This window comes from Tissierella carlieri, assembly GCF_018917285.1.
Taxonomy (GTDB): Bacteria; Bacillota; Clostridia; order Tissierellales; family Tissierellaceae; genus Tissierella; species Tissierella carlieri.
In genome coordinates, this window is sequence record NZ_JAHLOH010000034.1 from 1 (window position 1) to 51,603 (window position 51,603).

Genomic DNA, 51,603 nt, shown 5'->3' on the forward strand with positions numbered 1-51,603 from the left:
GATAGTTTGTTTCCTCCATTTACTTGAAGTCTTCTAATGGATGTAAAGTATTTTCCTGTAGTTGGATCTTTTACTACCATTACTCCTGCTGTTATGAAGCTTGATGAGTCTTTTTCTTGAAATTTGTTTATTGGCAGAAGTTTTTCTAAATCTATATTTCTTTTTATTATGTTTTCTTTTATTGGTCCATTGTTAAGTATTTTATATGGCTCAGGATTAACTATTGCATCCATAAATCTTTCTATTCTGTTTTCATGATCTATGTTTAATAAGTCATATATTATTTCTCTATCTCCATAAAGACCTCCTATGGATGATATTTGACTGTTTCTTATTTTATTGAATAACATTGGTCTTTTATTGTTAAAGTGTTTAAGTACTGCGCCCATTTCATATATGGTATCTACTTCTTTATTACATTCTAAAAGCAGATTCTTTTCTCTTAGTCTTTCTAATACTGATCTAAGCATTTGCCTTTCCATAAGTAGCCCCCTTTCTACTCACCAGTCCATCTTTTTACTAAGTTATTATCTATTTCTAACATATCAAGTATTCTTCCTGTCATATTAAATACAATATCCTCTATGGTTTCTGGATGGTTGTAAAAACCTGGACTTAAGGGAAATATTGTAACATTCATTCTAGCTAGTTTTAACATGTTTTCTAGATGTATTGGACTTAGTGGTGTTTCTCTAGGTACTAATATTAATTTACGTCCTTCTTTTATGGTTACATCACAAGCTCTTGAAATCAAGGAATCGGAAAACCCATGGGCAACAGATGATAGTGTTTTCATGGAGCAAGGTAATACTATCATCTTGTCTACTTTAAAAGAGCCACTGGATATTGGGGCTGCAAAGTTCTTGTTGTCATGATAATGTGCTGCTAGAGATTTTAGTTCTTCTAAGCTAATTCCACATTCATGTTCTGTTACATATTCTCCCATAGTGGATACTACAAGATGAGTTTCTATGTTTAATTCTTTTAGTGCTTTTAGAAGTGATACTGCATATATTGATCCGCTTCCTCCTGATATTCCTACCACTATCTTCAATATTATCTCTCCTTATACTTTTCCTTTCATAAAACTATAAATTACTCCTCCACAAGAGCAACGGCTCTAATAGGTGATCCTGTACCTTCTCGAATTTTTAATGGCAACCCAATATATAAGAATCTTTTGTTTGCCACCAGATCTAAGTTACATAAGTTTTCTGTATTTGTAATATTGTACTCGCCGCATACTAAATGGGCAGAGAAGTGAGTATCATCTGGGGTTAAATCTATGGCTGGTGCATCTACACCAATGTTTACTACACCATTTTCGGCTAACCACTTAGCTGCATCATAGCTTAACCCAGAATAATCTGTCTGAAATTTTTCTGTGCCAAAATTCCTATTATGATGCCCTGTATATAATAGTACTATATCTCCTTTTCGAATTGATTGACCTGATATTTCCAAAGCATCTTCTAAATCTCTAGTTTCAATGTAATTAGGATATCTAATATGACTTAAATCTAAGCATATGGCACTTCCCCAAAAATATTCTAACGGCATTCTATCTATAGTAGGTCCATTAGGGTTATATTCCCACACCCCATCACTATGGGTACCTCCATGCTCACTAATCAGAAGGTTTCTTGCTGAAAATCCTAAAGTTTTACTTCCAGTAGCCTCCATATTCTCTTCATGTGTCATATTGGTCATTATAAATGTCTTTTGATGCATAGGAAATACTGACATACCTTGATATATTTCTTGTGACAAATCAATAAGTCTATATCCCAAGGCTATTCCTCCTCGTATAATATATTTATAACTTCTTTTACAACTATACCCTTAATATATTTAATATCCTCATCTTTTAATATTCTCCATAATCTTTACAATACTAGGGCACAGAAAAGCGCCCTAGTATTGTAAAATCTATTATAAAGTGTCCATTAATTCTTGTGATGTAACTACATCTCCAATGACATAATCAATGTTTTTTAAGAATGCTTCATGTAGCTCTATGCTTGTACCTGCTACGCAATCAGAAAGAACTATTGCATTCATATCTCTTTGCTGCGTATCTAATGCAGTAGCATATACACAAACATTCGTTGCTGCTCCTGTAATTATTAGGCAATTCTTTTTAAGGCCTTTCATCAATATTTCTAGATCAGTAAGATAAAATCCACTATATCTCCTTTTAATAATTACATAATCATCATCATCTGGTTCAAGTTCATCTAATATCTCAATTCCTGGTGTTCCTTCCAGACAATGTTCTGGTTCGCTTCTTTCCAATTCTAACCCAAAATCTACTTTTTGTGTTCTATGACTTTCCTTAGTGTAAAATACAGGAATATTATTATTTTTTGCCCACTCTTTTATTCTTCTGATATTTGGAATTATTTCTCTTCCACCAGGACATTCTATTGGTGCTCCTTCAGAAATAAAATCATGCTGCATATCAACAATAATTAATGCACAGTTCTCTTTTTTTATCTTCCATAAGTTGTTAATAGACATAAATATCCTCCTCAAATTAATATTTTAAAATATATTCATTAAAAACCTAGTAGCTATACCAGCGATCATCCCTATAAATGGATCAGTGACAGCTGTTACTATAGCTGTTACACCTCCTACAATTGGTGTACCTTCTAACCCTAGACCCATATGGGAGGGAAATACGACTATAGCTCCTAGTACAAATAAAAAGCCTGCTATTGATTCACTAGGCACATATTTAGCGATTTTTGGCAATAGCTTAGTAAACAAAATTGCTGCTATGATAAGCATCATTATAACTCCACTTATGACTGGGTTAGGCGCTACTGCTGTACCACTTATTATAGCCTCAACAGGCCCACCCCCAAAGAATGCACTTACAGCATCAGCAATACCTGAATATAATGTTACAGCGTCTACATTAACTGGTTTGTTTGCTATACTGCCTGTTATACTTGAGTAAGCAATATTTCCACCAATTTGAAGTGTTACTACAGCCAAAGTACTACGAATAATATTTTTACTAAAATTAAATTTTAGCGGTATGAATCTTTCATATTCTAGATTCACTTCTTCATTATTAGATACTTTATTTTTTTTATTTAAATATAGCCATAATAGCGAACTAGCAAAAACACTTATTACTATGGTATATACTAAATTGCTAGTTAGAAAGTAAGTAAAAATAGCTGTTAACATAGAAACTCCACCTGCTGTCTTATCTGCCTTAACCATATCTATTCCTACTTTAGCTAGTAAAAAACCTACTCCTGCCATCATTCCATTGAGAATAGACGGTCCTATAAAATCAATTGTTGGCTGTAATAGTCCTATCCCACCAATTATAGCCATCAAAATACCAGTAAAAAATACAATATTTAATCTTTCATTTCTATCTTTACCCAAGGTTCCAGCTAATACGATTGCTTCAGCTTGAAATGATATTGGTGCAACTTGACCAAATAATAACATTCCTACAGTACCTGCAAGAAAACCTAATGCTGTGGGAAATGCTCCAAATCCAAAATTTAGTGCAAGTAACCCTTGTGGTAACCCATTAATTACTACAGCTATGGCTGCTAGGAAATCTTGAAAAGTCATTTACGACCACTCCTTTAATAGTAATAAATATCATATTACAATATCACCAATAATTCTTAATACATAATACTTCCATAGTAAGTATAATAATTTTGGTTAATATAGGTATTATCCTACTTACTTATCCAACAAATTTAATATATAGTATCCTAGTTATCTCATCTAACCCCTCCTTCTATTAATTTGGAAGCATATCATCTTATTTACTCAGTCACTAAGTATTGGTCACTCCTCCTTAACTTGTAATATTTATTCTTTATAATCTACTTAATATATATTGCAAATACTATACCAAAACTTTACTAATTCTAACCCTGCAAATTTAGCCATTCATAAAATAGATTGAGAAAATGAAAACGATATCTGCGGAACTTTTTTCCTTAGATATCGCTTATTCGACTTTTTTCTACAAATTGTTTGAATTTTCAACATTTATATGAGTTTTAAATTACAGAAAAATTTTCCTCTTTATTGGCGAGGGGAAATATTTTCTTAATTTCTATTATGAATTTAATTATTCTTTGTATCTTTTTCTTCCATATATTTTTTAAACTTATTTCTTATAGTTCTATCTGTTATGCCCAGCACTTCAGCTGTTTGTTTCTGATTATGGTTACATAATTCAAAGGTTGATAAAATAACCTTTTTTTCAATATTTTCCAAAGTATCTCCTATGAATACTGGTATCAATTTCTTACCTACTATTTTATTGGATTTTCCATCTGGATTTAAATGCGCTAAAATATCTTTTTTAGTTAATACTCCCCCTTCTGAAAGCGCTATTGCTCTCTCGATTAAATTTTCTAACTCTCTAATGTTTCCGTTAAACTCATAATTCTCCAGTGCTTCAATAAAATCATATTCCACCTTATCAATGTTCTTGTTTAAAATTCTACTATATTTATAAATAAAGTGATTGACTAAAAATGGAATATCTTCTTTACGTTCACGTAAGGGTGGTAAATTAATATTTATAACGTTTAATCTATAATATAAATCTTCTCTGAACCTTCCTTCATTAACTAAGCTAAATAGGTCTTTGTTTGTAGCTGCTATAATTCTAACGTCCACGTCAATTTCTTCCTCTGCTCCAAGGGGTGTTATCTTCTTCTCTTGAATTGCATGTAGAAGCTTGCCTTGTAGTGAAATATCTAAGTCACCTATTTCATCTAGAAAAAGTGTTCCTTTATTTGATAATTCAAAATATCCTTTTTTATCTTTCATTGCACCAGTAAAAGCACCTTTTTTATAACCGAATAATTCACTTTCCAATAACTCACTTGGGATGGCCGCACAATTAACTGTATTCATTCGTTCTGCCCTTCTATTTCCCATTTCATGAATTGTCCTTGCTAATAAACCTTTGCCAGTCCCACTCTCACCAGTTAATAATATATTAGAATCAACATTTTTTATTTTCTCCACAGTATTTAATACATTTTTCATACTTTCAGATTTAGATATTATGCCATATTCATAATATTTTCCCCTTGTTTCTTCCTCTAAAGTATCTAACTGTTTATATAGATTATTTACCTCTACTCCCTTTGCAATTATGAATTCTAATTCCTTTAAGTTAATTGGTTTTGTTAGATAATTGAATATTCCACTTTTAATAGCTTCTATAGAAGATTTGATTGTACCAAATGCTGTTATTATTATTACCACAGCATTTGGATTAATTTCTTTAATCTCATAATATAAATCCATACCATTTTCATTTCCAAGCTTCAAATCTAATATGGTCACAGATATATCATTGTTAATAAAATAATACAAAGCATCTTTGGAATTATACGCTAAAAACAAATTATATTTTTTCTTTAAAGCAAATTTAAAGGTTTCAACAATTGATACATCATCATCTACAATTAATATATTATCCATTATTACATTTCTCCTTTATTGTTAAATATCAAAGAAACTTTCGTACCATTTTGTATATTGGTTATTTCAATATTACCGTTATTTTCCTTTATTAATTGATAGCATATAAATAAACCTAGTCCCGTACCACTTGGCTTTGTAGTAAAAAATGGATCAAATACCTTTGATAAATCTGATTCAGCTATAGGCTCTCCATCATCTTCAATTACTATTACTTTAGTGTCTTTGTTCTCAAATGAATATATTTTAATTATCCCACTTTCTTTTATAGAGTCACTTGCATTCTGAATTAAATTTATTAAAACCTGCTTAAGTTGGTTAGGGTCCGCAATAATTGAAAATTCTTCTGCTATATCTATACAAAATGTAATATTCTTCTCAGCTTTTATCAATTTATAGAATAAGCTCAAAAGCTCATTATCAAAAAATTGCTTAACATTAATCGTTGTCAATTCTGCTTCTTTTGGCTTTGAATATTCCAGTAGATTAGAAACTAATTTATTTATATAATCTACTTGTTTTGGTACATGGTAAAGTAATGATTCCCTAAACTCTTCTTCATCAATATGTTCTGGCATCAATTCAGTAAAATTTTTAATGCTAGTTAAAGGATTTCTCAATTCGTGAGCTACATTTAATAAAAGAAATCCTAGTGATTCCATTTTATCTTTTCTTATAAGAAATTCTTCTAGTTTTGTCTTTTCTGTAATATCCTTAAAGTTAATCAATACACCCATTAACTCATTCTTTTTATCTAAGAGCTTAATATAATTTACTTCAAGATAATAGTATACATTGTCTATATTAATCTTGATCTTACCGTAATATGCATCTTGATAATAATCTAGTATCCCTTGAATAATATTTATATTAAATATATTAGCTATTTCAGTCTCATAAAAAGATTTAAAAATTAAATCTTTGGAATCAATATGCAGTAATTTTTCTGCAAAATTATTAACAGCACTAATTCTACCTAGTTTATCAATATAGATTACTCCCGTGTCCACATTTTCGATAATTTGCTTACCATAATAAACAATATTTTGACCAAACCATTTATCGTATATACTCTCATAAACTCCATTTGCTTTTATTCTATCCATACCAATTTTAAATTTAAAAGCAGTATTTGAGTTACCTTTATTAAATGCAATACCATATCTAGTTATATTTATTGGCTTTCCTAATAGCTTAAAGCCACCTTTAATTCCTAGCTTATCCATATAATAAAGTAATGTAAGCTTATTCCCAATAACTATATCTACTTCTTTTGACAGCAGCAGTCTTAAATTATTCTCATGGTTTGTTGATATTAACATTGATTTATTATTACCACGGGAGCGAATTTTTTTTATTAACTCATATCCGTCATTTTCTTGCACAGCAACTTTATAATCGTTTAAGTCTGTTAAATCATTTAAGTCATTTCTATCAATCAATGCAATCGCTGAATGAAATACAGTTATATATTCTGATGCAAAAACATATTTTTCTATTCGTTCTCTACTTATAGACATGCCCTGAATCGCATCGCATTCTCTACGTTCCATTTTTTTTATTGCATCATCCCACTCTAATAGCTCTATATTCACATCAAATCCCATCTCTTTAGCAATACTTTTAGTTATATCAATATTAAATCCTTCTATAGCACCTTTTTCATTAATAAATTCAAAAGGCGGATGTTTTATACTAGCACAAATCCTCAATTTATCCATTTGAATTCTCCTTTTGTAAGTTGCCGTTTTCCCTATATTATCTACATATAAAATAAAAATAATCTTATAGAATATTCTTAATATTATTTTTATAATATCATACTGAAGATATTTTGGGGACATAAAATTATTTAAAACAAAACTTCCCTCAATCCTAAAATGATTAAGGGAAGTTAATTAGTTTATATATTTTGTTTTTCTCTGATCTTCTTTTAATTTTTCTGGAGTAACGTCATTTCCTTCTTCGTCTAATACCTTTACATGCATGAGGGTATTTTTCATATTTCCCCTAAATATAGCGAGGTATTCTTGACGTAGCCTTTGTTGTTCTTCCTTTTCTGATTCTGTTAATCCAATAGTCTTGGCTTTATGCGCAAGTTCGTTTATTCTCTTTATTAAATCCTTCATCTAATCTCTCCAATTCTTTATGAATTACTTATTAGATTTTATCATGTGTTTAATCATTCTTCAACAAGTAAATCTTTCTTCTTCATCCACTTATATATAATAAATCCAATACTGTCAGCAAGTGCCCATCCTATTGGAACAGACCACCATATTCCTTTTTGTGCTATAGACGGAATACCTGAAAGCACATATGCCATAAGAACTCTAGTACCTAATGAAATTATTGTAAGAATTAGTGATACATTTAATGCACCAATGCCCCTAAAAAATCCATAAAACATAAACAAAAATCCTATTAATACATAAAATATCGAGATTATAGATAAATATTGCACACCTAATCTTATCACATTTGTTTCATTTGCATTTACAAATATCTTCATTAGATTCCCTGAATTTATATAGATCAATGTAGACATTATTAGACAGAATATTATTATAGTCTTTACAGCGGACTTCAATCCTTGAATTATCCTACCATTCTCTTTAGCCCCTTTATTCTGAGCTACATAGGTTCCAAAGGCATTCCCAAAGTCTTGAACAGGTAAATATGCTATAGAATCTACCTTACCAGCTGCAGTAAATGCTGCAATAGTATCTGATCCAAAAGTATTTACAATACCTTGAACACATACCATTCCGAAAGTCATAATGGATTGTTGAATTGATGTAAGAAAGCTAAATTTACCTACTTTCTTTGCTATCTCTCTATCGAATACTAAATCTTCCCGTTTTAGTCTAATAAATGGTACTTTGGCAAATGCATATATTAAACATAAAATTGAAGAAATAGCCTGAGCAATTATTGTAGCAAGAGCTACTCCAAATACCCCCATATTAAAAACTATAACAAAGACTAAATCTAATACTATATTTATTATAGCTGCTAATATTAGAAAGTATAAAGGTGTTCTTGAGTCTCCAATAGATCTAAGAAGAGCTGAACAAGCATTATAAAGATAAACAAATATTAATCCTCCAAAAATAACCTGCAAATATACTTGAGAATCTGGAAATATATCTTCAGGTGTATTTATGAGCTTTAACATTCCATTAGTGTTAAATACTAAAACAATTGATAATACTAATGTAAAAATTCCTATAGATAAAAATGATATATATATGGTTTTTCTAAGATTAGAATAATTTTTTTCTCCAAAATAATAGGAATATACTACTGAAGCACCCATACACAGTCCAATTATTACAAATGAAAAAAAGTTCATAAGCATAAAGGATGAACCCACTGCTGCTAATGCATTCTTTCCTACAAAATTTCCAACTACTACTGAATCTACTATATTATATAATTGCTGAAACAAGTTTCCAATTAACATGGGGAAGGTAAAAGCTATTAAAGTTTTCGTTGGATTCCCCTTTGTCATATCTGTTATCATTTATTTTCATTCCTTTCTCTACCTGTACTATTGTAGTGTAACATGAATAGAGATATAATTAAAATAGTAAAATATTATAGAATATATATAATTTTTTATATAGGGGAGTTAATTATGGATTTAAAACAACTTTTGTATTTTGTTACAGTTGTAAATGAAGGAAATATAACTGCTGCTGCAAGAAAGTTACATATCGCACAACCTGCACTTAGTAATCATATAAAAAATCTTGAAGATGATTTAGATATGAAACTATTTCACAGGGGTCCGAGAAAAATAACTCTTACAGATGCAGGGGAAATCCTTTACACTAAAGCAAATAATATTCTTGAGCTAAAACATTCTATTAGAAGAGAATTAGAAGATAATAGATCCGGATTTAAAGGGACGTTGAAAATTGGCACCATATCAGCCATAGATGCCGACTTACTAGAAAATAATTTTCTTAAATTTCACCAAAAATATAATAATATAAAATATGAATTATATGAAGGCATAACCCCTGAAATTATTGAAATGTTATTTTCAAGGGTTATTGAGATTGGAATTGTAAGGACACCCTTCGATAAAACAGGACTCAATATTACTTATTTGAAAGTTGAGCCTATGATAGCGGCATATAAAAATGACGATGATTTAGACAAACTAGGGTCTAATATTTCAATAGAACATCTTAACGAAAAACCTCTCATAATCTATCGTAGATTTGAAAGTATAATAATTTCTGCATTTCAAAAAGTTGAAATAAGTCCATATATTTTCTGTATAAATGATGATTCTAGAACTTCCTTGCTATGGGCAAATGCTGGTCTAGGAGTTGCTATTGTTCCAATATCATCTAAGAATCTTGTACTTGCAAATAATTTGAAGTTCAAAGTTATAGATAATGAATCTTTATTTACTCAAGTTGCAATAATAACACTTGAAAATAGTAGTTTATCTTCTGTTGCAACTAATTTTTTAAAAGAAATTACAATAGACCCTCTCTCTATTTAAGAAATAAGGGTCTATTAATTTTCTTTTAATTTTAATTCTACTTCAATCTCTTCAATAGTTCCTTTAAATATTCATAGGTTCTTTTTGTAGATAAAATACTGAGTCTCTCCTTAGGTGTGTGGACATCATACATGTTTGGCCCAAATGAAATGATGTCTAAGTTTGGATATTTCTTGGCAAATACACCGCATTCCAAGCCTGCATGAATTACTGTTGATTCCATTTCTTTTCCAAATACTTCCTTGTATAGTGCTAATGCTGTATCTCTTAATTTTGATTCAGGGTTATACTCCCATTCTGGATAATTACCACTAATGCTATAGGAGGCATTAGTTTTATCTATTTCTTCTAGGATATTTTGACGTAGTTCTAATAACACACTTTCTGCTGAACTCCTAGTTGATACTTGAATTATGATTTGCTCTTCTTCTGTTTTGATTATAGCTAAATTGCTAGAGCTTTCTACTATCTCTTCATTTTGGGGAAGTCTAGTAAATACTCCTGTTGAAATAGAATCAATAAGCAAAATTAAAGAACTAAGAACCTTTGAACTTAAAACCTTTGAAACCAAATTACCTTTTGTAATTCCTATGCTAATATCTGGCTCTTCTAGCTTATTTTCATCTATAATTTTCTTTCTGATTTCTTCAATCTTATCATTAAATCTAGATAAATCTTCAGAATTCACCCCAATCTTAGCCCTACTCTGTCTTGGAATAGCATTATCTTTAGTTCCACCTGTAATAGATATCAATTTTATGTCTATAGTTTCTTTTATTTCCCTTAATATAGAATTTAATATCTTATTAGAATTACCTCTAGGTTTATGGATTTCCATACCAGAATGTCCTCCCATCAAACCTCTAACCTCTATCTCAATTTCATAGGAATCAGAAACTTCTTCATATTCTATTGGAATTTTTACTTCAATTAATTCTCCTCCAGCAGACCCTGTTACAAGTACTCCTTCTTCTTCTGAGTCTACATTCAATAGCCTAGTTCCTTTTAAGACACCCTCAGATAATCCAAGAGCTCCATCCATCTCAGTCTCTTCAGACGTGGTTACTAACAACTCTATACTAGGATGTTCCAAAGTAGTATCTTCAAGAATTGCTAACCCCATTGCTACAGCTATTCCATTATCTGCTCCCAAAGTAGTTTTATCTGCATGAATATAGTCTCCATCAATTTCTAATTTAATAGGATCTTTATTAAAATCATGACTGCTAGTATCTTCTTTTTCACATACCATATCCATATGCCCTTGTATTATAACTCCTTCTGAATCCTCATATCCTAGTGTAGCAGGTTTTCTAATGATGACGTTAAGTACATTATCTTGAATCGTCTCAAGACCTAGCTTCTTCCCAATCTCTCTTATATAGTTGCTAACATTCTCTTCATTATAAGAGCATCTTGGAATTTGAGATAATTGCTCAAAATAATAAAACACTCTCTTTGGCTCTAAATTTTCTAATTTATTCATAGGTTTCTCCATATTCTCATCTCCTAATCCTTTTAAATATATTTCCAATGTTTAATGATTCTTATGCAATATAAAAAAGGATGGTTGATTCTACTTCCCATCCTTAAAAAAGTCCTCTTATTATCATTGTAAATCCTAAAATAGCTAATGGAATACCTAGAATAGCACCAATAAATGTTAAACTCAAAACAATACCTAATATCAGAAAAGCAAATCCTAACATAATAGCTACTAGTCTTCCAGTCATTTTCATTATGCCTTCAACCAATTTTCCTAATGCAATAAAAGGAAAAAATAAAAATTTCATCTTCTTATCCCCCTATTTTTATCTAATATATTCATTATATGAAATTTTACTATATCTAGTTCTTCTTTATAACAAATATATTAATTTAATACTCCATATCGATGATAATATCGCTATCTAAATTTGGATTTATCTCTTTTATTAGCTCTGCCAGTTCTATTTTAAATTCTTCTTCTGAAAACTGTTTATCACTCTTATTTCCATCTACCACTACGTGAAAAACCACAATCTTACTTCCATTATCTTCTATGATATTGAAGTCATGCATAGATTTAATAAATGAGTCTTTTTTTATTCTATTTTTTATTTTATTCATAATGTCAACAGACTCTTTTGATTGAAAGCCTATAGGGTCCATATGAATTACTAAGTGTAGATTAAACTTTTCACTTAATTCCCTTTCTGCCTGATCAATTATATTGTGAATTGTAACTACATCTATATCCGATGGTATCTCTGCATCTATTGTAGCCATTACTTTACCTGGCCCATAGTTATGAACTATTAAATCATGTACACCTAATATATAATCATAGGAAAGAACTCCTTCGGTTAATTCTATTATCAAATCCTCATGAGGAGCCTCACCAATTAATTGACTAAGAGTTTCTTTTACTAGTGAAAATCCTGAGTATAGAATAAATATAGATACTAAAATTCCTACATACCCATCAATAGGATATTCTGTAATTAGTGATAAAAGTAAAGAAAAGGCTACTACAGAAGTAATAATCACATCACCTAAAGCATCTGTAGCTGTTGCCTTTAAAGCTGCTGATGAAATCTTATTTCCAAGTTTTCTATTAAAAAAGCTTAGCCATATTTTGAGAGATATAGATATTACTAATAATATAAAAGGGATTATCTGAAATTCTATAGCCTTTGGGCTAATTATCCTATCAACTGATGATTTAACAAATTGAAATCCTACTACCATAACCATAAATGCTATTATCAATGCTGTTAGATACTCTATCCTTCCATGACCATAAGGATGTTCTTTATCTGGTGGCGCATTTGAAAGTTTAAATCCTATTACAGTCATAATAGAAGAGGCAGTATCAGATAAATTATTAAAAGCATCAGCAGTAACAGCAATTGAAGACATTATTAATCCCGTAATAAGCTTTAATATAGATAACAGTAAATTTACAAACAATCCTACGAAACCAGCAATATACCCTATTCTTTCTCTTACACTTTTGTCTAAATAATTATGATTTCCTTTCGTAGCAAGGTTTAAAAAATATTCTGTCAATATGCTTCCTCCTTTGAGATTTATAATAATATATTTGATAATTATACTATATCTTTTAATTATACCCAAATATATAATTAAACCTCTAAAAGTATTATATACTAAATAAAAGAAACTGACTCCAACTCTATCTTCAGAGTGAAAGTCAGTTTCTTTTATATCTCAGCTAATAAGAATTCCTGATCTCTTTATTGCCATTTTGACTAATCTATATATAAAAACTGTACCTATTGTATTTACTAAAGTTGTAGGGATAACTATCCCTATTACCAGTGCACTCATAGGCGCTGGCAAGCCAGAAATAAAAGCAGCTGAAGTTAGAAATACCATACCACTAATAAAGGTTCCAATTCCTCCTAATAATCCTACTACTAAAAAATTAATATTAATCTTACTAAGATATTTTATTAAAACAAATAATACTAGGCAGGTTATTAACTTATCTAATATATTAGGTATCTGTCCTCCTGGAAAAGATGTTGTCATAGCTGAAAGTAAACCACCTAATATTCCTGTTAACATGGCATTTTCAAATTTAGTGTTTAATAGAAGGGATACAAACATAAATATCAATAAGAAGTCAAATTTCATACCTCCTAGTATCCCTGGTGTAATTTGATGCATAATAAGACCTATGGCTAATAGCAATGTTGTAAAAATATTGTTTTTTAATTTCATAATATCTTTCTCCTTTTTTAGTTTTATTTTTATTCTTCCAATCACTTAATTCTGTTCACAACATTCTATTTCACCACCTTTATATTATAATACGCAATCTCGCAACTCAAATCTATTTACTCGTTATCAGTCGCATAAATTTGGTGCTCGTTGCCTTTTTGTCCAATAAGCGTAGCGAATTGTAGACAAAACGGACAGCGAAGCGAGTGGTGCGTTTGACCTACCTGCTATTCACTTCGTTCATTGGATTAGGCAATCTGACGCAGTCTCGAAACACAAATTCATTTACTCGCTACGCTCATATGAATTTGGTTCTCGTTGCGTTTGACCTACTAAAGCTTACTATCGTTCGCTAAGTTAGGTCATAAAAAAAAGTCCTTCATCCATGAAAGGACGAAAGACTAGTATTTCGCGGTACCACCTTAATTAGATTATCATTAAATAATCTCACTCAACAGATACGTAGCATTGCTATATATCCTGTTTCTATAACGGGAAACCCCCGGTATTAGCTACTCTGATAAAAATCATTTCACCAAACTCCTTGTAGATCCATTCATTAAACCTCTGGTATTGGACTTTCACCTACGCCAACTCTCTAAAACCATATTGATTTAACTACTACTTCTACGCATTAGATTTAACTTAATTTTTATCATTCTACCATAGCATCATAATGAAGTCAATGGAAATTTTTATAAATCCTAATTTCAAAAATATTTGCTAATCCTTTAGCTATATTTGATGGACCAGAGACTGAGAATTATATATAGAATATTTATTCAAATTTGGATTAGAATAATACTATTGACTTAAAAGTAGAAATAAAATCAGTTATACGAAAGGAATGATACTATGACGGATAAGATGGATAATAGAAAAGAAGACGATATTAGCATAAATATAATTTCTGCCCCAAATAATGTTAAACCTGTTTCTAAAGCACCAGTTGGAAATGCTGCAAAGGATGCATTCTGCATATATGCAGGTACGAGGCATGCTGTTGGCTCGATAATAAAAATGGAAGACGGGTCAGAGGTAGTATGTACTGATGATGGGACATGGCAAAATACTTAAAAAATTTAACTCCTCAACCATAATGGCTGAGGAGTTATTTATATTACGCTTCCATGGATGCTCCCATGAACATAGCTATATCATCTTCTACATTTGATATTGTTCCTATTCCAAAAGTATCTACTAATACTTTAGCCACATTTGGTGAAAGGAATGCTGGTAATGTTGGTCCTAAGTGAATATTCTTTACACCTAAGTGTAATAGTGCAAGTAATACTATTACTGCCTTTTGTTCATACCAAGCTATATTATATGCTATTGGCAATTCATTTATGTCATTTAATTCAAATATTTCTTTTAGTTTAAGAGCTATAACTGCTAAAGAGTAGGAGTCATTACATTGTCCTGCATCTAATACTCTTGGAATTCCACCTATATCTCCTAGATTTAGCTTATTATATTTATATTTTGCACAACCAGCTGTAAGGATTACTGTATCTTTTGGAAGTGCTGCTGCAAAATCAGTGTAGTAATTTCTACTTCCTTGTCTTCCATCACAACCTGCCATTACAAAGAATTTCTTTATAGCTCCTGATTTAACTGCATCTACAACTTTATCTGCTAATGCAAATACTTGTGCATGAGCGAATCCACCTACGATTTTACCTGTTTCTATTTCTGTTGGAGCCGGCAATCTCTTTGCATGCTCGATTAATTCTGAGAAATCTTTAGGCTTTCCGTCTACTCTGTCTGCTATATGTTTAAATCCTGGATAACCTGACGCACCTGTTGTATATACTCTATCAGCATAAGATGCAGCTGGCGGTACTATACAGTTTGTTGTAAATAATATAACTCCATTGAATTTTTCAAATTCTTCTTTTTGTTTCCACCAAGCATTTCCGTAGTTCCCTACAAAGTGATCGTATCTCTTAAATGCTGGATAATAATTAGCTGGCAGCATTTCACCATGAGTATAGATATCTACTCCAGAGCCTTTAGTTTGTTCTAATAATTCTTCAAAATCTTTTAAGTCGTGACCTGATACTAATATTGCTGGATTATTTCTAACACCTATATTTACTTCTGTTATTTCTGGATTTCCATAGGTAGAAGTATTAGCCTTATCAAGTAATGCCATTACATCAACACCATATTTACCTGTTTCCATTGTTAATGCTACTAAATCATCTGCTGTTAAACTATTATCTAATGTTGCAGCCATTGCCTTTCTAATGAATTTAGATATCTCTGGATCTTCATATCCTAAATTACTTGCATGTTCAGCATATGCTGCCATTCCCTTAACTCCATAAATGATTAATTCTCTCAATGATCTTACATCTTCATTTTCTGTAGCAAGTACACCTACTTCTTGACTAGTTGACTTAAACACTATTTCATCATCTGAATTAACTGTAAATATTGCTGCATCTGCTAAGTCGCCTAATTCTATACCTTTTTCAGTCAAAGTAACCTTTAATACATCTCTTAATTTTAATGCCTCTTTAATCTTCTTAAAGAATCTTTCTTTGTCAAAGTTAGCATTTGTAATAGTCATAAATAAACTGTCTATTAAGAACCTATCTAGTACTGGAATTTGAATTTCTGCTTCGTCTGCCTTTACGCCTAACACTGAAATACCTTTTACTGCATAGATCATTAAGTCTTGTAATGCCGCTAAATCAGCTGTCTTTCCACACATTCCTACCTTTGTACATCCTTTTCCTCCCGCAGCTTCTTGACATTGATAACAAAACATACTCATTCTTTTCTTTCCCCCTATTTTATATTATTAGTGCTTGTTACACTTTATTGTTCTTACCTTATATCTGATATTATATATCTGTTTTAAAACTTATTCGGTAACCTATGTTACGGAATGAAAAAAATCTTAAGTTTATTTATAATTTCCATTTTTATCCAAATATGATACAATTAATGTCAAGTAAATATTTAAGTATGTACTTTACCTATTTAATATTTATAGACAAAGGAGAAAGATATGAATAGTAAAGATAACTCAAAGATTTGCATAATGATAGTACCTCATACAGAAAAGGTTAGAAAATTGGTAATACCTAGGTGGATGCCTAAAGCCCTATTATCTCTATCCTCTGCTTTCATTATAGTCTTATTGCTCTATATTAGTAGAAACACTACATATCAACTAAGTTTAAAAAAGGAAGCTAATAGTAAATCTTCTATTATTAATGACTTAGAAGAAGAAAATAGAAAAAAAGATATGGAATTGGCTGATCTTAAATCGCAAAATAAACAATTACAAGATAAGACAATACAAGTTGAAAATAAGCTTATGGAAATTGATGAATTACAAAGGGCTTTAGAAAAAATGGCTGGTGTCAGCAGTCCCTCTAAAGGCGGGGAATCAGGTCCAGATATATCTCTTAAGGATTTAGCTCCTGAGATGGAAATGGATATATTGACAGAAGTTTTAGAGGATAAGAAGTTGGAACTAGAGGTCTTTATAGAGGACTTAGAGGCTAGATTTGCTTATTTAGAATCTGTCCCTGATTCAATGCCTACATCAGGAAAACTTACTTCAAAATTTGGCAATAGGAAAAATCCCTTTGGGAGAGGAATTCAATTTCATCAAGGTATTGATATTGCAAACTCAAAGGGGACAGATATTATAGCTTCTGCAAAAGGTACTGTAATCTTCTCAGGGCGAAAAGGCGGATATGGAAAAACTATAATTATCGATCATGGCTACGGATACAAAACTTTATATGCTCATAATAATGATTTATTAGCTTCTGTCGGCGATAAAGTGGACAAAGGTCAATTGATTGCTGAAATGGGTAAAACAGGAAGATCTACTGGAAACCATCTGCATTTCGAAATCCACAAAAATGATAATCCTATAAATCCATTTGATGTACTAAAAGATTAGAATCTGAGGGGGATAAAGATGTTTAAAAAAAAGGAAGATGTTATTGTTGAAGATTTAGATTCTTTGATAGGTGAAAATATTAAAATTACTGGAAAAATAGAAGGTAAGGGAAATCTTCGAGTTGATGGTTTTATTGAAGGTGATATAAACTATGAGGGAAATATTGTTGTAGGTGAAACTGGAAAGGTCTATGGAAACATAAAGGCCAATGATATATCCTTAGCAGGAACTATACATGGAAATGTTGACTCAAAAACAAAGCTTGTCATTCTTCCTACGGGAACATTAATAGGAGATATTCAAGTCTCTAGTTTTGTAGTTCATGAAAATGCTAAATTTGATGGCAATTGTAAGATGCTAAGTAATAATGTTACGGAATTACATTCAAAAAGCAAAGCTGAAAATAGTAAGTAATAACTTAATTAAAAATGCCCTTAAAGTATACTTTAAGGGCATTTTTTAATAATTTTTTCCTGCTGCCATAATTCTTTCTGGATATGCTACTGAACAAGGTGTTACTCCATATACCATACTACAGTGAGGGCATTTTGTTTCTAGATGAGTCATTTCAAATTCATTTCCACATTCTATACATTTTATAATAACTCCTGGCGGCATTGGACGAGTGTTAAATCCCATCATTCTTATTTTATCTACTACCATCTTTCCATTTTCAAAAGTACCTGTACATCCATCATGCATTTTTATATTCCCCTTTCTGTCTAATTCACAGTTCACAATTCACTAGATAAACAAACCCTAAAGGACTACTGAATTATACCCTGCGGGGCAAATATCAGCAGCTAAGTGATGAACACAAAATCAAAAACCATGATTTTGGTTCCCTACTTAAGTTCACAATTAAAAAGATTAAAAAACAAATTATTCTTTTGGTCTTAATTGTGCATTGTGCATTGTTAAAACTTCTCCAATTCTAAGTCTATTTCTCATTCCTTGAATGATATTATCCATTTTCTCAAGCTCTAATAGTAATTCTTTTTCTTCATTGCTAGTTTCAATTATCTTATCTATACCACCATTTTTAATTACGATTCTTCTATCAGCCATAAGAGCTAATATTGGATCATGTGTAGCCATAAGAACTATTTTATCCTCAGATACTAACAACTCTAAGGCCTTTTTCCTGTCTATTCCTGCATTTTCAATTTCATCTATCAATACTATCGGTGAAGAGCTAAGTATTGCTGTATCTGCAATCATTAAAGCCCTTGATTGTCCACCACTTAAAGATGTCACTGGAGTCTCTAAATCAAATTTCTCACCTGCAAGATTATTGGCCGCACTGATTATTTTCTTTATTGTCTCTTCCACATCTTGAACTAATCTGCTCTGTGCATGGAGCTCTAAGAACTCCTTAACTGTAAGATCCATTACAAAGTTCATATTTTGCGAGAGCTGAGCTACTAATTTGTTATTAGAAGAAAATCTCCATTTCTTATCGGGCATCGCTCCATTTATTAATATTCCTCTGCCTGTAGGGGTATCCCTTTGGGCAGTCCACTCTATATCAGCTAATAACCTTGATTTTCCTGAGCCTGTAGGGCCTACTATGGAAACTATTTCCGATTTATTTATAGTTAATTCTTTAAATCCCTCTTTATCTCCTGATTTATTATGACCAGATAATATAGTCAAGGATTTCACCTTTGCATCTTCTTTTATACCTAAGAATTCCTTCATCTGTTCTATAAAGATTTCTAAGTCTGATGTTAATTTTTCTTTATTTATAGCCCAGTTTTCTATATCCTCTTGGCTAAAACTATCTAAGTATTCCTCAAAAGTTTTATCCTTATAATCTGTAGTATCCAATTTGTTTTCTTCAAAATAGCTAACTACAAAGGGATATTTTGCTTCAAGTTGTCCTATAGTCAAATTACTCATAATCATCACCTAATTCCATCTTTCTTACATTTCCCATTTGATATGCCTCTCCTATCCTTGTCTCTCCTAGACAATAGGAGCACATGGCTGCTGGCATTGGAAATCTTAGTTCCATTCCTTGCACGGAATCTATCTTTTGTTCCTCGTCAAATAATAAGGTACTTAATTCATAAGCTCCTTGACCTGTGAGCCCATTAATATGCATAGTAGTAGCCCTTGGATTTACTGAACTTACCTTTGAGGCGAAAACCTCTCTTTCTGCCTGAGATACTATATCACCCTTAGTGATAACCACTATATCTGCGGATTTTAACATTGGTCCAATCTTCTTTGGTGTATTTATCCCAGAAAGATTATCTATAACACAAACACCTTTTATATTTCTAATATATGGGGAGCATCTATTACAAAGTCCAGCTGATTCAGTAATTAACATATCTAATTCCATTTGTTTTCCCCATTTTACTACTTCTTCAATATTTGATGCAAAGAAATGGTCAGGACAAAGGGCACCTGAAAGCCCTTTTTTCACTGGTATTCCAGCCTTTTCATATAATATATCATCATCTGTATAGAGACAATCAAACTTAACCACTCCTACAGAAATCTTTCTTTGTTTTAGTGCTTCTATTGTTTTTAATATTATTGAGGTCTTTCCTGATGATGGGGGACCTGAAAATACAATTAAATTCATATATTATTCCTCCTTTACTGCATCATGGAATATTTTTTCACATTTTCTTATTAATTCACCAATATCATGATTATTTATATAATCCCAACCAAGCCACATAAATTTTTGAGTAGAAAATAGTTCATTATCCACCTCTGGATTAGTTGAAGGAAATTTTCCATTGGTTGAAAGAATCTCTCCTACTTCCTTAGAGAAGAAAAAGTCTACAAATGGTTTGGTTTTATCTTTAGTTTTCTTCTTAGCCAATAGAAATATTGGGCTAATTATAGCTCCATCCTCTGGCCAGACAGGCTTGAGAGGTGATTCATTTCTCACCATCTTAGTAAAGAAATATGGCATGATTGTCACAGTCGGTATCCCTGAATTAGTTTTTTTGGTATGGGATTTTACCATTTCAGCTGGATGCATACTTCGAAGTAACGTCTTTCCAAGATTGGTTATTCCTTCTTCACCATAATTCTTATATATATTTAATAATATTGCATTAAATAAATCAAAATCTCTCATAGGTAATGATACTGAGTTTTCAAACTCTGGTTTTAGCAAATCTGCCCAAGACTTAGGCATCTTTCTATCTCCTAATTCTTCAGTATTTACCATAAATACGGCAGGAACTACTGCTATTACTGAATATTGTTTCTGTGGGTCTTTCAGATCTATTTCTTCATTATCAAAATCCTTATTTAATTTGTCTAAGCCTGTAATATCTTCAAATATATCTCTAGCTTTAAATTTTCCCATTAATCCCTTATCGAAAAATAAATCAAATCCAGCAGACATAAATAAATCCGATAGAGAATCTTCATTATCTGATTCTATCCTTTCCTTTATCCAATCCACTCCCAAATTTGCTGACTTTAATTCATAATCAATTTTAAAATCAAACTTATCCTTATTTTCATCCATCCAAGCATTAAAACCTTCTAATAATGGGACTCTTACAGGACAAGGAAGAACCCCTTCTATTTTTATATCTCCGCCATTATTTTGATTTGGCGCGGCTAAGGCTGAGTCTACGGACATTCTATTGCTCTCTATTGCATCTATTAGCTTTTGAGTAAATAATTCTACATTGACCTTTTTAGTCATGCAAGCCATTTCTAAAGAAATTGTCTTGCCCATTATCTTTCTCATTTTCTCATTGCCCAGTTGCTCAAAACCGTTGGCTACAAATATATCTATAGTTTCTGGATATTTTTCCGTTATGTCATATACTTTATCTTTTATATCAAAATATTTATTCATTTTATTCCTCCTAAAATTCTTTCCCGACATTGTATAAATTTATTATAACTCTGAAAACAAAAAAAATCGGTAACTATTGTTACCAATTTTAAGTTATTTCTTAAGGTCTCTTATTTCATCTTCTAACGCCGATATTCGTCTATTTAATTTATAAATCACTGGAATATATCCTAATAGAATAATTATCCACAACCACATGATAACCCTACTATAATTTAACTTTAGATTTTATATAATATATCCTTCTTTAATTCCTCGGATTTTTCTTCTCCTAATAAGTATTTAATTATCTCTATGGCAAAATCTACAGCTAATGCTGGTCCTCTTGCTGTTATGATACTTCCATCCCTCACCACATTTTGTTCAATATAAACTCCATTCTTTAAATCATCCTCAAACCCTGGATATGATGTGATTTCTTTATCTTTTATTATGCCAGCTCTTTCAAGAACTATTGGTCCTGCACATATAGCAGCTGTAAGCTTCCCATTTTCATTGATTTTCTTTACTACATCAATCACTTTATCATTATCCCTAAGATTTGTAGCACCTGGTAGTCCTCCGGGAATAATTACAGCATCATAATCATCTATATCTTTAATGTCATTTATAGTTTTATCTGCAAGAACTACAATTTCATGTGCTCCCTTTACTTCATTATCTTCAGTAATAGAAACGGTATCTACGTTAATATCCTTTCTTCTAAGATAATCAACTACTGTTAAGGCTTCTACTTCTTCAAAACCCTCTGCTAAAAATAAAATAACCTTCTTCATATAACCCCTCCTATTTTTCTCTATGTATTTATCTATACCCAAGATTTTGTGAAATATAGCATATTACCTACTATTAGCTTATTTAAACTTAAGATAATCTATCCCTATAAATGATCTTTTAGAGAAATTATACATATCAACAATTTAAATTATATGTATAATACTTAGTAAAGTACTAATTTAAACTATCAGTAAAAATTTATAAGGAGTGAGAAAAATGATTTTATATGCTGCTATATTAGAAACCATCGATGCAAAAAAAGATAGTGAAATACTAGACATACATAAAGCTTATCTTCAAAAATTTATCGATGAAGGTAAAATATTTGCTAAAGGTCCTTTTACAGATCATAGTGGGGGACTCGTAATCTATAAAGCTAATTCCTATGAAGAGGCTAAAGAAATGGCTGAAAATGACCCAGCTGTATTACAAAAATCCCGTACCCTAATATTAAAGGAATGGCGCAGCAATATAGAATAGTATAAATATTATTCTATATATTAGATAAAATAACTCTATAATAATTAACGTTTAGCATATACCCTGCGCGGGTATATACTTTTTAGAATTATTTAGAGGAGAGTGTATTAAAATGGAGTTAAGATATGAAAAGGTTACAAATAAATCCTTTGATGAAGCTATAAGGAGTATAACGGAAAGCCTCAAGGAAAAAAAGTTTGGTGTACTATGGCAATTAAACTTTAAGGATAAGATGAATGAACACGGAATTGATTTCCCTAATAATTTTATGATTCTGGAAGTTTGCAATCCCCATAAGGCTAATGAAGTACTTACTAAGCATATTGAAATGGGTTATTTCCTGCCATGTAAAATGGTAGTATACGAAAAGGATGGAACTGTAAGAATAGGAACTGCAAGGCCAGAGATATTAATGAGTATGTCAGGCCATGATGATCTCGGAGATGTGGCTAGTGAAGTAGAAAAGATATTAATAGAAGCCATAGATAATGCTATATAAAATATTTTTTATAGAAGGTGGTCAATAAGATCACCTTTTTGTTTTATAAAAGAAAAGTATTGACCCACTATGGGTATTATAATATATAATAAGTAAATATCAGTTATCTGTACTAGATAAGGAGAATTTAACTATATGAATAATCTAAAAAAATGGGCTCTAAAAATTATATCTGCTCCGCATATAAGTTTAAAGAAATATTATAAGCAATATCGTAAAATACTAAATGTATTGAATCCGCCATCGGAACCAATTTACAAAATGTTGGATCACAAAATCATGGTAGAAGATAGAGAAATTCCAGTGCGTGTTTTTATACCTAAAGCCAATCCACTTTCTAAGGTCATGATTTTCTTTCATGGCGGTGGATGGGTTACTGGAAATATTGATTCCTATACCAATGTATGTGCAAATATGGCCAATAAAACTAATCATATTGTTATTTCAGTAGATTATCGTTTAGCTCCAGAAAATCCTTTTCCTGCGGGGGTAGAGGATTGTTATTATGCTGCTAGGGAGATCTTCTCCAAACCTCAAATACTTGGTTGCAGTCAAGAGGATATTATATTAATCGGTGATAGTGCCGGAGGTAATTTGGCGGCAGTAGTTTCACTTATGGCAAGAGATCGTGGAGAATTCTTACCTAAGAAACAGATTTTAATATATCCTGCTACAAATTATGATCATAGCGAAAGTTCTCCTTATCCGTCTGTAAAAGAAAATGGAACAGATTATATAATGACTTCAAAGCGAATACAGGACTATATGGATTTATATGTCAAAAATGAGGAGGACAGATTAAATCCATATGTAGCACCAATATTAGCTAAAGAACTCTCAAATCAGCCTAAGACATTAATTGTTACAGCAGAATTTGACCCACTTAGAGATGAAGGAGAAGCTTACGGAATAAAGCTACAACAGTTTGGCAATGATGTGAAGATATATAGAATGAAAGACGCTCTTCATGGCTTTATTTCAAATCCCCTAAGCTCAGATGATACTGATAAATGTTATGAGATTATAAACTTATTTTTAAATGATAAAAATTATTGAAGTGAGGAAGTACTATGAAACAGCAAAAAGAAGTAAATTGGACTAAACTTGATAATGCATCAAAACTTTTTCCTGCAGTTGCCAATAATAAGGATACTAAGGTTTTTAGACTTGCCTGTGAATTATATGAAGATGTTGATCCAAAGATTTTGCAAAAGTCTTTAGATTTAACTATTGAGAGCTTTCCACTATATAAATCTGTCTTAAGAAGAGGAGCCTTTTGGTACTATTTCGAATCCACAGATACTAATCCTAAAGTGGAATTAGAGTCTAATTCACTTTGTGCTCCTCTTTATATAAAAAATCAAAGAAACTTATTAATTCGAGTATTTTACTATAGGAAAAGAATAAATGTGGAAATTTTTCATTCTCTTACTGACGGTGCAGGTGTTATTTGGTTTATGGAGACACTTATATATCATTATATGACTATTAGATATGGAGATATATTTGGAGATAGGATACCTGAACTAAACTTCAAAGCATCAATAAGTCAAAAGATGGATGATAGTTTTGGCAAGAATTATAATAAAGAAGATAATCCTAGTCAAAAACTCAAAAACAAAAAAGAGAAAAAAGAAAAATCTCGACCTGCTTATCATATTAAAGGAAATAGAATAGCAGAAAACAGAATGAAACTAATTGAAGGGTCTATGTCCGTAAAGGCCGTTTTAGATATAGCTCATGAATATAATACTACTTTAACAATATTTATGACATCCCTACTCCTTTATTCTATTTATAAGGAAATGCCTGCTAATAAGAAAAAAAGACCTGTGGTTTTATCTGTTCCGATTAATTTAAGGCAATACTATGAATCAGCCACAGCTAGAAATTTCTTTAGTACTATGAATATTAGTTATCAATTTAATAATAGCAGTCCTGATTTTGAAGAAATAATTCAGAGTGTAAGTGAAGGTTTTAAGAAAGGATTGACCAAGGAGCAGTTAGATAAACAGCTGAATCACTTTATGTCCTTAGAAAAAAATCTACTTACAAGGGTGATTCCCCTACCCATTAAGGATTATGTTCTTCGTATAGCCAATAGGCTAAATGATAGGAAGATAACATCATCTATTTCAAATATTGGGAAGATCATCATGCCTTCAGAGTTTAATAACTACATACGACAATTTAGTATTTGCGTCAGTGCTAGAAGACCTCTGATAACCTTATGTACCTATGAAGACAGAATTGTCATTAGCTTTACATCACCCTTTGAAGAAACCGATATACAAAAAACATTTTTTCAGTTTCTTTCACAAAAGGGAGTTGAAATTGAAATCACATCAAATCTTTAGAAAGAAGGAAAATACCATGCAATATTGTACTCACTGCCGACTCTATATACGGGAAAATCGAGAAAAATGCACCTTATGTGGTAATATCTTACCACATACTAATATCACTCATAAAGATGAGGATATTTTTCCTAGAATACCTCCTTATTATGAAAGTCATCTAGCCATTAAAATAATGATTTTTATTTCTATTGCAGCCGTAGTAATTAGCTTTGCAATCAATATACTCTTTCCCTCTGATATAAATTGGCCACTATTATTAGTATTTGGGCTGCTTAGTATGTGGCTAGGATTAATTTCTATTATACAAAAAAGATATCATATACCTAAAAAAATTGTACGTCAAGTTGCAATTATATCGTTGTTAGCCATTTTCTGGGACTGGGAAACAGGCTGGAGAGGCTGGTCCTTAAACTACGTAATCCCTATTGCTTGTGTGGCTGCTATGATAGTTATGTATGTAACAGCAAAGATCATGAAACTAAGCGTAAGAGATTATATTACTTATGCTTTAATAGATGGATTATTCGGCATAATTCCCGCTTTATTTATGATATTTGGTTGGATAAAGATTATATATCCAACAATAATATGTGTATCCTTAAGCATTATATCCTTATCAGCTGTATTTATTTTTCAGGGAAAGAATATAAAAATAGAGATGAGTAAAAGAATGCATATATAAATCAGTGGAGTCCTCTCCACTGATTTATATATGTGTTTTACATTTATTTTATTTCTTATTTACATCTCTTTCTACTAAAGTAACCTTTATCGTATCTCCTGGTTGTTTGCCTATTTTTGCTCGGATATCCTTTCTGATACCGATTATATGATATGGAGTCTTCATCCTCACAAGACTGCCCTCATATGGTTCTCCATCGAATGTAGCAGTAACAGGTACACGACCCTTTCCAAACTCAACCTTTACATCAAAGGGTATCTCTATATATGCACCATCAATATCAGGAACTTTCTTTATTTCAGCTTCAAATTCATATACCTTTTTCACTTTTAGACCTCCTGTACATTAAATCAAACTACTTATCCAACCTACTAGCCCACCAGCCATAATAATCCATGCAGAATTTATTTTAAATTTAACCAAGGAAAATATTGATACTATAAATATTATAATGGACAAACCATCATTCAAAGATGATATACCTAATTTAAAACTTACAGTAGCCATCAATGCTAAGGAGGCTATATTTATACCATCCAGCATTCCAGATATCCAAGAAGATTTTCTTAACTTTGGTATTAAAGGATTCAATGCCCAAACCAGTATAAATGACGGAAGAAATATTCCTATAGTGCCCAATATAGCTCCTGGTATGCCCCTTAACAAATATCCTATAAATGTAGCTGTAGTAAATACTGGTCCCGGTGTAAATTGACCTACTGCAACTGCATCAAGTAATTGCTGATTTGTAAGCAGTCTTAATTTTTCTACAAACTCTGCTTCTAAAAATGCCAAAAGCACATACCCACTTCCATATAAGACTGAGCCTATCTTTAAAAAGATAAAAAATACTAAATACAAAGGTAATATTCCTATTCCAAACATCCTATTTTTGAGTTTCTCCTTGTTTTGCATAATCATCATAATAATTCCAGAAATAAATAATAAAGGTATCTCTTTTATTCCCAATAAATATACGGCTATCGTAAATAATCCAAGGACTAAAGAAATTTTATTTTTTATTACTGATTTCCCCAATCTATATAAGGCTTGTAAGATAATCGCCATAATAACAGGCTTCATTCCATAAAGTATAGATTCTACTTGAGGAATACTACCATATTTCACATAGGTTATGGCAAACAATAGAACTATAACCATTGCAGGGAAAATAAAAAATGTCCCCGCTAACAATAATCCTAATAATCCTCCTCTTTCATATCCAAGATGAATTGCAAGTTCCGTTGAATTTGGTCCAGGTATAAGATTTGTTGCTCCAATTAAGTCCATAAATTTTTCCCTAGTTATCCATTTTCTCTTATCTATTATTTCTTCCTCCATCATCGCAATATGAGCGGCAGGGCCTCCGAAAGCTAGACTTCCTAACTTTAAAAAAACTTTTACTATTTCTTTTTGTCTTTCTATCTTCTCAGTTCTATTTAAATCCTTATAATTAATATCGCTCAAAAAATCACCTCCTAGTTAATCAATTGATACCCTAAGAAGTGATTTAACCAGCAATCTATATCAAACAATTTATGATTTAATATATTTTTCTTTTATTTCCTTATACTTTTTCTCTCCCAGTTTATAGATTTCTTCCTCTTCTTTCGTAGTTACAATCAATTCTGGTACTTTGGCTGATTTATTATCTACCATATGAACCATAGTAACAAATGCAGTTAATGCTGTTTCCCATTCACTATAATTTTCTATACTACTTACTAAGATATTTACTATAATTTGCATAGAAGATTTACCTACATAAGCTAATTGTCCAATACATTTAACTATATTTCCTACATGCACCGGACGGTGAAATACTACTTCATCTACTCTAGCAGTAACTACCTGACCTTTACAATGCTTTGTTGCTGCCATACCTGCTGCAATATCTACAAGTTTCATCAGCTCTCCACCGTGGACATTTCCATAAATATTGCTATGAAATACCTCCATTATCACAGAAGTTTCAGCTCTTGCGAAAGATATATTATTATAATTGTCCAGATTATTCATCATTTGTTTACCTCCAATGTCATCTCTTTTTCTCATTTAGATTAATTATATATTGAATCAATTTTTTATACAAGAAAAGTAATTAATTGCATATAAAAAAGGTTTCCAAAGAAGTCTTTGAAGGAGGCCTTTCTTGACTACTGCATAAGAGACTTGCACGAAATCACAGATTTCGGCACTCTGCTTAAAACTCCTTGAAATCAAGTCTTTAATACTGAGGCCTTAAAGTAGTGCTTCCATATTCGTTATAAAAAAACGGTTTGGGATCAAATCTAAATCCAAAACCGTTTTTAAAATCTAATCACTAAAATCTTAATCTAAGGTCCATAGATTATTAACTAGTGTTTATTATATATTTATTTCATGGTATTAACAAAAAACATTGTTACTTGTGGTACATATGTCACAATAGCCATGGTAATTAAAGATAATATTACAAATGGTACTATACCTGAAATAATCTTGCTAACAGGTTCTTTAGAGACTCCTGTTGCTACAAATAAATTTAATCCAAATGGTGGTGTAAACATTCCTATGGCACCATTTACAACCATAATTATTCCTAAATGTATGGGATCTATACCATAATTTATTGCTAGAGGTAAAAATAATGGTGCTAATATAGTAGTTGCCGAAGCTGGATCTATAAACATTCCTGCAACTAAAAGTATGATATTCATCATTAACAATATCGTTACCTTAGAATTAGTTATTGCTATCAAACCCTCTGCGAGGGCCTGTGGAATCTGCTGCCTAGTCAATATCCAAGAGAATATCGAAGCAGCAGCTAATAATATCATAACTTGTGCTGTACCTACGGCGGCATCAATGGATTCATCTAATAGCCCCTTAAAATCTAACTGCTTATAAATAAATATAGCGACAAAAATAGCATAGACTGAAGCAACAACAGCAGATTCTGTTGGTGTAAATATTCCACCATAGATACCTCCTATTATAATAAAAGGAACTCCTAGTGCCCATGCAGCCTCTTTAAAAGCTATTAATATTTCCTTCAAAGATGCTTTCTCCTGTACAGGTACTTTATCCTTCTTTGCAATAAAGTAACAATATGCGATAACAACTAATCCCCATACGATTCCAGGACCGATACCTCCTATAAACAAATCCCCAACTGATACTCCTGTAACAGTTCCATATACAATCATACCTATACTTGGAGGTATAATTACTGCGACTGCTGGACTCGATGTGATCAATCCAAGTGAAAATTTCTCACCATATCCTCCTTTAAGTAATTCAGGTAACATAAGCCCTCCTATTGCAACAACTGTTGCAGGGCTTGAACCCGAAACTGCTCCAAAGAACATACATGATATTACAACTGCAATAGCAAGTCCACCCGTTAAATGTCCTACTAATTTACTTGCCAAATTAAGTATTCTTTTTGAAATCCCTCCACCTTTCATTACATTAGCTGCAAGAATAAAAAATGGGACAGCCATTAATGAAAACTTATCAATACCAGAAAACATCCTTTGAGCTACAACCTCCATAGGTATAGGAGTGAAAAAAGATAATGCTAGAACACTTGCTAAAGACATTGCAATATATACTGGTGCTCCAGTAAATAAAAAGACAAATAGAAGTACGAATAATGCTACTGTCATTTACCTTCACCACCCTTTAGTTTTATAAAGAATTCTTGAGTATATCTCAATAACATAAGTATTCCACCTATAGGCATTGAACCATAAACATATACCATTGGAACTTTTATAGTTGAACTAACTTGATTTGTAATGAATACATTTTTTGTAATTATAAATGAAAAATAAGTAAATAGCAAAGTAAATGCAATTGACATTAGGATTGTTATAAGAAGTAAAACTTTCTTACCCTTCTCACTTAAAACATTCATTATAGCATCTACTCCTATATGTGCACCTTTATAAACACAAACACTAGAGCCAACAAATGTCAGCCATACTATAGCATATCGTGCCACTTCTTCTGACCACACCAAAGAAGAACCAAAAAATCTAAGTACTACATTAATAAAAAGTATGAAAGCTATAGCTAATAGCAGTATCCCAATGAAGTATTGTTCTATCTTTGATAGGATATTATTAAATGATTTCATTTTCGACCTCCTACCTTCAAATTATTTAACTATCTATTTATATTTTTCAATTTCTTCATATGTCTTATCTAAAATTTCATTTCCAAATAATTTAACATATTCTTGATGAACAGATAAAGTTATTTCTTTCATTTTTTCTTTTTCTTCTGGGGATAATTCAACTACATTAACGCCAGCATCTTTAATTGTTTGCAAATAATTTTTCTCTTCTTCTTGGACTGCTTGCCTCTGCCATTTAGCTATCTCTCTACCCTTTTCATAGAGTATTTCTTGTATATCTTTAGGTAATTTATTGTACCAATCATCACTAAATATCAGTACATGGCCTAAATAAGCATGCTCACTAAGAGTTAGATTAGTTTGTACTTCATAAAACTTGGAACTTACTATTGTAACTAACGGATTCTCTTGTCCGTCAACAACGCCTAACTGTAATGAACTATATAACTCCCCAAAATCAATAGGAGTCGGATTAGCTCCTAAAGCTTTAAACTGATTAATTATAATAGGACTTTCCATTGTTCTAAATTTCAAACCTTTAAAATCTTCTAGCTCGGATATTGGCTTATTAGCTGTAAAATGCTTATATCCATCCTCGTAAAAAGCAACACCTTTAATTTTTTGACTTTTCAGGCTATCAAGCAATGCTGTACCAACTTCTCCATCCATAATCTTATATCCGATTTCCCTATTAGGAAACAAGAAAGGCAAATCAAATAATTGTAGTTCAGGTGCAAATCCACTTATTCTAGCTGTCGGTACTAAAGCGATCTCTTGAGTTCCCATCTGCAACCCCTCAAACATCTCCCTTGCACTTCCTAATTGTCCTGATGGGAACAAGTTAACCTTTACCTTTCCATTGGTTGCTTGTTCAACTTCCTCTTTAAACTTAATAGCTGCCTTATGATGAGGTGTTTCAGGCATAAATCCATGTCCATATCCAATCTCAATTACTTCTTCGGTCCCATTGTCATCTAAACCCTTTGATGCATCCTTACTTTTGCAGCCACTAACAGCTAAACTAAGTATTAATACCATAACTAAAAGAATTACAAAATTTCTAGACTTGAACATTTTACCATCCTCCTAATTTTAATCTCTTGACTTAGTGAATTAATAAATCAATTACCTAAACATGTATAATTGCAACATTCATGCCATGCCATAATATATAAATACACTGGAATAATCACGTCTGTTAACTACATCTTTTAAAAAGACTTCTGCAATTATTGCACTAAAGTGCAAATGTTGCAGAAGTCTTTTATTTCACAATATTATATTCTTTGATTTTATACTGAAGATTTCTTTCACTTATCTGCAAGCTCTCTGCTGTCATACGCCTGTTCCCTTGAAAATAGTCTAAGGTCTTTAATATTACAATTTTTTCGATTTCTTTTAAATTGGTTCCTATTCTAATTCTTATGTCACTATTATCATAACTTTCATCATTATTAGCATAATATCGCTCAGGCAAGCTCTCTTTTGAAATGATTTTATTATCAGATAATGCTACTAACATTTCAACTAAATTCTCAAGTTCTCTTACATTTCCAGGGAATTTATATTCCTCTAGAGTTTCTATAACATCTTTACTAAATCCCACAACTTCTTTATGTAATTTGTTATTATACTTATTTAAAAAATAATTGAGTAAAATAGGGATATCTCCTTTACGCTCTCTCAAAGGTGGCACTTCTAAATTAATCACATTCAATCTATAAAATAAATCTTCTCTAAATTTACCGCTTTTAACCTCCGCTTCTAAATCCTTATTAGTGGCAGCAACAATTCTTACATCAATTTTAACTGGTCTATTGCTGCCTAGGGGTGTGACCTCCATATCCTCAACAATTCTCAATATCTTTGCTTGAAGCTGTAAATCCATTTCCGCTATTTCATCTAGAAATAAAGTTCCATTATTAGCTAGCTGAATTTTACCTATTTTTTTCTTATCAGCTCCCGTAAAAGTTCCTTTTTCATATCCAAATAATTCACTTTCAAGAAGGTTCTCTGGAATAGCTGCACAATTTACCACTATAAAATTTTCATCCTTCCTATTTCCTTGAAAATGTAATGCTTTAGCAATTAAGTCCTTTCCAGTACCACTTTCACCAGTTATCAATACTGTGGAATCAATATCTATCACTTTCTCAACTCTGTTAAGAAATAACCTTAACTTATCAGAATTTCCTACAATTTCTTTGAAGCTATATCTTTCATGCAATATCTTTTTAAGATTCGTTAGCGAGTAATTTAAGTTTTTGTACTCTATAGCTTTTTCCACATATAAATATAGTTCTTCCATGTCTATAGGTTTTGTAATATAATGAAAGGCTCCTTCCTTCATGGCATTAATGGAAGATTTAATACTGCCGTAAGCTGTCACCACAATAACTTGAACATTTCTTAGCTTACTCTTTATATCTTTTAAAACTGTTATTCCATCTATCTTACCTATTTTTAAATCCAATAAAACTACATCTATATTTTCGCTATATAATATTTCCATAACTTGGTTAGCATCTTGAGTAGTAAATACTTCATAATTGTCCTCAAGTGCAAATTTCAAAGAATCACAAATATTTTTTTCATCATCAGCAATCAATATTTTTTCCATATTAATTCTCCTATTATTATGATTTCATGAAAATCAATTCTACCTTTGTCCACTCTCCATATTTACTGTCAATATTAATATTTGTATTATTCTCTTTTGCATATTGATAACATATTGCTAATCCTAGTCCAGTACCATTATCTTTTGTAGTAAAAAAAGGATCGAATATGTTATTAAAATCATCATCGGCAATACCCCTGCCATTATCCAATATACTTAAAATTATTTCTTCTTGTGTATCCTCCATATCGATTCTGATTACACCATCACCTTTAATAGCATCAATACTATTGCGAAGAATGTTTATTATTATTTGCTTGATTTGTTGCATATCAGCATATAAAAATTTTTGTGATTTATCCAAATAATTAATGTCTATCCCTTTGCTCTCTATTTCAGATGCAAAAATATTGATGATTTGGTTAACCAGCTGTACTATATCAAAATTTTCTTTTTTTAATTTTTTTGGTTTAGAATAATCTATTAAGTCAGTCAGCAATCCATTTAATCGTTCAATTTCAGTTGGGATCTCAGTCGTAATCTTTTTTCTAAACTCTACATTATCATATTTTATAGGCAATAAATCAATATATGCTTTTATAGATGTAAGTGGATTTCTTATCTCATGAGACATTCTTGATATTAGAGTGCCCAAAGAATTCATTTTATCATTTTCAGCAAGTCTTTTTCTTAGCATGCTGATTTCCGTTATATCATTAAATGTAATTACAGCTCCAATATTTTCATTGTTTAAATCAAATAATGGTTTTAGTATATAGGATAATATATTTTCCTTATTATCCTTATAATATCTCTTTTCCTGAAAGCTAAATTGTTTTTCAAATTTTAGACACTCCCTTAAATGATCGACATTAATATAATTTTCTAATCCAACTTCATCATACCTCATACCAATAAATTCTTCACTGTTAATATTCAACAAATTTTCACAGCTTTTGTTTAGAGTTGTAATGACTCCATTCTTATCAAAGGTTATAAGACCATTTCCAATACCATTTAAAATCTGTTCTTTATATTTGTCACTCTCTTTTATAATCTGCTGATTTTGCTTTAATTCATCATTTACTATTTTAAGGTCAACAGTCCTCATTTCCACTTCTTTCTTTAAAATACTATTAATTCTAATAAAGAAAAGATTTATTAAAATTGCTATAAAAATAATAAGTGATAATGCATAAAGTATGTTCAATAAGTCCTTCCAAGCTGGTTTTATTTCTTTTCCAAACCATTTTTCATATATATTATAGTATGTACCTTTCTTTTTTAAGTTTTCTAATCCTTGATTGAAATCGTTTATTACTTCTTTATTGCCTTTTTTAAATGCCATCCCATAAGATGTAAAACTTATGTCATTTCCTACAATTTTTATTGAATCAATACTTCTATTTTTCTGAAGTATATATAATCCTGTAAGCTTATTTCCTACAACAGCATCAACTTCATTTTTAATAAGCTTTTCAAAGGCAATATCTAAATCTGAAAAAAAGACTACTTCTATTTCTCCTCGATCTGCTAATGCATATGCAGCAAAGTCACTTCTCTGCACAGCAACCCTGCGTTCCTTTAAGCTATCTACTCCTAATATTTGAGATTCATCTTTTCTAACAAAGCAAACTAGAGAGTTTTTTAAATACTCATTAGAAAAATCATACATAGCTAGTCTAGTATCATTATAATTCATGCCCTGTATTGCATCGATACTTCCATCTTGTAGTGAAACATGAGCATCCACCCAGTCCATTGGAACTAGTTTTATTTCCACTCCCATTTCTAATGCTAAAGCCTTCATTAGATCCACATTAAATCCTCTATACTCACCATCGCTATCTAAATATTCAAAAGGAGGATAATTCTTCTCTCCTCCAATTGTTATAATTTTTTCAGTATCAATACAGTATGAATTTGAAGTAATAAATAATAATATTATTAATAATGAGGCAATTCTAATTAATCTGTCTCTCACTAGGGTATCCACCTTTATATAAAGTTAATTTATACTCAATTCAATAATAGTTATAATAATCTATGGATTTATTATAACAAATTTCGACACTCTGCTCCAGTAAAAGGATATAGTTATACATGAAAAAACTGCCTCCTACAGGCAGTTTTTTCATTATAATTGCAAGAATCAATTAGGTTAACAATTTAAACTCTTCATCATCTCCAAGTTAGTTTTTCTAATTCAATATGACTACGATACCACTCATCATTTTCTAAAAGTAATTCTGGTGAACCTGAGTTTTTAACTCTTCCATTTTCTAAAATAACTACGGTATCACAAGAAATCATAGAAAGTAATCGATGAGATATTGATAAAATAGTACGTGTATCACTAACCTTTTGTAATATAGATATTATTTTTTCTTCAGTAATTGCATCTAGATTTGCAGTTATTTCATCAAGGAGTAATATAGGTGGATTAGTGACTATAGCCCTTGCAATAGCCAGTAATTGTTTCTGCCCTTGTGAAAAAAGATTGTTATCCATTTTTGTATCATATCCATTTTCTAGAGATAATATATAATCACTTAGTCCTACAAAATCTATAGCATCTTCAATCTGTTCTCTAATAATACTCTTATCTTGTAAACTAACTTGATCTGCTATTGTACCTTTTATAGTATGAAAGCTTTGATCCACATACCCAAATATTTTCCTTTTTTCAGTATTAGGAATGCTATATACATCAACTTCATTTATTTTTATGCTGCCATTAGTGGGTTTAAGAAGTCCTAATATTAGCTTAAATAATGTAGATTTTCCAACTCCTGTCCTGCCTACAAAAGTCACCTTTTCCTGTGGCTGAAATTCAAGGTTTATATTTTGTAAAATGTCTCTTTCTTCTTCATAGTAAAAGCTAAGATCATTAAAGGATATTCTTACTTCTTCCCTATTTGATATAATTGATTCGGCAGAAAGTTCACTGTCCTTATAATCATCTTCTGGCTCATTATAAAATTCATTAACCCTATATATTCCTGATATAGCCCCTTGAATACTTTGAAGCTCCATACCTAAATCTTGAATAGGACTAAAGAGATTGGAAATCAATTCAATGGAAGCAGCAACCATACCTAAAGATATACCTAAATACCCCAATTCTTTAGATGATAATATCACAACAACAGCAATTATTATGGCACGAATAATCATAATAATTGGTGAAAATATTGAGTCATAGAAATTAACCTTTTCCATTGTCTTATAGTTATCTATCAGATAGGTTTTATAATTTTCTTCCATATAACTTTCCTTGCTAAAGGATTTTATCATCTCTATATTTTTTAAGCTTTCAGAAATATGATTATTTACCTTTCCTACCAACACACGATTTTTTATCTGTGCCTCTAACATACGTTTTTGAAATATTCTTATGATAATAAATATAATAGGTAACAAAATCAAAGTAATTATCCCAAGCCTCACGCTAAAGAACCAGATAGACCCTAAGATACCAATAATTTTAAATGAGTCAACTATCATACTAACTATGCCAGATGTAAATAGAGAACTAATTGCATCAACGTCATTAGTAAAACGGGAAACTACAGTACCAGATCCATTATAAGAAAAAAATATAGCATTTATTTTCTCAAGTTTTCCCATCATCTCCATACGAATTTCCTTGGTGATTTTTTGACCTAGAATAGTTAAAATGGCTTCTTTCACAAAATCAAATATCCCAATAAACATTAGAATACCAAGATACCAAACAGCTAAAGATAGTAGCCCTGCAATATTTCTAGGCACAAGGTTTTGGTCAATTATCTTTCTTAAAATCTGTGGAGGAAGTAATGATGTAATAACTATTCCTACGATTATAACTACAAGTAATGCAACGGATATAACATTTTCTTTGATTACATGCTTAATAGATTTCTTTACTAAATTATTTTTCATCAATACCACCTCCACTGCTTTGTAAATCATATATAGATTTATATAATGTAGAACTTTCCATCAACTCATTATGTGTACCATAGTTCACACTTTTATCATCATTAATCAATAAAATTTTATTTATTTTATCAAAAATACTCAATCTGTGGGAAATCAAAATGATTATACTCTCTTTATAGTTCTTTCTTAAATTTTCAATTATCTTCTCTTCAGTTTTCATGTCTACTGCAGAAAAAGGGTCATCTAAGATAATTATTTTATTTTTCCTTACCAAAGTTCTAGCAAGGGCTATTCTTGATTGTTGTCCGCCACTTAGTCGAATTCCATTGTTACCAACTATAGTAGATTCTCCCTCTGGCATAGCTTTTAAATCATCTTCGAAGCAAATATCTCTTAAAACAGAGTTAATTTTTAAATCTTCCCCAAGAGTAATATTATTGTAAATAGTATCTGAAAGCAATTGAGGTTTATGTCCTAAGTAAGAAATCATCTGACTACGTTCATATTCAGAATAAGATTTAAGTTCTTTCCCATCTACTTTTATACTTCCAAGATAAGGATATTGTCCCAATAGCGCTATTCCCAATGTAGTTTTACCACATGCTATAGGCCCTGTTACACCGATAATTTCTCCTTCTTTAGCTTCAAAGTTGATATCTTCGATAATATTATCTTTTCCAATAGAATAGGTAAAACTAAGGCTATCAACAATAAGACTTGTTTTGTCCTCTTTAATGTTGGTAGTAGTATCTTTTGTCTGGTATTCAGAAAGATAGGGTTTAATTCTTTTCCATGATACCTGTGATTTCTGTACAGAATTAAATAGCTTTGCTGCCTTACTTGCCTTAACTGCCATTGCAGTAAAAATAGATATATAGGCGGAAAAGATTCCTACAGTCCAATTACCTTCAATTGTTTTAGTACCACCTAGATAGATTACAAGAATAATCCCTAGCATGGCAATAACATTATAAATTGGCTGCATAGAATTCTCTAAAATATGAGCTTTAATTGCCTTATTCTGCAAATCCTCCAGTTCAATATTGTATTTCTCCCGATTTCGCTTTTCAATACCATTCACACGATAAAGAATAGCGTTTTCAATAGTACCATAGGTAAGATCAGCAACCTCACTACTTTTGGTTCGAAATGCAATGGAATATTTATAGATAATTACTTTAAGTTTTTCGGCTAAAATCATAGCAACTGGAATAAAAATAGATGCTAAAATCGTTATTTTTACATCGTATACGAGCATTGAAATAAAATAGGATAGCATAAGTACACCTGTGTCAAATACCTCTGTAGTAAATTTACGCATACCTTCTACACATAATTCTACATCTGAAATAGCTCGTGTCATTAAGTTTCCAGCACTTTCATCATCTAGCTGGATAATGCTTTTATTCATAATATTATTGTATATCATAAAACGCATTGTAGCACTGGTATTATTAGCAAAGCGTCTGATGTAGAGACGTTTGAAATAGCGCATTAATTGAATTGTAACAATAATAGCAATAAACTTAATTCCTAGAACTATTAAAGTAGATAGGCTATCCCCTCTTAAAATAGAGTCTATTAATTTTCCTTGATAAATAGGCCCTAGAACAGTTCCTCCATTGAAAACTAGTCCAAAAAACACAATCAATGCTACAGTAAACTTTTCATTTTTCCAATAGCTAATTATCTTATTTGGATTCTTAATTGGTTTTACTTTAATATCTTTCATGGCAGTTTCCATCTCTTTTCTTCCAAAATCTCATTATCTATATTCTAAACATTTTATCATCATATGTCTATTTGCTTTTATTTTTGTATTTTCTTAAAATAAAAAAGACCAAAAGTAGAACTTTCCTATTCCTTATAAAAAAGTCACCTTAAAGTATCTATTAAGGAATACTCTATAGGTGACTTCTATTAATCTTATTAAAATTAAATCATAATGATTATATATTCAGAAAATCAAATACTGTTTGAACAAATAAGGCAGTTCCAATATGCAAAACATCTTCTGCTATATTAAATTTTGGATTATGGGATGAGATAAAGTTCCCCTCTGAGTCATATTCGCTTGAAGCTAAGAAGAAGAAAATGCCAGGAACTTCTTGTAAGAAAAATGCCATGTCTTCTCCACCCATAATAGGTCTTTCCATTTCTATTATGTTTTCACTTCCAACTATCTTTTGAGCAGATTTTATAAACTTTTCTGTAATTTCTTTTGAGTTTATAAGTGGTGGATATCCAAATTCATATTCATATTCGCAGTCACCCCTCATTGCCTTAGCAATACCTGTAGATATTTCTCCAATCCTCTTTGCTGCTTGTTCCCTTAATTCTTGATCTACAAATCTGGCGGTCCCCTCCATTTCTATAAATTCAGGTATTATATTAAAAGCCGTCCCTCCGTTTATCTTTCCAACAGTAATTATTGCAGGCTCTGGGCCACTTTTTTCTCTACTTACAATACATTGTAAGGCTCCTATAACTTGTGCTGATATAGTCACGGGGTCAACTCCTAGCTCTGGATATGCACCATGAGCCCCTATTCCCTTTATTTTTAAATAGAATTTATCTAAACAAGTCATGGTTTTACCATAATTAACTATTACTTTTCCGTCTGGAACACCTTTGGAAGGTGCTCCTATATGAAGGCCTACTATATTGTCTACCTTAGGACTTTCTAAAGCACCTTCTTCTATCATATGTTTGGCTCCAGCAAATCCTTCTTCACCCGGCTGAAATAATAGTTTTACAGTTCCTTTTAATAAATGTTCATTATCCTTTAATATCTTAGCTGCACCTAATAACATTGCTGTATGGGAATCATGGCCACAGGCATGCATATTCCCATTCTTCGACGAATAAGGCACACTGGTCTCTTCTTTTATTGGAAGTGCATCCATATCAGCTCTTAATGCTATTGTCTTTCCTTGATTCTTCTCTCCAATCAACGCTACTATAGCTGAACCATTAACAAGTGTTTTATACTCTATTCCCATCTCTTTAAGTCTCATCTGAACATAGTCTGATGTTTGAGGTAAATCTAGTCCAATTTCAGGTATTTGATGCAAATTCCTTCTCCATTTAATTATATCTTTCTCAATTTCTTTTGCACATTCTTTAAAATTCACAACATATTCCTCCTCTGATAATATTACCTAAACAATAAATAATATAAAAGCTTTATAGTCTTGTCCCCTATATGATAGTTGCTTCTCACATTTCAGAATTATTTATTTTAACTTCTATCATTACAATAATCTATCCTACTGATTTGAGCTTTGTTTTTTGTAATCAATTATAGCAACAAATGCAGTTACAAAAACACATAATGGTACTGCCAGCCATGCTGGAACTAGCTGTGTCATGTTGATAATTATCCCAACTGCTAGTCCAACAACAGCGCATTTGTAAAATTTAAGAGCAAACATCGTTAATAAAGCCCCCATAATAGCAGGAAAAACAAATCCAAAAGCTGTTATTACATATTCAGGTAACGCTCCAATTATAGCATTACCTGCAAAAGCACCTATAGTAACTATAATCAAGTTTGTTATTATTGATCCTGCTATACTTATAGTTGAAACCAGTTCAGCTTCTTGGCTTCCAGCATCAACCCCTAGAGCGTCCTGGGCAACTGCTGATGCAGGAACTCTCACATTCGCTATATTTCCAGATAAGAATGACATATAAGTACCAGATAATCCTAATATAGGAAAATAGGAAATTGGCTCAACTATATAGAAGGCTCCATACATTGAGGCGATTAAGAACCATCCTGTTAAAATAGTTTTTACAGAAGGTATTGCTCCATATCTTATCCATAGATATATTGCTGGTAAAAAACATAAAACCACAGCAGTTAATATTGTCCATCTTCCAGTTGAAATTATCTTTTTAGTAAACGTTTCTTCATATGAACGATTTTCCATAGATTTCACTCCTTAGTATTATTTAAATAATGCTGCAACGAACATGGCAACAAACATGGCTATTCCTAGATTCCATTCTTTTAAGGCTTTCACTTTCTCTGAAAGTTTCACCATCACCATCATAACTATAGTAGCTACTAATACCGCTATAAGGTTTGTAGACACAAGATTACCTTTACTTATAATTTGCCCTGAAACAATAAAAGATGAAGCCCCTATAATAGCACCTGTCCCTATTTGACCTACAAGCTTAGCATCTCCACCTGTTACCTTCTCTTTTACAATATCTAACTTATCTGCAAACAAAGCTACAACTAATAACCATCCTATACCATTTAATGTCATAGTCCAAACAGATGACGCAAATGCTGTCAAATCATATTGACTAGACCCAAATTCAACTCCCATTGCCTGTGCACCCATTGCAGCTCCTGCAAGCTCTGCTGGCGCTGATCCTATGATTGATAGCCTCAGCCAAGTAATAGGTGCTCCAACTACCGCCATCATTCCAAGCATTACTACAAGCACAGCTAATGAAGGTCCTATTGCTGCAATAGCTCCAATCCTAAATGCTTTAACACCATCTTCACGCTTCAAGTTAATTGTTTTCCCTGCTTCAAAGGCTTTCTTGGTAAATATAATTGCCTGTACACCTACTATTAAAACAACAGGCAGACACATAACCCACAAAATTGGATCATTAGCTACTTCTAAATACTCTCTCACGTCTTCTTCCTCCATTTTTTAAATTTTATAATCAATATAAGTCATTGTGATATTTATCACATTTTTTATTATAATATATAAAGCAAACAGATTTTTTGTTAATATTTCCAAAATTCTTTTAATTTTTGTGAATTTTTCTAAATGATTATAGATTTATATAATAAATAAAAGCACAGTTTAGAATCTGTGCTTTCTCTAAATAAATATTTAATTAAACAATTTTAAGAATTTCAAAACTATCTCTATCTTTAACCTTTCAACAGAGTCTTCACTATCCATATCTATTAGATTCTTAATTTTATTTATTCTATATCTTACTGTATTATTATGAACAAAGAGCTTTTCAGCCGTTAAAGAGTAGTTCTGATTACATTCTAAAAAGCTTTTCAAAGTAATTATCAGTTCTTGACCATCTTCCTCTAATGTTAAAGGTTTTATATATTCGTTATATATACTCATATTTTCCTTTTTGAATTCTTCTATGTTAATAAATTTGAAAGGTCCTAGATTATCATAAAGAACCACTTTAGATTCAGGGTAAATATATCTTGATATATCAATAGTCTTGGAACTCTCAGTATAACTATTTTTCACATTCTTTATATCTACAAAGCCTCTAGAAACTCCTGCTACAAACTTTCCTTTTATTACTTCATTTTCAAAGCATTTAATAAGTTGACTTATACTTATTTTTATAAATTCATTTGTTTTATGTATATCCTTATCTTTCTTATAGAGCATAACTATTTCATCTTTACCTGCTAATCCAAAGATTATTTCATCTCTTTGAAAAATATTATATATGCATCTAGATATTTTTTCTCTATGATCATATAAACTTATTTCATGGCTAAACTGCTTTATGCTTATACACAAATATAGCCCCTCAGTATCTAGAACCTTTCTTATTATCTGAGTTTCATTCTGAAAGTTACTCTCTATTATTTGTCGAATCAATTCATCTTGAAATTTATCCTTAAAAGAATTTTCAAAATATATACTTCCATATTCATGTAGTAGAAGGACAAAGCTCAACCTTATTGTATATAGGTCATAGTAATCACTTTTCTCTTGATTTTCCCAAACTACAAGATAGGCAAGAACTATATTATCTATTTCTATTGGGAGAACTATCCGTAAGCTATCTTCCTTATTCTCAAGATTTTCTATTCTAAACATATGAAATTTTTCAGATAAGCTTTCCTTTTCATGTTTGCAATCTGGATTCCATATGAATTCATAATCACTTAATTTAGTATTTTTAATACTTTTATTAAATGTTGAATATATCTTGTTTTTGCAAAAATCATATACTTCCACTGGCTTTCCTATATTATTATATAATCCTTCTATTATCTCCTTTATTTTTCTATCATGATCTTTATTCCCATATACCTGAATAAAACTAGTTAATTTTTCTATATATCTATCTATAGCTATTTCATTAATGGCATTTCCTATTTCTATCCATGCAGAATCTTTAGGTAAGTCAATAAGAGGAAACTTTAACTCATCGCATAGCTCTACAATTTCTTTAGGAATCTCATCTAAATATCTGCCGACCTTTATGCCTAAACCTGCTGCATTAGCCTCATTTGCCTCAATTATTACTTCTTTGAAATACTCTATATTACCCTTAAATAAATATCCTGTAGAGAGCATCAGCTCTTTTCCCCTAGCCCATTGTCCACCAGTAGGCGCATCCTGAGATGAAATACCTTGAACTATTCTATCAAGCCCTTCTTTTCCTGCCAATACTCTAGCTTCTGAGAAAAAATCCGATGCCAATATTTCCCTTAAACTTACTCCCATTTAAATGATCATCCCTTCCAGTACATTAAATCCATAGTATTATAATTCCTTTTCTTTTAAATTATTATCTATATTCTAATCATTTTGCCTTAAGATGTCTATTTACTTTTATTTATTCCCCCAATTCTTTACCTAAACTTAACTTAATGTTAAAAGAGACTTTATATTTCTATTGTATAATTAAAGCACAATATAAATATAGGAGGCGAAATAATGAAAGGATTAAATTTATGTATTGATATTGATGGGACTATTACCGAGGCTTACGATTGGATTCCTAGGGTAAATGACTATTTCAATACTAACATCAAACCTAAGGATGTAACAGTATACGAAATACATCGGGTTTTAGGAGTAGATAGGGCAGCTTATGAGTTATTTTATGCTTTATACGGCGAAGCATTACATCAAGAAGCTAGAATTAGAAAGGGTGCCAAAAAAGTTCTTAGCAATTTGTATAGACAGCATCAAATTCATTTCGTTACTGCAAGAGAAGAAAGAATGAAAAATGTGACTTATTTATGGTTTTCCCATCATAAAATATCAATGGATTCACTAACTCTATTAGGTTCCCACAATAAAGTTGGCACTGCAAAGGATTTAAGTTGTGATATCTTTATAGAAGATCGATATGAAAATGCTATGCAGTTGGCTGATTCTGGATTTGAAGTGCTCCTTATGGACTGCAACTACAACAAAGGACCCTTGCCATCGAATATCACACGTGTAACAAATTGGTTTGAAATAGAGGACATAATAGAAAACCGTGCAGAAAAACAACTTAATGATTTTAGAATTGCATAATAATTTTAGATTATATTAAGTATAATTAAATATAATATTTTAGAGGAGGATTTTTTATGCTAAATGGTTCAAAGGTAAGAGAACTAAGAAACAGCAAAGGATATACTACATTGGATATAGCAAAATTTACTCATATCTCTAAATCTTATATTGAAGAATTAGAGCGAGGAACAAAGAAAAATCCCGCTTTTAACAAAGTAGTTTTATTGGCAGAAGTTTTAGGCGTTAAAGTAGATGATCTAGTCTTGAGAATGTAAGCTGCTTATATTTATTTTTATTAATTGAAAAATACCCCTTAATAAAATCAAGGGGCAATGTTTTTTCATGATAATAATTTCTCTCCGCTTAAGCTAACACCTATTGCTCCAAGAGGTGCTGTGAGAACAATGGCTAAAACTGCTATGGATAAAATCAAATCTCCTGACTCTACTCCTAGAGACAATGGAATAGCTCCTATGGCTGCTTGAACTGTTGCCTTTGGTATATATGCTATAATACAAAATATCTTTTCCTTCATATTTAGATTAGTTTTTAATAGCGATAATACTACTCCTATGCTTCTAGCAAATAATCCTATAACAATTAATAACATACCTTTAAAACCTGTATCAAGTGCTAACCAAATATTTACCTGGGCACCTACCAATACAAATAATAATATCTCTGCAAAAACCCAGATTTTATTAAGCTTAACAGCAATTCTTTTTCCTATATGAGGCATAGATTCAAATATAATAAATCCAATTGTCATAACACCTAATAGCCCTGCAATTTCTATCTTAGACTTAACTAAATCCTCAAAAGCTGTAAGAAGAATTCCCGCACCAATAATATATAATACCTTTTTCGTATCTCTGATAGAATATCTTTTAAATATCTTAACTAAAAATATTCCTATAACTACCCCAGCCAATATTCCTAAAATAATAGATATTGGAATACTTAAAATCCGCATACCTATATTAATCTTTGAACCACTATATATTCCTAAAAATGTAGAAAAAATTGTAATAGCAAAAACATCATCAATTGAAGCTCCAGCCAGTATTAGAGTGGGTATCCCTTTTTCTCCTCCAAGTCCTCTTTCCATGAAATTAAGCATTGCAGGCACGATGACTGCTGGAGATACTGCTGCAATTATAAATCCAAGCATGCCTCCTTGTACGAAATTGAATTGAAATATCTTCATAGCTGCATAAGCTATTGCTAAACCTTCAAATAATCCCGGTATACAACTTAACCTTATGGCAGGAGCACCAACCTTTTTTAAATCTTCCTTGCTAATTCCAAATCCCCCTCTAAGTAGTATTATAATTAACGCAAGCTTTCTAAAATCAGCTGAAACTTTTATAATGTCTTCACTAAGCCAATTAAGCCCATATGGTCCTATAATAACACCTGCAATAATCATACCTAATAGTCCTGGCAATTTTATCCTCGTGAACACTGCATTTGCTAGAAGTCCTAATATTATTATGATTCCTAAACTCGTTGCCATGTTATCAATCCTCCTAAAATTAGACATAAAAAAACCTACAGATATCCCATATCTGTAGGAGTTATTAGCATATAGCAGTTAAGGTCAACCCCATGACCTATTTTTTATTATATCATTTCTTATATATGTTTACAACCTATTTATACCCTATTTACTTATCCTAAATATCCTGAAAATTATAATATAAATATAATAGCCCAATATCATTAGATTTATATATTTATTATAAATTCATTCTTACTCAACATATTACAAATTCTAATAATATCTTCTTGTGAAAATGTTTTTTGAAACTTTTTCTTAACTTTTTTGAAATAAGAAAATCTAACAATAGAATGGGATTCTATTCTCTTTATATATTCTTTACTGAATCTACTTTTATTCTTAGATATAGCTTCAAATATCATAATGTGAGAACAATCCTGAATTACTCTTTTTAATTTCTTTGCTTTTTCAGAGGTAAAAGTAGTTTCATTATTAAAGAAAGTATCAATAAAATTTAGCAGCTTATTTATCAGTCTATCTAATTTATACTTATCCGCTATTTGAGAGAATATGGTCATATGTTTATTATTATAATCTTCCCTTATATCCTGTAGATCATCTATTATCTGAAGAAATACTCCATAACCAAACATAAACTCTGCTTCAACTCTATCTAATATTCCTCTAACTAAATACCCATCAGCTAATACAGATGTACCTCCCTTTTCAAAGGTAATCCCTATTATATTCTTTTCAAAAGGTAATGTTTTTTCCCTTTGCTGTATGAGACTTTGTTCTTGGGCTGTATGAATACCTAGAAGGCTTTCAAAGACTTCAGAATAAGTATTCCTTTGAAACTCATATTCTATCTTTTTTACAAGATTGTAAATATGTTGTTCCATATTATTTAAAGGAGCACTATCTTTTCCTAATAACCAATCTCTAAACCTTTTATTAAACTCTACCTTTTCTCCAACTGAAATATTAGCATCATCTAAATAATTATCGCTATATGGATATAACATGCTATAAGCGAATATGGAAGGTGTTAGCTTTACTTCCATATTATATAATATTTGTATACTATTCATAATCCAAACATTTCTAATAGCTTGAAATATATCATAAACCTCCATTTGAGAATCAAATTTCTTTACCTCGTCTATAAATTCTCTAGTAATATTTCCATACCCATTATCAATAAAAAAATCTATAATGCTTTCTTCATAATTTGATATCTGTATCTCCATTTCCTTTATCAGTTCAAATACTTCTTTTCTTAAATCTTCCTCTTCATTCTCATTCTTCGGTATTTTCTTTAATGTTCTAAACAGTTCTTTTCTAAACAATTCTATTTTTTTCTCATTCTTAATTTTTTCAGCAAAGGAGATCTTTTCAGTCGGCATATGTAGTTCAGGCTTTGTTTCCCACCATATAGAAAGATACTTATCTGTTAATTCCTTTATCACTCCATCACCGTCCCTCTCATAATAGTAGATTAATTATACTATATTAGATAGCTTGGGGAAAGTGTAAGAAATTAAAATACTGCCAGTGGCAGTATTTTAATTTCTTTCTTGCAATCTATGTGAGCAATTAGGACAATATTTCCAATCTCTTTTTATTTCCATACTACAATTTGTACATTTTAGAATTCCCATACTAAATTGTTTTCTCATAACTAGATATACTATTAATCCTACAAAATTAGGCACGTATGCTGCTGTTGCCATCCATAAATAAGGATCCATTCCCCTAGATTTGGCATCTTTATATACATATCTACATATAGCTATGATTACAATTGCTAGAACTACAAGAATTAATAAAAATAAAGAGAGAACTCTAGCATGTATTTCCTGTGAATGACCTAATTTCAAGACAATTAAAGTTAGGGGAAATATTCCAAAACCTATCCACAGTGCTGTAATAAACCAGAATAAATTTTTACTTTTCATAATTAATCTCTCCTTCCTTATTGTTTCTCAACACAATGATTACTCCAAGTGACGATATGCAACCTATCAAGTGTATTATACATAACAATGAAACTGTAGCTTCGAGTCCAATATATTTACTCCCTACAACAGTAATTCCTAAAATGGCTATTATATACGATATAATTGATAGTAATATTAAATAATAAATATTCTTATTTTTTATAAATGCAATTGTATCATCTACTAAATTCTCTGAAGGATGAATTTCCTTCCTGCCTATTTCTAATAATATTTGTTCTAATTCTTTATCGTCCATATCCATCCTCCTCTAAGATATCTTTTAGCTTTGTCTTTGCAGTATTTATTCTAGATTTAATTGTCCCTTCGGGTACTCCTAATATCTCTGCGATTTCTTTATATGATAGTGATCTGTAATAATATAGAATTAGAGGTAGTTTATGTTTGTCTTTCAACTTACTTATTGCTTCTTGTACCCTTTTTCTTTCTTCTTCTTTGTGATATTCTTCTTCTGGTAGTCCTAATATTGAATTGGCATTGTCTAATATACGGTTTTTCTCATCAGAATCAGTAAAATCCACTATCCTATTTAACCACCGTTTTGCTTTTCTATACTTATCTCTGTAGGAATTAAGTGCGATAGTATACAGCCAGCCCTCAAAACTTTTACTTTCATCAAAGGAATCTAGATTAGAAAATACTTTTATCCAAGTATCTTGAAATAAATCGTCAGCCTCTTGTTTATTTCTAGACAGATGAAAGCAAAAAGTATATAATTTTGTTTTATTTTTATTAATTATCAAATCTATATCTTCTCTCAAGCCTTCATCCTCCTTTATATATGTATTACGCCTTAATTTAATATTAGTTCATTTTCAAATAAAAATTCTAAATATATATATTATATTCAACCTTAGATTGTTTCCTTTATAAACTATAGATAAATGATTAAAATAAGGAAACTAAAAGGAGTAAAAGAAATATATAATTTTGTTTCTTTTACTCCCTCTATGTGCCTAACCTTTGTATAATATTCTATAAATTTTCTATCTAGTATGAGTTTTTACTGAAATATACGGATTTACTTTTTAACCCCTAACTCCTTTGGACAATCACACACTATTATAGCAAAATATAATCAATAGAAATATAGTGTAGATAGTTAGGTGGTAGTTATCGTAGTTTAAATATGCTTTTATAATATATGTAAGACTTGGAATACTAGATATATAGTTGTGTTTAATATAATATTTATAGTAAACTAAGTATATAGAATAAAGTAGAATTATAGGAGTGTATATAGAACTATTGAAGACTTAAGACAACAACAAGTTAGTAGAGAAATGAATCAGAGAGCCAAATATAATAAAACAGCTAAATCTAAAGACATTATCATAATGGCTAAAGATAAGAAAATTAAAGAACTTGAAGAAGAAAATAAAAAGCTAAAAGAGCAGTTAGAAATTTTAAGGGGTAAATTATACGAAAAAATATAGTTATATAAGTTCGCAATCGTAAACAAATGTGAACTGCTGATTATTTATATTAGGTGGTGGCGGTTTGAAAAAAATACTGATACTTGTAGCGGGAATGCCAGGTGCAGGAAAAACCAGATTTGCGAATTATTTATCTGAAAAATTACGGATTTCTTTAATCTGTAAAGATAAGTTAAAAGAAATAATCTGGGATAAGGTTCATTATGATACAACTGACAGGACTGAATCAAAGATATATGCTGGATTGGCGTATAATTTATCCTTTTATTTCTGCGAAATGCTTATGAGTACAGGTCAATCAATAATTTTTGAAAGTAATTTTACAAACGCTGGTGTAGATATATTCCAACCAATGGTGCAAAAATATGGTTATAAAGTTATTACTGTCCTTTTTGACGGAGATTCCCAAGTAATTCACAGACGATTTGTTGAAAGAGATGTAACAAGCGAAAGACATCCAGGTCTTGTTTCTAATGGTTTTTTTGATGATTTTGAGGTGTTTAAAAAAGCAGCTCAAAATTGTGGCGGTTTCAAATACGGAGATGTTATGATTTATGTTGATTCAACAGATTATTCAAAGATATCTTATGATGATTTAATAGAGAAAATTTTATCACACAAATAGTGAGCGTGAACAAAATAAGCATAATCTAAAGTAAACTTAATGCACAATATTCTTCTATGGCGAATTATCTACAAAGTTATTAACATGTTATACACAATTAAATAAATTATAGACCACATAGATTATATGTAGTCTATGTATAAAGTAAGTAAAACCAATCGGTGTATAGGAATGGACACTAGATATGAATAGGAGGTTCTAAAATGAAAAGCAAAAATACAAGATATTCACAGGAATATAAAATTAAATCCTTAAAGAAGTAGAAGGAACAGGTAATGTAACCTTTAATAACAAGAAAGCATGACATTGTCCCATGCATTATAACGAGTAGATTCAAACATAAATATTATACCAAATTTATCTAAAAATAAAATAGTTCCTCTACCTATAAAAGAACCCCAAACCATAATAGAATAGTGATAATAAATGCCTTAATTATAGCAGTTATACTAATAATTTCATTATATAATATATATTTAGACAATATTTTTTCTTCTCTATAATTAAACAATAATACCAATAATGAACTTAAAACTGCTAACGAACTCATAATATTTATAAAATAACTGCTTTCAATTATTGCTATTTTCCCATTCCCTTAGACATTTTCTAGTGCCCCTTATCTAAAGGGGCACTAATATTATTTTTTAATAGTTTCAAGAACTTAATTCATTTTAAAATATTACTCCATCCAATCATCTAATACTTCACCATCTATCGAAAATTCCATATAATAAGAATCTAAAAATCTATCTTTGTAATATGCATCTAATTTTACTATAAACGTATCTTGATATCCATCTTGGTACATAAAATATGATTCAAGATAGAAAATCTTCTCCAATTTATAATTTAATTCATCAATACATATACCTCTCATTTTTTCTTCATATTCATCTTTACAGTCAACCATCCAGTTTTTATAATACATTTTTAATCCATCTATTAAATACTTTTTTAAATTAGATTGATTTCCTATCCAGTTTTCAAACTTTGTAATTATAACACTTTTAATATCCAAATTTTCTTCTAATTCTCTTAAAAAGTATTCCATAGAATATGATGATATTCCTTGACACATTTCATCATCTAAATTGATTAAATGATATGTTATTATTATTCTAAAATCATCTAAGTCTTTCACTAACTTAAAGTTAACTAGTTGTATTTCTGTATTTTTATAGTTGTTTAAAGAGTACCTTTTTATAGTCTCCTCTTCATTTAAAAATTTACTGAATTTTTCTATTGTATAATTATCTAAGTTATTATTTTTAATTAAAGTTGATAATTCTGGCATATACATAATTTAACCCCCTATACTTTCCACACTACGAATAGTTAAACATAATTTTCATACATTCTAAAGAGGCTTTTCTTTGTCGTTATATTCCTTTTCAACTTCATCTATTTTCTTATGGCAAAGTTCTCCCCAAATACTAAGTAATTTTTTTGTTCTTTCATCTATCTCCTCTTCAAAATAAATTCCTTCAGGAAAACCTACATCACAATTCATATATCCATATTTATTTGTATATGCTAAGGTAAATGGAACTGTACACATTAAAATATGTGAACATAGGTTTTCTAAACAATAATTTCCTGGTTTTCCTCTACCATATTTACAAAAGGAAGGAACTTCAATTTCATCATCCCCCATAATCCCACAATTTAATTCAAATAAACCAATTCTACACCAGCTATCCTCTTTTTTCCAAACTCTACCAGTCTCATCAATTACATTACCATCTTCATCAATATAATGCCCATATTCATCAAATCTTTTATT

General features: G+C 30.8%; 53 protein-coding genes, 1 riboswitch and 1 other annotated feature. Of the genes, 13 read left to right on the forward strand and 40 right to left on the reverse strand.

What is annotated here, in order from left to right; all coding sequences use genetic code 11:
- The 9 genes from KQI38_RS11025 to KQI38_RS11065 form a co-directional block, all read right to left on the reverse strand.
- Window positions 1-482: UbiD family decarboxylase domain-containing protein (locus KQI38_RS11025; protein WP_246565786.1), on the reverse strand; the 482-nt coding region annotated here is incomplete at its 3' end.
- A gap of 14 nt (window positions 483-496) precedes the next feature.
- Entirely contained in the window at window positions 497-1,045 is a 549-nt protein-coding gene (locus KQI38_RS11030) for a UbiX family flavin prenyltransferase (RefSeq protein ID WP_338114464.1), read from the reverse strand.
- A 50-nt stretch (window positions 1,046-1,095) separates the two neighbouring features.
- Window positions 1,096-1,791, reverse strand: a complete 696-nt coding sequence (locus KQI38_RS11035; RefSeq protein WP_216559390.1) for a cyclase family protein — start codon at window positions 1,789-1,791, stop codon at window positions 1,096-1,098.
- A 141-nt stretch (window positions 1,792-1,932) separates the two neighbouring features.
- On the reverse strand, window positions 1,933-2,520 hold the full coding sequence (locus KQI38_RS11040) for an isochorismatase family protein (RefSeq protein WP_094904490.1): 588 nt from the start codon (window positions 2,518-2,520) through the stop codon (window positions 1,933-1,935).
- Window positions 2,521-2,544: 24 nt separating this feature from the next.
- Window positions 2,545-3,603 carry an NCS2 family permease gene (locus KQI38_RS11045; protein ID WP_216559392.1) on the reverse strand — a complete coding sequence of 353 codons (1,059 nt, stop codon included), beginning with the start codon at window positions 3,601-3,603 and terminating at the stop codon, window positions 2,545-2,547.
- 510 nt (window positions 3,604-4,113) lie between these two features.
- Window positions 4,114-5,490, reverse strand: coding sequence for a sigma-54-dependent transcriptional regulator (locus KQI38_RS11050; protein WP_094904488.1), 1,377 nt, complete (start codon window positions 5,488-5,490; stop codon window positions 4,114-4,116).
- 2 nt (window positions 5,491-5,492) lie between these two features.
- Window positions 5,493-7,211 (reverse strand): transporter substrate-binding domain-containing protein, encoded by a 1,719-nt coding sequence (locus KQI38_RS11055; protein ID WP_216559394.1) that lies wholly within the window; start codon window positions 7,209-7,211, stop codon window positions 5,493-5,495.
- Window positions 7,212-7,388: 177 nt separating this feature from the next.
- Window positions 7,389-7,619, reverse strand: coding sequence for a DUF896 domain-containing protein (locus KQI38_RS11060; protein WP_216559396.1), 231 nt, complete (start codon window positions 7,617-7,619; stop codon window positions 7,389-7,391).
- Window positions 7,620-7,672: 53 nt separating this feature from the next.
- Window positions 7,673-9,016, reverse strand: a complete 1,344-nt coding sequence (locus KQI38_RS11065) for an MATE family efflux transporter (protein WP_216559397.1) — start codon at window positions 9,014-9,016, stop codon at window positions 7,673-7,675.
- A 114-nt stretch (window positions 9,017-9,130) separates the two neighbouring features.
- Between KQI38_RS11065 and KQI38_RS11070 the strand changes: the two genes are divergently transcribed.
- Window positions 9,131-10,012 carry a LysR family transcriptional regulator gene (locus KQI38_RS11070; RefSeq protein WP_216559399.1) on the forward strand — a complete coding sequence of 294 codons (882 nt, stop codon included), beginning with the start codon at window positions 9,131-9,133 and terminating at the stop codon, window positions 10,010-10,012.
- A gap of 37 nt (window positions 10,013-10,049) precedes the next feature.
- On the opposite strand, the gene KQI38_RS11075 is transcribed toward KQI38_RS11070, so the two are convergent.
- The 4 genes from KQI38_RS11075 to KQI38_RS11090 all read right to left on the reverse strand — a co-directional run bounded on the left by KQI38_RS11075 (window position 10,050) and on the right by KQI38_RS11090 (window position 13,741).
- Complete coding sequence (locus KQI38_RS11075; RefSeq protein WP_246565788.1) at window positions 10,050-11,510, reverse strand: aminoacyl-histidine dipeptidase; 1,461 nt, start codon at window positions 11,508-11,510, stop codon at window positions 10,050-10,052.
- A 91-nt stretch (window positions 11,511-11,601) separates the two neighbouring features.
- Entirely contained in the window at window positions 11,602-11,805 is a 204-nt protein-coding gene (locus KQI38_RS11080) for a hypothetical protein (protein WP_216559401.1), read from the reverse strand.
- A gap of 85 nt (window positions 11,806-11,890) precedes the next feature.
- Window positions 11,891-13,063, reverse strand: a complete 1,173-nt coding sequence (locus KQI38_RS11085; protein ID WP_216559403.1) for a cation diffusion facilitator family transporter — start codon at window positions 13,061-13,063, stop codon at window positions 11,891-11,893.
- A 162-nt stretch (window positions 13,064-13,225) separates the two neighbouring features.
- Window positions 13,226-13,741, reverse strand: a complete 516-nt coding sequence (locus KQI38_RS11090) for a tryptophan transporter (RefSeq protein WP_216559405.1) — start codon at window positions 13,739-13,741, stop codon at window positions 13,226-13,228.
- Window positions 13,742-14,127: 386 nt separating this feature from the next.
- Window positions 14,128-14,385: a binding site (T-box leader), on the reverse strand.
- Between the two features lie 211 nt (window positions 14,386-14,596).
- On the opposite strand from KQI38_RS11090, the gene KQI38_RS11095 reads away from it, so the two are divergent.
- Window positions 14,597-14,818: a hypothetical protein gene (locus KQI38_RS11095; RefSeq protein ID WP_246565789.1), complete on the forward strand. Its 222-nt coding sequence runs from the start codon at window positions 14,597-14,599 to the stop codon at window positions 14,816-14,818.
- Window positions 14,819-14,861: 43 nt separating this feature from the next.
- Here the strand turns inward: KQI38_RS11095 and hcp are convergent, their stop codons facing one another.
- Window positions 14,862-16,526 carry a hydroxylamine reductase gene (gene hcp / locus KQI38_RS11100; RefSeq protein WP_246565791.1) on the reverse strand — a complete coding sequence of 555 codons (1,665 nt, stop codon included), beginning with the start codon at window positions 16,524-16,526 and terminating at the stop codon, window positions 14,862-14,864.
- Between the two features lie 237 nt (window positions 16,527-16,763).
- Between hcp and KQI38_RS11105 the strand changes: the two genes are divergently transcribed.
- Window positions 16,764-17,672, forward strand: coding sequence for a M23 family metallopeptidase (locus tag KQI38_RS11105; protein WP_216559407.1), 909 nt, complete (start codon window positions 16,764-16,766; stop codon window positions 17,670-17,672).
- A gap of 18 nt (window positions 17,673-17,690) precedes the next feature.
- Complete coding sequence (locus tag KQI38_RS11110; RefSeq protein ID WP_094901876.1) at window positions 17,691-18,086, forward strand: bactofilin family protein; 396 nt, start codon at window positions 17,691-17,693, stop codon at window positions 18,084-18,086.
- A gap of 45 nt (window positions 18,087-18,131) precedes the next feature.
- Here KQI38_RS11110 and KQI38_RS11115 read toward each other — a convergent pair whose 3' ends face one another.
- The 5 genes from KQI38_RS11115 to KQI38_RS11135 all read right to left on the reverse strand — a co-directional run bounded on the left by KQI38_RS11115 (window position 18,132) and on the right by KQI38_RS11135 (window position 22,289).
- Window positions 18,132-18,374, reverse strand: coding sequence for a hydrogenase maturation nickel metallochaperone HypA (locus KQI38_RS11115; RefSeq protein WP_216559409.1), 243 nt, complete (start codon window positions 18,372-18,374; stop codon window positions 18,132-18,134).
- A 180-nt stretch (window positions 18,375-18,554) separates the two neighbouring features.
- The gene (locus KQI38_RS11120; protein ID WP_216559411.1) at window positions 18,555-19,574 is read right to left on the reverse strand and encodes an ATP-binding cassette domain-containing protein; all 1,020 of its coding nucleotides are present in this window, start codon (window positions 19,572-19,574) and stop codon (window positions 18,555-18,557) included.
- On the reverse strand, window positions 19,567-20,268 hold the full coding sequence (locus KQI38_RS11125; protein WP_216559413.1) for a GTP-binding protein: 702 nt from the start codon (window positions 20,266-20,268) through the stop codon (window positions 19,567-19,569). Before KQI38_RS11125 ends, KQI38_RS11120 begins: the two co-directional genes overlap by 8 nt.
- Window positions 20,269-20,271: 3 nt before the next feature.
- Window positions 20,272-21,513: an ABC transporter substrate-binding protein gene (locus KQI38_RS11130; protein WP_216559415.1), complete on the reverse strand. Its 1,242-nt coding sequence runs from the start codon at window positions 21,511-21,513 to the stop codon at window positions 20,272-20,274.
- Between the two features lie 221 nt (window positions 21,514-21,734).
- The gene (locus KQI38_RS11135) at window positions 21,735-22,289 is read right to left on the reverse strand and encodes a DJ-1 family glyoxalase III (protein WP_216559417.1); all 555 of its coding nucleotides are present in this window, start codon (window positions 22,287-22,289) and stop codon (window positions 21,735-21,737) included.
- Window positions 22,290-22,506: 217 nt separating this feature from the next.
- Between KQI38_RS11135 and KQI38_RS11140 the strand changes: the two genes are divergently transcribed.
- The 5 genes from KQI38_RS11140 (at window position 22,507) to KQI38_RS11160 (ending at window position 26,311) form a co-directional block, all read left to right on the forward strand.
- On the forward strand, window positions 22,507-22,770 hold the full coding sequence (locus KQI38_RS11140) for a YciI family protein (protein WP_216559419.1): 264 nt from the start codon (window positions 22,507-22,509) through the stop codon (window positions 22,768-22,770).
- Window positions 22,771-22,882: 112 nt separating this feature from the next.
- Complete coding sequence (locus KQI38_RS11145) at window positions 22,883-23,269, forward strand: DUF302 domain-containing protein (protein WP_094901859.1); 387 nt, start codon at window positions 22,883-22,885, stop codon at window positions 23,267-23,269.
- Between the two features lie 135 nt (window positions 23,270-23,404).
- Window positions 23,405-24,325, forward strand: coding sequence for an alpha/beta hydrolase (locus KQI38_RS11150; RefSeq protein ID WP_216559421.1), 921 nt, complete (start codon window positions 23,405-23,407; stop codon window positions 24,323-24,325).
- A 14-nt stretch (window positions 24,326-24,339) separates the two neighbouring features.
- Window positions 24,340-25,626 (forward strand): hypothetical protein, encoded by a 1,287-nt coding sequence (locus KQI38_RS11155; protein ID WP_216559423.1) that lies wholly within the window; start codon window positions 24,340-24,342, stop codon window positions 25,624-25,626.
- Entirely contained in the window at window positions 25,604-26,311 is a 708-nt protein-coding gene (locus tag KQI38_RS11160; protein WP_201259871.1) for a DUF6320 domain-containing protein, read from the forward strand. Before KQI38_RS11155 ends, KQI38_RS11160 begins: the two co-directional genes overlap by 23 nt.
- A 48-nt stretch (window positions 26,312-26,359) precedes the next feature.
- Here KQI38_RS11160 and KQI38_RS11165 read toward each other — a convergent pair whose 3' ends face one another.
- The 14 genes from KQI38_RS11165 to KQI38_RS11230 form a co-directional block, all read right to left on the reverse strand.
- Window positions 26,360-26,638 (reverse strand): DUF1905 domain-containing protein, encoded by a 279-nt coding sequence (locus tag KQI38_RS11165; RefSeq protein ID WP_216559425.1) that lies wholly within the window; start codon window positions 26,636-26,638, stop codon window positions 26,360-26,362.
- 18 nt (window positions 26,639-26,656) lie between these two features.
- Window positions 26,657-27,778 (reverse strand): chromate transporter, encoded by a 1,122-nt coding sequence (locus KQI38_RS11170; RefSeq protein WP_216559427.1) that lies wholly within the window; start codon window positions 27,776-27,778, stop codon window positions 26,657-26,659.
- 69 nt (window positions 27,779-27,847) lie between these two features.
- Window positions 27,848-28,333 (reverse strand): acyl-CoA thioesterase, encoded by a 486-nt coding sequence (locus KQI38_RS11175; RefSeq protein WP_216559429.1) that lies wholly within the window; start codon window positions 28,331-28,333, stop codon window positions 27,848-27,850.
- Window positions 28,334-28,686: 353 nt separating this feature from the next.
- Window positions 28,687-29,961, reverse strand: a complete 1,275-nt coding sequence (locus KQI38_RS11180; RefSeq protein ID WP_216559431.1) for a TRAP transporter large permease — start codon at window positions 29,959-29,961, stop codon at window positions 28,687-28,689.
- The gene (locus tag KQI38_RS11185; protein ID WP_216559433.1) at window positions 29,958-30,434 is read right to left on the reverse strand and encodes a TRAP transporter small permease; all 477 of its coding nucleotides are present in this window, start codon (window positions 30,432-30,434) and stop codon (window positions 29,958-29,960) included. The genes KQI38_RS11180 and KQI38_RS11185 overlap by 4 nt, the downstream gene beginning before the upstream one ends.
- A 33-nt stretch (window positions 30,435-30,467) precedes the next feature.
- Window positions 30,468-31,508 (reverse strand): TRAP transporter substrate-binding protein, encoded by a 1,041-nt coding sequence (locus KQI38_RS11190; protein ID WP_216559435.1) that lies wholly within the window; start codon window positions 31,506-31,508, stop codon window positions 30,468-30,470.
- 190 nt (window positions 31,509-31,698) lie between these two features.
- Window positions 31,699-33,054 (reverse strand): sigma-54-dependent transcriptional regulator, encoded by a 1,356-nt coding sequence (locus tag KQI38_RS11195; RefSeq protein WP_216559437.1) that lies wholly within the window; start codon window positions 33,052-33,054, stop codon window positions 31,699-31,701.
- Between the two features lie 16 nt (window positions 33,055-33,070).
- On the reverse strand, window positions 33,071-35,038 hold the full coding sequence (locus KQI38_RS22630; protein ID WP_216559439.1) for a transporter substrate-binding domain-containing protein: 1,968 nt from the start codon (window positions 35,036-35,038) through the stop codon (window positions 33,071-33,073).
- Between the two features lie 197 nt (window positions 35,039-35,235).
- Entirely contained in the window at window positions 35,236-36,978 is a 1,743-nt protein-coding gene (locus KQI38_RS11205; protein WP_216559441.1) for an ABC transporter ATP-binding protein, read from the reverse strand.
- Window positions 36,968-38,722 (reverse strand): ABC transporter ATP-binding protein, encoded by a 1,755-nt coding sequence (locus KQI38_RS11210; protein ID WP_216559443.1) that lies wholly within the window; start codon window positions 38,720-38,722, stop codon window positions 36,968-36,970. The genes KQI38_RS11205 and KQI38_RS11210 overlap by 11 nt, the downstream gene beginning before the upstream one ends.
- Window positions 38,723-38,927: 205 nt before the next feature.
- A complete protein-coding gene (locus KQI38_RS11215) occupies window positions 38,928-40,112 on the reverse strand; it encodes a M20 metallopeptidase family protein (RefSeq protein ID WP_216559445.1) in 1,185 nt (394 codons plus the stop codon).
- 135 nt (window positions 40,113-40,247) lie between these two features.
- Window positions 40,248-40,913, reverse strand: a complete 666-nt coding sequence (locus KQI38_RS11220) for a hypothetical protein (protein WP_216559447.1) — start codon at window positions 40,911-40,913, stop codon at window positions 40,248-40,250.
- Window positions 40,914-40,931: 18 nt separating this feature from the next.
- Window positions 40,932-41,639, reverse strand: a complete 708-nt coding sequence (locus tag KQI38_RS11225; protein WP_216559449.1) for a DUF5058 family protein — start codon at window positions 41,637-41,639, stop codon at window positions 40,932-40,934.
- 207 nt (window positions 41,640-41,846) lie between these two features.
- Entirely contained in the window at window positions 41,847-43,451 is a 1,605-nt protein-coding gene (locus tag KQI38_RS11230) for a PucR family transcriptional regulator (protein ID WP_216559451.1), read from the reverse strand.
- A gap of 213 nt (window positions 43,452-43,664) precedes the next feature.
- On the opposite strand from KQI38_RS11230, the gene KQI38_RS11235 reads away from it, so the two are divergent.
- On the forward strand, window positions 43,665-44,255 hold the full coding sequence (locus KQI38_RS11235) for a 5' nucleotidase, NT5C type (protein ID WP_216559453.1): 591 nt from the start codon (window positions 43,665-43,667) through the stop codon (window positions 44,253-44,255).
- 56 nt (window positions 44,256-44,311) lie between these two features.
- Entirely contained in the window at window positions 44,312-44,512 is a 201-nt protein-coding gene (locus KQI38_RS11240) for a helix-turn-helix domain-containing protein (RefSeq protein ID WP_094901830.1), read from the forward strand.
- A 65-nt stretch (window positions 44,513-44,577) separates the two neighbouring features.
- Here the strand turns inward: KQI38_RS11240 and KQI38_RS11245 are convergent, their stop codons facing one another.
- From KQI38_RS11245 to KQI38_RS11265, 5 genes are all read right to left on the reverse strand, one after another.
- Complete coding sequence (locus KQI38_RS11245; protein WP_216559455.1) at window positions 44,578-45,753, reverse strand: cation:proton antiporter; 1,176 nt, start codon at window positions 45,751-45,753, stop codon at window positions 44,578-44,580.
- Window positions 45,754-45,801: 48 nt separating this feature from the next.
- Window positions 45,802-45,860: riboswitch (Fluoride riboswitch) on the reverse strand.
- A 105-nt stretch (window positions 45,861-45,965) separates the two neighbouring features.
- Window positions 45,966-47,207 (reverse strand): hypothetical protein, encoded by a 1,242-nt coding sequence (locus tag KQI38_RS11250; RefSeq protein ID WP_216559457.1) that lies wholly within the window; start codon window positions 47,205-47,207, stop codon window positions 45,966-45,968.
- A 96-nt stretch (window positions 47,208-47,303) separates the two neighbouring features.
- Window positions 47,304-47,696, reverse strand: a complete 393-nt coding sequence (locus KQI38_RS11255) for a zinc ribbon domain-containing protein (protein ID WP_216559459.1) — start codon at window positions 47,694-47,696, stop codon at window positions 47,304-47,306.
- Window positions 47,686-47,994 (reverse strand): hypothetical protein, encoded by a 309-nt coding sequence (locus KQI38_RS11260; protein ID WP_216559461.1) that lies wholly within the window; start codon window positions 47,992-47,994, stop codon window positions 47,686-47,688. Before KQI38_RS11260 ends, KQI38_RS11255 begins: the two co-directional genes overlap by 11 nt.
- The gene (locus KQI38_RS11265; RefSeq protein ID WP_216559463.1) at window positions 47,984-48,517 is read right to left on the reverse strand and encodes a sigma-70 family RNA polymerase sigma factor; all 534 of its coding nucleotides are present in this window, start codon (window positions 48,515-48,517) and stop codon (window positions 47,984-47,986) included. The genes KQI38_RS11260 and KQI38_RS11265 overlap by 11 nt, the downstream gene beginning before the upstream one ends.
- 522 nt (window positions 48,518-49,039) lie before the next feature.
- Here KQI38_RS11265 and KQI38_RS11270 point away from each other — a divergent pair.
- Window positions 49,040-49,192, forward strand: coding sequence for a hypothetical protein (locus KQI38_RS11270; RefSeq protein ID WP_216559465.1), 153 nt, complete (start codon window positions 49,040-49,042; stop codon window positions 49,190-49,192).
- A gap of 64 nt (window positions 49,193-49,256) precedes the next feature.
- The gene (locus KQI38_RS11275) at window positions 49,257-49,817 is read left to right on the forward strand and encodes a P-loop nucleotide/nucleoside kinase family protein (RefSeq protein WP_216559467.1); all 561 of its coding nucleotides are present in this window, start codon (window positions 49,257-49,259) and stop codon (window positions 49,815-49,817) included.
- A gap of 682 nt (window positions 49,818-50,499) precedes the next feature.
- On the opposite strand, the gene KQI38_RS11280 is transcribed toward KQI38_RS11275, so the two are convergent.
- Complete coding sequence (locus tag KQI38_RS11280; protein WP_216559469.1) at window positions 50,500-51,120, reverse strand: hypothetical protein; 621 nt, start codon at window positions 51,118-51,120, stop codon at window positions 50,500-50,502.
- A gap of 57 nt (window positions 51,121-51,177) precedes the next feature.
- A partial coding sequence (locus KQI38_RS11285) for a hypothetical protein (protein WP_216559471.1) occupies window positions 51,178-51,603 on the reverse strand: 426 nt, incomplete at its 5' end.

What these genes read in the sequence shown, in the direction of transcription:
- KQI38_RS11040 (WP_094904490.1), bottom strand. Translation starts at nt 2,520, where the DNA reads ATGTCTATTAACAACTTATGGAAGATAAAAAAAGAGAACTGTGCATTA.
- KQI38_RS11045 (WP_216559392.1), bottom strand. Translation starts at nt 3,603, where the DNA reads ATGACTTTTCAAGATTTCCTAGCAGCCATAGCTGTAGTAATTAATGGG.
- KQI38_RS11050 (WP_094904488.1), bottom strand. Translation starts at nt 5,490, where the DNA reads ATGGATAATATATTAATTGTAGATGATGATGTATCAATTGTTGAAACC.
- KQI38_RS11055 (WP_216559394.1), bottom strand. Translation starts at nt 7,211, where the DNA reads ATGGATAAATTGAGGATTTGTGCTAGTATAAAACATCCGCCTTTTGAA.
- KQI38_RS11060 (WP_216559396.1), bottom strand. Translation starts at nt 7,619, where the DNA reads ATGAAGGATTTAATAAAGAGAATAAACGAACTTGCGCATAAAGCCAAG.
- KQI38_RS11065 (WP_216559397.1), bottom strand. Translation starts at nt 9,016, where the DNA reads ATGATAACAGATATGACAAAGGGGAATCCAACGAAAACTTTAATAGCT.
- KQI38_RS11070 (WP_216559399.1), top strand. Translation starts at nt 9,131, where the DNA reads ATGGATTTAAAACAACTTTTGTATTTTGTTACAGTTGTAAATGAAGGA.
- KQI38_RS11075 (WP_246565788.1), bottom strand. Translation starts at nt 11,510, where the DNA reads ATGGAGAAACCTATGAATAAATTAGAAAATTTAGAGCCAAAGAGAGTG.
- KQI38_RS11080 (WP_216559401.1), bottom strand. Translation starts at nt 11,805, where the DNA reads ATGAAATTTTTATTTTTTCCTTTTATTGCATTAGGAAAATTGGTTGAA.
- KQI38_RS11090 (WP_216559405.1), bottom strand. Translation starts at nt 13,741, where the DNA reads ATGAAATTAAAAAACAATATTTTTACAACATTGCTATTAGCCATAGGT.
- KQI38_RS11095 (WP_246565789.1), top strand. Translation starts at nt 14,597, where the DNA reads ATGACGGATAAGATGGATAATAGAAAAGAAGACGATATTAGCATAAAT.
- hcp (WP_246565791.1), bottom strand. Translation starts at nt 16,526, where the DNA reads ATGAGTATGTTTTGTTATCAATGTCAAGAAGCTGCGGGAGGAAAAGGA.
- KQI38_RS11105 (WP_216559407.1), top strand. Translation starts at nt 16,764, where the DNA reads ATGAATAGTAAAGATAACTCAAAGATTTGCATAATGATAGTACCTCAT.
- KQI38_RS11110 (WP_094901876.1), top strand. Translation starts at nt 17,691, where the DNA reads ATGTTTAAAAAAAAGGAAGATGTTATTGTTGAAGATTTAGATTCTTTG.
- KQI38_RS11115 (WP_216559409.1), bottom strand. Translation starts at nt 18,374, where the DNA reads ATGCATGATGGATGTACAGGTACTTTTGAAAATGGAAAGATGGTAGTA.
- KQI38_RS11120 (WP_216559411.1), bottom strand. Translation starts at nt 19,574, where the DNA reads ATGAGTAATTTGACTATAGGACAACTTGAAGCAAAATATCCCTTTGTA.
- KQI38_RS11125 (WP_216559413.1), bottom strand. Translation starts at nt 20,268, where the DNA reads ATGAATTTAATTGTATTTTCAGGTCCCCCATCATCAGGAAAGACCTCA.
- KQI38_RS11130 (WP_216559415.1), bottom strand. Translation starts at nt 21,513, where the DNA reads ATGAATAAATATTTTGATATAAAAGATAAAGTATATGACATAACGGAA.
- KQI38_RS11135 (WP_216559417.1), bottom strand. Translation starts at nt 22,289, where the DNA reads ATGAAGAAGGTTATTTTATTTTTAGCAGAGGGTTTTGAAGAAGTAGAA.
- KQI38_RS11140 (WP_216559419.1), top strand. Translation starts at nt 22,507, where the DNA reads ATGATTTTATATGCTGCTATATTAGAAACCATCGATGCAAAAAAAGAT.
- KQI38_RS11145 (WP_094901859.1), top strand. Translation starts at nt 22,883, where the DNA reads ATGGAGTTAAGATATGAAAAGGTTACAAATAAATCCTTTGATGAAGCT.
- KQI38_RS11150 (WP_216559421.1), top strand. Translation starts at nt 23,405, where the DNA reads ATGAATAATCTAAAAAAATGGGCTCTAAAAATTATATCTGCTCCGCAT.
- KQI38_RS11155 (WP_216559423.1), top strand. Translation starts at nt 24,340, where the DNA reads ATGAAACAGCAAAAAGAAGTAAATTGGACTAAACTTGATAATGCATCA.
- KQI38_RS11175 (WP_216559429.1), bottom strand. Translation starts at nt 28,333, where the DNA reads ATGATGAATAATCTGGACAATTATAATAATATATCTTTCGCAAGAGCT.
- KQI38_RS11180 (WP_216559431.1), bottom strand. Translation starts at nt 29,961, where the DNA reads ATGACAGTAGCATTATTCGTACTTCTATTTGTCTTTTTATTTACTGGA.
- KQI38_RS11185 (WP_216559433.1), bottom strand. Translation starts at nt 30,434, where the DNA reads ATGAAATCATTTAATAATATCCTATCAAAGATAGAACAATACTTCATT.
- KQI38_RS11190 (WP_216559435.1), bottom strand. Translation starts at nt 31,508, where the DNA reads ATGTTCAAGTCTAGAAATTTTGTAATTCTTTTAGTTATGGTATTAATA.
- KQI38_RS11195 (WP_216559437.1), bottom strand. Translation starts at nt 33,054, where the DNA reads ATGGAAAAAATATTGATTGCTGATGATGAAAAAAATATTTGTGATTCT.
- KQI38_RS11205 (WP_216559441.1), bottom strand. Translation starts at nt 36,978, where the DNA reads ATGAAAAATAATTTAGTAAAGAAATCTATTAAGCATGTAATCAAAGAA.
- KQI38_RS11210 (WP_216559443.1), bottom strand. Translation starts at nt 38,722, where the DNA reads ATGGAAACTGCCATGAAAGATATTAAAGTAAAACCAATTAAGAATCCA.
- KQI38_RS11220 (WP_216559447.1), bottom strand. Translation starts at nt 40,913, where the DNA reads ATGGAAAATCGTTCATATGAAGAAACGTTTACTAAAAAGATAATTTCA.
- KQI38_RS11230 (WP_216559451.1), bottom strand. Translation starts at nt 43,451, where the DNA reads ATGGGAGTAAGTTTAAGGGAAATATTGGCATCGGATTTTTTCTCAGAA.
- KQI38_RS11235 (WP_216559453.1), top strand. Translation starts at nt 43,665, where the DNA reads ATGAAAGGATTAAATTTATGTATTGATATTGATGGGACTATTACCGAG.
- KQI38_RS11240 (WP_094901830.1), top strand. Translation starts at nt 44,312, where the DNA reads ATGCTAAATGGTTCAAAGGTAAGAGAACTAAGAAACAGCAAAGGATAT.
- KQI38_RS11245 (WP_216559455.1), bottom strand. Translation starts at nt 45,753, where the DNA reads ATGGCAACGAGTTTAGGAATCATAATAATATTAGGACTTCTAGCAAAT.
- KQI38_RS11255 (WP_216559459.1), bottom strand. Translation starts at nt 47,696, where the DNA reads ATGAAAAGTAAAAATTTATTCTGGTTTATTACAGCACTGTGGATAGGT.
- KQI38_RS11260 (WP_216559461.1), bottom strand. Translation starts at nt 47,994, where the DNA reads ATGGACGATAAAGAATTAGAACAAATATTATTAGAAATAGGCAGGAAG.
- KQI38_RS11270 (WP_216559465.1), top strand. Translation starts at nt 49,040, where the DNA reads ATGAATCAGAGAGCCAAATATAATAAAACAGCTAAATCTAAAGACATT.
- KQI38_RS11280 (WP_216559469.1), bottom strand. Translation starts at nt 51,120, where the DNA reads ATGTATATGCCAGAATTATCAACTTTAATTAAAAATAATAACTTAGAT.